General features: G+C 46.4%; 52 protein-coding genes and 1 pseudogene (2 of these 53 running past the window's edge). 42 read left to right on the forward strand and 11 right to left on the reverse strand.

From position 1 onward, the window contains the following. The 4 genes from RQP50_RS14430 to RQP50_RS14445 form a co-directional block, all read left to right on the forward strand. A protein-coding gene (locus RQP50_RS14430; protein WP_315745825.1) for a DUF6080 domain-containing protein crosses the window boundary here: on the forward strand, positions 1–450 show its 3' portion. Its footprint begins 891 nt before the window's first position; only the last 450 of its 1,341 coding nucleotides appear in the window; the start codon falls outside the window, past its left edge; it ends in the stop codon at positions 448–450. After that, positions 447–2,381 carry an LTA synthase family protein gene (locus tag RQP50_RS14435; RefSeq protein WP_315745826.1) on the forward strand — a complete coding sequence of 645 codons (1,935 nt, stop codon included), beginning with the start codon at positions 447–449 and terminating at the stop codon, positions 2,379–2,381. The genes RQP50_RS14430 and RQP50_RS14435 overlap by 4 nt, the downstream gene beginning before the upstream one ends. A 127-nt stretch (positions 2,382–2,508) precedes the next feature. Then, on the forward strand, positions 2,509–4,203 hold the full coding sequence (locus tag RQP50_RS14440) for a stalk domain-containing protein (RefSeq protein WP_315745827.1): 1,695 nt from the start codon (positions 2,509–2,511) through the stop codon (positions 4,201–4,203). A 165-nt stretch (positions 4,204–4,368) separates the two neighbouring features. Further along, positions 4,369–4,557 (forward strand): hypothetical protein, encoded by a 189-nt coding sequence (locus tag RQP50_RS14445; RefSeq protein ID WP_065292076.1) that lies wholly within the window; start codon positions 4,369–4,371, stop codon positions 4,555–4,557. 138 nt (positions 4,558–4,695) lie between these two features. On the opposite strand, the gene RQP50_RS14450 is transcribed toward RQP50_RS14445, so the two are convergent. Next, the gene (locus RQP50_RS14450; protein ID WP_315745828.1) at positions 4,696–5,682 is read right to left on the reverse strand and encodes a DMT family transporter; all 987 of its coding nucleotides are present in this window, start codon (positions 5,680–5,682) and stop codon (positions 4,696–4,698) included. A gap of 149 nt (positions 5,683–5,831) precedes the next feature. On the opposite strand from RQP50_RS14450, the gene RQP50_RS14455 reads away from it, so the two are divergent. The 3 genes from RQP50_RS14455 to RQP50_RS14465 all read left to right on the forward strand — a co-directional run bounded on the left by RQP50_RS14455 (position 5,832) and on the right by RQP50_RS14465 (position 7,825). Next, the gene (locus RQP50_RS14455) at positions 5,832–6,392 is read left to right on the forward strand and encodes a helix-turn-helix domain-containing protein (RefSeq protein WP_021253831.1); all 561 of its coding nucleotides are present in this window, start codon (positions 5,832–5,834) and stop codon (positions 6,390–6,392) included. Between the two features lie 50 nt (positions 6,393–6,442). Continuing rightward, on the forward strand, positions 6,443–6,889 hold the full coding sequence (locus RQP50_RS14460; protein WP_315745829.1) for a thiol-disulfide oxidoreductase DCC family protein: 447 nt from the start codon (positions 6,443–6,445) through the stop codon (positions 6,887–6,889). Between the two features lie 117 nt (positions 6,890–7,006). Beyond that, positions 7,007–7,825, forward strand: a complete 819-nt coding sequence (locus RQP50_RS14465; protein WP_315745830.1) for a hypothetical protein — start codon at positions 7,007–7,009, stop codon at positions 7,823–7,825. 121 nt (positions 7,826–7,946) lie between these two features. Here RQP50_RS14465 and RQP50_RS14470 read toward each other — a convergent pair whose 3' ends face one another. Beyond that, positions 7,947–9,071, reverse strand: coding sequence for a mandelate racemase/muconate lactonizing enzyme family protein (locus RQP50_RS14470; RefSeq protein ID WP_315745831.1), 1,125 nt, complete (start codon positions 9,069–9,071; stop codon positions 7,947–7,949). Between the two features lie 117 nt (positions 9,072–9,188). Here RQP50_RS14470 and RQP50_RS14475 point away from each other — a divergent pair, with 117 nt between their 5' ends. From RQP50_RS14475 to RQP50_RS14485, 3 genes are read left to right on the forward strand one after another with little or no spacing between them, the layout of a single operon-like run. Then, complete coding sequence (locus tag RQP50_RS14475) at positions 9,189–9,584, forward strand: hypothetical protein (RefSeq protein ID WP_315745832.1); 396 nt, start codon at positions 9,189–9,191, stop codon at positions 9,582–9,584. Positions 9,585–9,616: 32 nt separating this feature from the next. Beyond that, on the forward strand, positions 9,617–10,213 hold the full coding sequence (locus tag RQP50_RS14480; protein WP_315745833.1) for a gluconate 2-dehydrogenase subunit 3 family protein: 597 nt from the start codon (positions 9,617–9,619) through the stop codon (positions 10,211–10,213). Then, a complete protein-coding gene (locus RQP50_RS14485) occupies positions 10,210–11,781 on the forward strand; it encodes a GMC family oxidoreductase (RefSeq protein ID WP_315745834.1) in 1,572 nt (523 codons plus the stop codon). The genes RQP50_RS14480 and RQP50_RS14485 overlap by 4 nt, the downstream gene beginning before the upstream one ends. A 245-nt stretch (positions 11,782–12,026) precedes the next feature. On the opposite strand, the gene RQP50_RS14490 is transcribed toward RQP50_RS14485, so the two are convergent. From RQP50_RS14490 to RQP50_RS14500, 3 genes are all read right to left on the reverse strand, one after another. Further along, positions 12,027–12,461, reverse strand: coding sequence for a MarR family winged helix-turn-helix transcriptional regulator (locus RQP50_RS14490; protein WP_315745835.1), 435 nt, complete (start codon positions 12,459–12,461; stop codon positions 12,027–12,029). A gap of 67 nt (positions 12,462–12,528) precedes the next feature. Beyond that, entirely contained in the window at positions 12,529–15,039 is a 2,511-nt protein-coding gene (gene uvrA, locus RQP50_RS14495; protein WP_315745836.1) for an excinuclease ABC subunit UvrA, read from the reverse strand. Between the two features lie 242 nt (positions 15,040–15,281). Continuing rightward, positions 15,282–16,391, reverse strand: coding sequence for a nitric oxide synthase oxygenase (locus RQP50_RS14500; RefSeq protein ID WP_315745837.1), 1,110 nt, complete (start codon positions 16,389–16,391; stop codon positions 15,282–15,284). A 235-nt stretch (positions 16,392–16,626) separates the two neighbouring features. On the opposite strand from RQP50_RS14500, the gene RQP50_RS14505 reads away from it, so the two are divergent. From RQP50_RS14505 to RQP50_RS14535, 7 genes and pseudogenes are all read left to right on the forward strand, one after another. After that, positions 16,627–17,601 carry a helix-turn-helix transcriptional regulator gene (locus tag RQP50_RS14505; protein WP_315745838.1) on the forward strand — a complete coding sequence of 325 codons (975 nt, stop codon included), beginning with the start codon at positions 16,627–16,629 and terminating at the stop codon, positions 17,599–17,601. A gap of 124 nt (positions 17,602–17,725) precedes the next feature. Further along, positions 17,726–18,376 (forward strand): annotated as a pseudogene (locus RQP50_RS14510) (AlkZ-related protein); the annotation flags it as partial. A gap of 145 nt (positions 18,377–18,521) precedes the next feature. Further along, a complete protein-coding gene (locus tag RQP50_RS14515; protein WP_315745840.1) occupies positions 18,522–19,415 on the forward strand; it encodes a hypothetical protein in 894 nt (297 codons plus the stop codon). Positions 19,416–19,521: 106 nt separating this feature from the next. Continuing rightward, entirely contained in the window at positions 19,522–20,418 is an 897-nt protein-coding gene (locus RQP50_RS14520) for a helix-turn-helix transcriptional regulator (protein WP_315746148.1), read from the forward strand. Between the two features lie 113 nt (positions 20,419–20,531). Next, a complete protein-coding gene (locus RQP50_RS14525) occupies positions 20,532–22,568 on the forward strand; it encodes a hypothetical protein (protein WP_315745841.1) in 2,037 nt (678 codons plus the stop codon). Between the two features lie 24 nt (positions 22,569–22,592). Continuing rightward, positions 22,593–22,784: a hypothetical protein gene (locus RQP50_RS14530; protein ID WP_021253815.1), complete on the forward strand. Its 192-nt coding sequence runs from the start codon at positions 22,593–22,595 to the stop codon at positions 22,782–22,784. 333 nt (positions 22,785–23,117) lie between these two features. Then, positions 23,118–24,863: a methyl-accepting chemotaxis protein gene (locus RQP50_RS14535; protein ID WP_315745842.1), complete on the forward strand. Its 1,746-nt coding sequence runs from the start codon at positions 23,118–23,120 to the stop codon at positions 24,861–24,863. Positions 24,864–24,939: 76 nt separating this feature from the next. On the opposite strand, the gene RQP50_RS14540 is transcribed toward RQP50_RS14535, so the two are convergent. Next, on the reverse strand, positions 24,940–25,572 hold the full coding sequence (locus tag RQP50_RS14540; RefSeq protein ID WP_315745843.1) for a LysE/ArgO family amino acid transporter: 633 nt from the start codon (positions 25,570–25,572) through the stop codon (positions 24,940–24,942). A gap of 156 nt (positions 25,573–25,728) precedes the next feature. Between RQP50_RS14540 and RQP50_RS14545 the strand changes: the two genes are divergently transcribed. The 8 genes from RQP50_RS14545 to RQP50_RS14580 all read left to right on the forward strand — a co-directional run bounded on the left by RQP50_RS14545 (position 25,729) and on the right by RQP50_RS14580 (position 33,901). Further along, a complete protein-coding gene (locus RQP50_RS14545; RefSeq protein ID WP_315745844.1) occupies positions 25,729–27,210 on the forward strand; it encodes an aminotransferase-like domain-containing protein in 1,482 nt (493 codons plus the stop codon). Positions 27,211–27,297: 87 nt separating this feature from the next. Beyond that, entirely contained in the window at positions 27,298–27,501 is a 204-nt protein-coding gene (locus tag RQP50_RS14550) for a helix-turn-helix transcriptional regulator (protein ID WP_021253811.1), read from the forward strand. Next, a complete protein-coding gene (locus tag RQP50_RS14555) occupies positions 27,498–27,701 on the forward strand; it encodes a hypothetical protein (RefSeq protein ID WP_072730826.1) in 204 nt (67 codons plus the stop codon). The genes RQP50_RS14550 and RQP50_RS14555 overlap by 4 nt, the downstream gene beginning before the upstream one ends. 182 nt (positions 27,702–27,883) lie before the next feature. Next, positions 27,884–28,216 (forward strand): YbjQ family protein, encoded by a 333-nt coding sequence (locus RQP50_RS14560; protein WP_021261483.1) that lies wholly within the window; start codon positions 27,884–27,886, stop codon positions 28,214–28,216. A gap of 8 nt (positions 28,217–28,224) precedes the next feature. Next, positions 28,225–28,437, forward strand: a complete 213-nt coding sequence (locus RQP50_RS14565) for a hypothetical protein (RefSeq protein ID WP_083545294.1) — start codon at positions 28,225–28,227, stop codon at positions 28,435–28,437. Positions 28,438–28,804: 367 nt separating this feature from the next. Beyond that, positions 28,805–31,984: a family 10 glycosylhydrolase gene (locus tag RQP50_RS14570; RefSeq protein WP_315745845.1), complete on the forward strand. Its 3,180-nt coding sequence runs from the start codon at positions 28,805–28,807 to the stop codon at positions 31,982–31,984. Between the two features lie 285 nt (positions 31,985–32,269). Next, positions 32,270–32,890, forward strand: a complete 621-nt coding sequence (locus RQP50_RS14575) for a 50S ribosomal protein L25 (RefSeq protein ID WP_315745846.1) — start codon at positions 32,270–32,272, stop codon at positions 32,888–32,890. A 237-nt stretch (positions 32,891–33,127) separates the two neighbouring features. Continuing rightward, entirely contained in the window at positions 33,128–33,901 is a 774-nt protein-coding gene (locus RQP50_RS14580) for a M15 family metallopeptidase (RefSeq protein ID WP_315745847.1), read from the forward strand. Between the two features lie 333 nt (positions 33,902–34,234). Here the strand turns inward: RQP50_RS14580 and RQP50_RS14585 are convergent, their stop codons facing one another. Further along, entirely contained in the window at positions 34,235–34,441 is a 207-nt protein-coding gene (locus RQP50_RS14585) for a DUF1657 domain-containing protein (RefSeq protein ID WP_065292053.1), read from the reverse strand. Positions 34,442–34,604: 163 nt separating this feature from the next. Here RQP50_RS14585 and RQP50_RS14590 point away from each other — a divergent pair, with 163 nt between their 5' ends. The 5 genes from RQP50_RS14590 (at position 34,605) to RQP50_RS14610 (ending at position 39,668) form a co-directional block, all read left to right on the forward strand. Continuing rightward, a complete protein-coding gene (locus tag RQP50_RS14590; protein WP_072730830.1) occupies positions 34,605–35,468 on the forward strand; it encodes a DUF421 domain-containing protein in 864 nt (287 codons plus the stop codon). Between the two features lie 31 nt (positions 35,469–35,499). Continuing rightward, entirely contained in the window at positions 35,500–36,519 is a 1,020-nt protein-coding gene (gene spoVAD / locus RQP50_RS14595; protein ID WP_072730831.1) for a stage V sporulation protein AD, read from the forward strand. Positions 36,520–36,896: 377 nt separating this feature from the next. Further along, entirely contained in the window at positions 36,897–38,657 is a 1,761-nt protein-coding gene (locus RQP50_RS14600; protein WP_315745848.1) for an ABC transporter substrate-binding protein, read from the forward strand. A gap of 241 nt (positions 38,658–38,898) precedes the next feature. Next, on the forward strand, positions 38,899–39,390 hold the full coding sequence (locus RQP50_RS14605; protein ID WP_315745849.1) for a ribonuclease domain-containing protein: 492 nt from the start codon (positions 38,899–38,901) through the stop codon (positions 39,388–39,390). Continuing rightward, complete coding sequence (locus RQP50_RS14610) at positions 39,387–39,668, forward strand: barstar family protein (RefSeq protein WP_072730834.1); 282 nt, start codon at positions 39,387–39,389, stop codon at positions 39,666–39,668. The genes RQP50_RS14605 and RQP50_RS14610 overlap by 4 nt, the downstream gene beginning before the upstream one ends. A gap of 113 nt (positions 39,669–39,781) precedes the next feature. Here RQP50_RS14610 and RQP50_RS14615 read toward each other — a convergent pair whose 3' ends face one another. Beyond that, positions 39,782–40,606: an undecaprenyl-diphosphate phosphatase gene (locus RQP50_RS14615; RefSeq protein ID WP_175560783.1), complete on the reverse strand. Its 825-nt coding sequence runs from the start codon at positions 40,604–40,606 to the stop codon at positions 39,782–39,784. Between the two features lie 383 nt (positions 40,607–40,989). Between RQP50_RS14615 and RQP50_RS14620 the strand changes: the two genes are divergently transcribed. Further along, positions 40,990–42,666, forward strand: a complete 1,677-nt coding sequence (locus tag RQP50_RS14620; RefSeq protein WP_315745850.1) for a M28 family peptidase — start codon at positions 40,990–40,992, stop codon at positions 42,664–42,666. A gap of 43 nt (positions 42,667–42,709) precedes the next feature. On the opposite strand, the gene RQP50_RS14625 is transcribed toward RQP50_RS14620, so the two are convergent. Then, a complete protein-coding gene (locus RQP50_RS14625) occupies positions 42,710–43,603 on the reverse strand; it encodes a hypothetical protein (protein WP_315745851.1) in 894 nt (297 codons plus the stop codon). 427 nt (positions 43,604–44,030) lie between these two features. On the opposite strand from RQP50_RS14625, the gene RQP50_RS14630 reads away from it, so the two are divergent. The 4 genes from RQP50_RS14630 (at position 44,031) to RQP50_RS14645 (ending at position 47,550) form a co-directional block, all read left to right on the forward strand. Then, positions 44,031–44,942: an ABC transporter ATP-binding protein gene (locus tag RQP50_RS14630; protein WP_072730837.1), complete on the forward strand. Its 912-nt coding sequence runs from the start codon at positions 44,031–44,033 to the stop codon at positions 44,940–44,942. Then, positions 44,935–45,639 (forward strand): hypothetical protein, encoded by a 705-nt coding sequence (locus RQP50_RS14635; protein ID WP_072730838.1) that lies wholly within the window; start codon positions 44,935–44,937, stop codon positions 45,637–45,639. The genes RQP50_RS14630 and RQP50_RS14635 overlap by 8 nt, the downstream gene beginning before the upstream one ends. A 328-nt stretch (positions 45,640–45,967) precedes the next feature. Further along, positions 45,968–46,234, forward strand: coding sequence for a CD3324 family protein (locus RQP50_RS14640; protein WP_315745852.1), 267 nt, complete (start codon positions 45,968–45,970; stop codon positions 46,232–46,234). Between the two features lie 266 nt (positions 46,235–46,500). After that, entirely contained in the window at positions 46,501–47,550 is a 1,050-nt protein-coding gene (locus RQP50_RS14645; protein WP_315745853.1) for a phosphotransferase enzyme family protein, read from the forward strand. A gap of 74 nt (positions 47,551–47,624) precedes the next feature. Here the strand turns inward: RQP50_RS14645 and RQP50_RS14650 are convergent, their stop codons facing one another. Continuing rightward, the gene (locus tag RQP50_RS14650; RefSeq protein WP_227774980.1) at positions 47,625–49,223 is read right to left on the reverse strand and encodes a M3 family metallopeptidase; all 1,599 of its coding nucleotides are present in this window, start codon (positions 49,221–49,223) and stop codon (positions 47,625–47,627) included. 352 nt (positions 49,224–49,575) lie between these two features. Here RQP50_RS14650 and RQP50_RS14655 point away from each other — a divergent pair, with 352 nt between their 5' ends. The 3 genes from RQP50_RS14655 to RQP50_RS14665 all read left to right on the forward strand — a co-directional run bounded on the left by RQP50_RS14655 (position 49,576) and on the right by RQP50_RS14665 (position 53,302). Further along, positions 49,576–50,418 (forward strand): aldo/keto reductase, encoded by an 843-nt coding sequence (locus tag RQP50_RS14655; RefSeq protein ID WP_315745854.1) that lies wholly within the window; start codon positions 49,576–49,578, stop codon positions 50,416–50,418. A 188-nt stretch (positions 50,419–50,606) separates the two neighbouring features. Continuing rightward, a complete protein-coding gene (locus RQP50_RS14660) occupies positions 50,607–52,223 on the forward strand; it encodes a helix-turn-helix domain-containing protein (RefSeq protein WP_072730842.1) in 1,617 nt (538 codons plus the stop codon). Positions 52,224–52,333: 110 nt separating this feature from the next. After that, complete coding sequence (locus RQP50_RS14665; RefSeq protein ID WP_315745855.1) at positions 52,334–53,302, forward strand: ABC transporter substrate-binding protein; 969 nt, start codon at positions 52,334–52,336, stop codon at positions 53,300–53,302. A gap of 86 nt (positions 53,303–53,388) precedes the next feature. Here RQP50_RS14665 and RQP50_RS14670 read toward each other — a convergent pair whose 3' ends face one another. Next, the gene (locus RQP50_RS14670; protein WP_072730844.1) at positions 53,389–53,925 is read right to left on the reverse strand and encodes a superoxide dismutase family protein; all 537 of its coding nucleotides are present in this window, start codon (positions 53,923–53,925) and stop codon (positions 53,389–53,391) included. Between the two features lie 257 nt (positions 53,926–54,182). Between RQP50_RS14670 and RQP50_RS14675 the strand changes: the two genes are divergently transcribed. The 4 genes from RQP50_RS14675 to ppdK all read left to right on the forward strand — a co-directional run. Then, on the forward strand, positions 54,183–54,527 hold the full coding sequence (locus tag RQP50_RS14675) for a CHY zinc finger protein (protein ID WP_315745856.1): 345 nt from the start codon (positions 54,183–54,185) through the stop codon (positions 54,525–54,527). 300 nt (positions 54,528–54,827) lie between these two features. Next, positions 54,828–55,886 carry a type I glyceraldehyde-3-phosphate dehydrogenase gene (gap, locus tag RQP50_RS14680; protein ID WP_021253778.1) on the forward strand — a complete coding sequence of 353 codons (1,059 nt, stop codon included), beginning with the start codon at positions 54,828–54,830 and terminating at the stop codon, positions 55,884–55,886. Next, positions 55,847–56,026: a GapA-binding peptide SR1P gene (locus RQP50_RS14685; protein ID WP_021253777.1), complete on the forward strand. Its 180-nt coding sequence runs from the start codon at positions 55,847–55,849 to the stop codon at positions 56,024–56,026. The genes gap and RQP50_RS14685 overlap by 40 nt, the downstream gene beginning before the upstream one ends. Then, positions 56,023–57,671, forward strand: partial view of a pyruvate, phosphate dikinase gene (ppdK, locus tag RQP50_RS14690; protein WP_315745857.1) — the 5' portion only. Its footprint extends 1,081 nt past the window's final position; the window shows 1,649 of its 2,730 coding nt (coding positions 1–1,649); it begins with the start codon at positions 56,023–56,025; the stop codon falls past the right edge of the window. The genes RQP50_RS14685 and ppdK overlap by 4 nt, the downstream gene beginning before the upstream one ends.

Below are 57,671 nucleotides of genomic sequence, written 5' to 3' on the forward strand. Positions count from 1 at the left end.
ACAAATTTAGCTTATCCATTCCCATGGTACGGTCATCTTGTCGGTGCAGTTGTCATCGTCTTGAGTTTGATGGCAATTGGGAAAGGGTATCGTTCGGCTGAAGTGTGGTCCTTGAACGTGTATCCGCTGTTTGCCATTTTGCTTCACCTTGTCGTCGGCTTCGGTCTACGAACATTTGAATATGATATGTACCTATATGCGGGGCATTATCTCTTTGCCTTATTCTTGTTAATGGCGTGGTTCATTCATCGTCTGCGAGGACAGGCTCGCCGTGTGCTTACTGGCATTGTAGCGGCGTGTGCAGTCATCACCCTATTGAGCAATATAATGGGACATATGAAGGTGCTGGATACCGTAAAGCAAACATATGCGCAGCTCCAATCGGCTATTATGCACGATGAGACATCATCACCACGACACTACATCATTGCAAAGGATGAACGATTATGAGCAATATTTCATTGGCCAGGGTGGAACGCAAGCGGGTTCAGCTTCCGCAAGGCGCGCTGCTGACCCTGCTTCTGGTAGTCAAATTAACGCTGCTGCGCCACTTCGTCTATGATTCGATTACCGTATCAGGCTTGCTTACCGATATCATTTCCGTACTTCTTATTGTCAGTCTCTTCGAGATGGTGCTGCCTCGATTCGGCAAAGGTACGTTATATTGGATCTTTCAGGTCATTTTCTCTATTTTGATGTTTGCTGCAACACTGTACCATATTCACTTTAATACAGTACCAACCTTTACTGCATTTGATGAAATGGGACAGGTTCCACAAATACGCGGCAGTATCGGGCCGCTTGTGAAGTTCTCACACTTTTTGTACTTTGCAGATATCGTGGTGGCTGGAATATTTGTTGCATTTCGTTGGTTGATCCGTAGGACGTATTCGCAGCAGCAAGCTTGGATGGATTCATCCCCGCCACAACGGTATGCAGGTTGGATGTGGAGAACTGCTGCGGCCCTGATTTTGATCGGCTGCATGAGCTATTCCTGGTTCGTAATAGACAAGGCAGAATCGATCAGCAATGAGACGGTGAAGTCAGAGAAGATTGGCTATCTCAACTATCAAGCTGCAACAGCGCTGAAAATCATACGTGAGAATGAGATCATTGCGAATGGGAATTTGGATGAGACGAAAGTGAAAATCCAAGAGCTCCAAGCGGCATATCCTTATCGTAAGGAAAACAATCCGTCTGGACAGCCGGAGGGTTTCGGATTGGCCCGCGGTGCCAACGTGATTGTTGTTCAACTGGAAGCCTTTCAGAACTTCCCGATCCAGGCCAAGCTGGAAGGACAAGAGATTACACCTGTACTGAATAAGCTCGTGAAGGAGAGCTATTACTTCCCGAATATATATCAGCAAATCGGCCAAGGAAATACATCGGATGCGGAATTCTTGTCCAATACGTCCATATATCCGACGGGAACGGTAGCGATGTCTACAGGCTTTGGGAAGAGAGAGCTTCCGAGTATGCCTCGTCTTCTTCATGACTTGAATTATCAAGCGGCAACGTTTCACGTCAATGATGTGACATTCTGGAACCGGCATTTGCTCTATCCTGGACTAGCATTTGACCATTATTATGACAAGCCGTACTACACGAACGATTTCTTCAATGATTTTGGTGCTTCTGATGAAGAATTGTATAGAGTCGGTGCGGAGCAAATTCGGGAGATGACGAAGCGAAATCAGCCATTCTACGCTCAATTCGTGACGACATCCAGTCATGCGCCATTTGTTGTGCCAGACAAGCTGCGGAAGTTGACGCTTCCTGCCGATATGGAGGGCTCGTACCTAGGGAACTATTTGACGGCAATCAATTATACCGATTATGCATTGGGACAGTTTATCGAGGAGTTGAAGAAGCAGGGGATATGGGATAAGACAATGCTTGTCGTGTATGGCGATCACTTTGGCGTGAATCCGAAGGAAGCAAGCGACAAGGAAATAACCGATCGACTCGGTGTTCCCTATTCGAATGAAGTAAGCCGCTTCAATATTCCGTTGATCATTCATGTGCCGAAGCAAGCTGAGTCTAAGATAATCGAAAGGACGGGCGGTCAAATCGACATTATGCCGACAGCTGCCAACCTGCTCGGTATATCCCTGCAAGAGAAGCAATTCCTTGCACTTGGTCGCGATATGTTGAATACAGAAAATAATGTAGTCGGTATGCGCTACTATCTGCCAACAGGCTCCTTCTTCAACAATGAAGTTATGTTCGTACCGGGCGAAGGGTTCGATGATGGCACAGCGATATCGCTAAAGACATTGCAGCCCGTGCCTATGAAGGAAGCGTACCGCAAGGACTATGACTATATTCTCTCTCTTATGAAGCTGTCGGATGAATACGTTCAGCTGCTGCCGAAGCGATAAGGGGAGTCATTTCTACCTTCACGGAACGAAAATGTTGGTAAAAAGTCACTCGTCTATGATTCTCGCCATGTTATAATAAGTTGGTAGATTATGCCGAATTATGGCGATATATGATGGAGGGGTCAACATGAGAAAGAGAATATGGACGTGGCTGCTGGTTGTGTCATTGCTTCTAACGGGTATTGGGAGCAGTATACAGCCAGCTTATGCTGCAGCAGCTTCTTCAACCGTAGGAACAGTGAAGCTGTATGATTATTCACTGCTGGAATGGAACGGAAAGCGCGTATTCCTAGGCAGGCATTATGTAGAGACATCTACGGATGGACTGTATCTCGGCTTGAAGCCATTTACAGACATCTTCGGGTTCCAAGCGGATTGGAACAAAACATCGAAGACATTGACATTGAAAAATCAAGAGCATACCTTCGTATTCACAGCCAACAGCAAGCAGGGGAAGGTGGACGGAGCTGCACTGCCGCTGCCTGAAGCTGTTCTATTCGAGAAAGGTGGCGTTGCTGTACCTTTGTCTTACGGTGCATTGCTGAATAATGTGAAGCTGGAGCTCGTGAATCAGTTGGACAAGGTACATGTTGCGGCGATTCCAAATGAAGATGCATATAGTAACGCGTATGACAAAGTTAGCGGTCCATATCATCAAATGTATAGTACATACGAAAAGGCGCTAGCTGCATATGAGTTGGCATTGAACGATAAGCTTTACTATGTTCAAGGTTACATTGATCAACGATCACCGCTGTACGTGATAGGTTCGAGCACCGCAGAAGGCAATCATACGCTAGCAAACTCATCCACAGTGGGCATGATCATACAGAATCCAGACAAGAGTGGATACTCTCAGAATGGATATGCGGGCTATCATTACTATCTCCGAACTGAAAAGAAAAAGAATATTTTCGGAGAGACGATTGATGTGTACGTATTTGGTGCTCCAACGGCTGCTATGCAAAAAAATATCAACGCGAAGAAAAATGCGTATAAGAAGGCAGATGCCAACCTTCGCAAATCAAATAAGCAGTTCGATTCCGTAGTGAATAATTGGATCAATGCGGTGAAAAAGCATTACAAGGGTGCTGGTAAGCCAAATGATCCGAACACACTAGCAGCTATTGCCATCCACTTGAAGGCATTATATATGGACACTGGCGCTTATGCCTTCGATGATGAGGCGAAATCCGTTCTAGCTGTTCTAAAGAAAACGAGTGAAAGTACTCATTGGGGTGTTCGCAACGTATTCGACGAGGGTGATTTCCGTGAACGATTCCAATATTTCTTGAAGAAGGATGTAAATGTAGCACTTAGTATCGCGCACACGTCTGAACAATATAAAGCTGCTGCAGAGATTTTATATACGAAGAAGAACTATAGTGCGGCAAAACTTGCGGCTGATGAAGCGCAAGCACTTGGCGCGAATATGAAGCAAATGTTAGCTGAACTGAACAAGTTGGTTGCGGAAGATAAAGAACAAGAACAATTCAAGGCATGGCAGCAATCCTATGCAGCATTGATAAAGAAGTTCGAAGCAGAGCTTGCGAAGTACAATCCGGAGAAGAACGGGGAAGAGGGAGCGAGCGCACCTCAAGCTAATAAAGAAGAGATTGATGCTCAGTTCTCGAAGCCGTTAGCTAAGCTGAAGACGGAACTGGCAGCTCTAAAGTCGGTCGAGAAAGATGTCGAAGAGGGCAGCGTTACGAACTTTGAATGGGCTATCCAGTATTTAACGAAGAATCCAACAGACTATGTCACGGCGGAAACCTTATTCGATGTAGCCAAATTTAGATTTGAAATGAAGGACAAGAAATAATAATATAAGAAGCTTCAGCAGATAGCTGCAGTCTTATCGTAATCGTAAGGTTTCGAGGGGACTGCAGCTTTTGTATCTATGACTATATAGTGTTGTGATTTAATTCACATACTATCACTCAATTCCATGATATAGTGTAACCATAAAGAACAGGGAGTGATAAAGATGAGAACATTCAAAACATTTGACACAACGGATCAAGTAACTCGCAACTTCCTTCAACTTTGCTATATGTGTGACGATAATGACAGATGCACGACAGAAGAAGAGTGCAGACAATGCTGGGCTGACCAGGGTCTTGCAGCTAAGCCGGAAGAAGAAACACGTGAACTGCTGAATGCTTATTACGCCTAACAAGAAATGACTTTCGTTTCAAATACTTTGTGAAAATAATAACTTACCATGGTTAGTTTTGCCTCCACCTTATATAATAGAAAGAGCGCCGCATACTTGATAGGCAGTATGCGGCGCTCTTTCGCTGTTTCTGGTGTATTAGGCTGTCCTCTTAGACAGTGTTGGTGCTGGCTTCGGCTTTGCTGGTGCAATATTGCGGTTCGCCAGGCTCGTCGCAATCATCCCGGCGATAATGACGAACATCCCTACGAGTGACCAGCCTTGTGGGAATGTTCCGTTGAGAAGCAGTACCTCGCCAAGCACGGTGAAGATCAGAATGCCAGCCTGTGTGGACTCAACTCCAGCAAGCAGTGCTGTATTATGCTTCGCCATGTCTGTTGCCAAGAAGAAGAGCAGACTTGCGATTACGCCAGAACTGATGGCAAGCAGCATTGCTTGTCCGAACTGAGAGGCGGATGGCAAACCTACAGACATAGTTCCGTATATGCCAAGCAGGATAGCTATAGGCATACTGCCAAGTGCCATGCCGAGTGTGCGCTGGAAGGAATCCAGCTTGTTGCCGCAGAGCGCCATCATTTTACGGTTGCCAAGCGGATAGAAAGTAGCTCCGATAATAACAGGTATGAAGCCCAGAAGTAATTCCGATAAGGTAACATTGCTTGCTTCAGACACTTGCATGAGTACTACACCGATAAGTATAATGACGGAAATGCGCATACTCTTGAACGGAATGGACTGGCGTACTCTTACCGGGCCATTCGGTGTCTGGCGTGTCTCGAAGAACAGTGGCGACAAGCACGCGCCAATTAAGATCGTAATTTGCCATGTTCCCGATGTGAGCCAAGACGGTGCATAGACTGCTGCAAAGCTGAGCAGCGAATAGAACGCGACTCCACACAGGGAACCCCATGTTAGCCACTGCAAGGGATGCTTACGCATTTCACGGAAGAGAGGCGTAAGGTTTTTGCGAAATGCGACAATCGCAAGCAGTATGGGAATCGCAAGTAGAAAGCGCAGCGATGCGGTCCAAGCCCAGCTTGTTCCGGACAGGTTCATCGCGCGGTTAATAATGAATGTGGATGAAAAAAACATGGATGCTAAAATGCCAACAAATATGGCTCTCATGATGCTCACCTTACCTCTACTTGAAAATCATTTTCAATTGTGTATCCAGTAAAGTATAATATACTATATTATTTTTAAAGTAAAGTATAATGTAACAAATATTTGCATAATGATTGTAAACTTTTCGTTCGAATTGGGGGAAACATTCGATGAATGAGCACGAAACGAAGCAATTGATGCAATCGGTAGGCGCGAATTTGCGGAAGCTGAGGAAAGATAAGCAGCTAAGTCTTGAGGAATTGTCCGCTCTGTCAGGGGTTAGCAAGCTTACTCTTGGCAACATTGAGCGTGGAGATACGAACCCAACAATCGGGATGATGTGGAAAATATCGCGGCATTTGTCCGTTCCTCTGATGACGCTGCTCATGCCGGATAAGTCAGTGCGCATCTCTCGATCAGGTCATGGCCCTACCTATGAGAGTGAATCCGGACAATGGATATTGGAGCCTGTTTTTACGGATCTGCGCGAGAAGATGGAGATGCTGCGTGCACGGCTAAAGCCCAATTGCGTCTACGAACCAGAGCCAAATCACCCATGGACAGTGGAAATTGCTACGGTGATGTCGGGTACGGTGCAATTGACCATTGGAGAAGATACGTATACGCTGCACCAATTTGACTCCATTCAATTTTCCGCTACCGAAACGCATATGTATGCCAATGTTGGCGATGAGGAAGCGGTCGTGCAATTTACGGTGTTCTACTCGTAACGGGATGTGAGGGATATACAATTGTTGAAGGAAGAAGCGGGTGAGGACAGATGAGCATACGTAAACGCCGCATGCTTGAGGTGTATTATGATAGTTGGTGTCCGCTTTGTACGGGAATACGCTCACGATTGGAACGATGGGATTGGCTGCATGTGCTGCGATTTTACTCGATACGCGATCAGCATGTGACGGAACGGATTCCAGTGTCCATGGACAATCTGGTGGACAGCATGCATGCGCGGGAATCAAGCAGCGGACGCATTCTTTCCGGTATCGAGGCGGTGCATGCACTCTGTATGAGGGTGCCGATATTAATGCCGATGAGTCCGTTCATATGGCTCAGCATGAAGCTGGGAATTGGCGGGAAACTGTATCGATACATCGCTTCAAGACGTACGATTGTTCCTGCTGGCCAATGCAACTCTAATGGCTGCGAGCTTCCAGTGCGGAGGAATACTCAAGGCAATGATTCCGATACGCATTCAAGCAGAACATAACGTCCTTACGTATAGGCATAGGGCGTATTTCTGTTTTTTTGGCAATGCCACCATTGCTCGTATCGACCATTCAGGTATGAGGATGCGCAAGCATTGATTGAAAGAAGGTGTTAGAACGTGACGAAGCTGCGTCATCAAAGTACAACAGGAAAAGTGACAAAGCCACGACGGGTGAGTGGTTGGTTTATCTTTTTTCTACTAACGGATCTGCTCGTTTTCGGCGGCTTTGCTATCATGTACAGTGAATCTAACGGCTGGGAAAAGGGATTACAGAATGCGGTTCCTGTTGAAACGGTGACTCCAGAAATGACAGGCATCGTAGCGATAACAGGTACGCTTACCTCTCGAAATCCTGCCCTGGATGAACATTTGGCTTCATCTTATGCGCTGCTCGTGAAAGAGGATCGAAGGTGGTCATGCAACTCTCGCAATTGCAGTTATGTGACAACAATGACGACAACCGTCGGTAACGTGAACGGATTGTCGGTGAACGGGATCCCGCTTCAGCCGTCCGTATTCCGCCTGACCGATCTTACTGTGCCGCTGCACGAGGGGACGCTCCGCAATCCGAACGAAGAGGTCGAGAACAACCGAGTACTGGTAGTGGCGCCGAAGGAGACGGCATTGAGCTATGGCGGCGTTCCAAATGGCGAGGAGGTTACCATACTCGGGCAGGCAGAGGAAGGACAGCTGAAGCCAATGTCATTTCCAAATGGCACGGATTCCGTCTTGTATGGAGGCTTGCCGCCCTATGCGCCGAAGGATAAGCCGGAAACGATCGAAAGAGGATATGTCGTAGGTTCGTCGCTGGATGCTATCATAGCTCATGAGAAAAATATGCAGAATGACGTCATTTGGACCGTGCTCATCGTTGGTTTACTGCTGTTGCCTGTAACGCTGCTGCTGGCCCCATGGCCGAAGAAACAGCGAGGTTAAAGGAGCCTTAAGCCATAATTTTTCTCGTAAATGGATACATAAATACGAATTGCAATATTGTTGGGCGAAGCCAGAGCTTCGCCTTTTTTCGTTGCGCCAAAGAAATGCGGGTCAGATTCAATTACCAGAAACGCGATCCGTCCCAGCGGTAATGGCTAAGCATGTCTTCATCGATGGCTGTCCCAATGCCGGGGCCGTTCGGAATATCGACGGTTCCATGATGAATGTGAAGCGGAACCAAGGCCGTAAATGGATTGTCCATTACGTCCCACTCTATCGGTTCAACCGCTTCGTCGGCGTCCATTTTGCTCCAGGAAGGCAAGCAAGCGTGAGCGAACAGCGCGTAGCAGCGGGCTAAAGCGCCATCGAAGGTATGCGGGGATACGCGAATGGCCGCTGAGCGTGCGAGCTTTAGTACGTCGCGATAGGCATCGATACCGCCAAGATGAAGCGGATCGGGCTGAACAATATCCAGCGCTTGCCGAACGATGGCTTGATGGAACAGCGAGGGAGTCATGGCATTTTCACCGCCTGCAACCGGAATGTTCAGTTGAAGTCGACAATGCGCAAATTGATCCCATGCGTTCAAGGGCAATGGCTCTTCAAACCAGAGCCAATTATCATATTGACTGACCAGGGAGTTCCAGCTGCTAGCCGTGGCCGCATCATAGCTTCCATTGGCGTCCAAAGCAATTCGTACGCGCTGCCCGTACTGTTCTTGGACGGTGCGGACATGGCGAATATCATCAGTGAGTGATTTCCCGCCCACTTTTATTTTCATGTTTATAAACCCCTGTTGAACCGCTTGCTCCATATCCTTTAGCGATTGGGCTATCCAATCTGATGCATCTGAATACGATTGAAGCGATGCGTACAAGGGGAGAGAGCGTCTAACCGCGCCACCCCAAAGCTCGCAAATTGATAAATTCGCGCCGTGTGCAACGATCTCTGTCAGAGCCATGCTGACCGCAGCTGCGGGTCTATCATGCTTTTGCTTGGATAATGCAGTGATAATGGCATTTCGCTCCCGGGCATCCTTGCCAAGAAGGAACGGAATGACGGCGTGTTCAAACTCGGTATCCAGAGCAGGCAGCCAGCCCGAACATTCACCCCATCCGGTAAGTCCAGACTTCGTCGTAATTTTGATCAGGTAAGCGGAACGGAACCTTTTCAAGCCATTGGCATCCCCGTAGGGACGGGGGATTCGATATAACAATGGGTACGTGTCGACCTTGTGAATGAGCAAGAGTAACCTCCTAATAAAAATGATGACAATGTTTTAAGTATGGGATATGTTGGAACACTTTTATAAGCGGCAATCGCAAAAGAAAAAAATTATAATTCGTAAGAAAGAGGGAACGCGATGGGATGGGAAGGTTGGCCAATCGAGCGAATGCTCATTTTATTCGTCAGTTTAGCCTTTTGTTTAATCGGCATACAAGTGACGATGTCTCATTATCGGCAAAATTTTCACCATAAAGCGATGTGGGTGCCCGTGCTGGCATCTCCGTTGTTTTTTGTGTTCGGGTTGATTCTCGTCTGCTTTCACGTGGCATGGCTGCGTGTTTTTTTTCAAATCCTTATGTGGGTTGGAGCTTTGGCGGGACTGGTCGGTTTTTATTATCATGTTCGTGGTGTAGGAAAGCGGGTCGGGGGCTATCAATCACATAACTTTCTAATTGGGCCTCCTGTCATTATGCCGCTCATGATTACCGCGATGAGCCTGCTTGGGATAATAGCGCTGTATTGGCGAGCGTAATGGTTGAAGATGACTGTACTGGAGTGAGATTGATGGTGAGAAGAACTCGGTATCCTTCATTCAATGTACTGGATGAACGCGAGGCATGGGATACCCATACCCAAGCCATCGTGACGAGCAGAATAAGTAAGTCGCAGTCCTGCACCGTGCTAGATGGTGAGGAATATAAGCTGCTGCAACAGGTATGTTCCGCGCTCGTCGATGACGAGAGAGAGGAAGTAATTCAATATGTGCTCGCCCACGTAGACCAGACATTAAAGGATACGACGACGGGAGAAGGGGAACGCAGAACGGGCGTGCCGGAGCGCAAAATGCTTATTCTTGAAGGGATTCAGCATTTAGACAAGTTCCTGTTGCAAGTTACGGGAAAAAAAGCGAGCAAATGTGAAGCACAGCAGCTTACCGAGGTGCTTCGGCAAATTAGCGATGGACGAGCGGATTATTCGAAATGGCCCAGCAATCTTCAACGCGAATGGTTCTTGAAGATGCTTAATCTGACTGTCGAGGCGTATTGCTCGCATCCTATCGTGTGGTCTGAGATGGGGTATGCCGGCCCTGCATACCCGCGCGGCTATGTTCGCGGCGATATCGGACGGCTTGATCCATGGGAGGCGAAGGAAGAAGCATGATATTGCGTAAATTTGCTGATGAGGCGGATGTTGTAATCGTCGGCGCCGGTGCCGCCGGCGGCGTGCTTGCTAAGGAATTGAGCGAGGCCGGGTTCCGCGTCGTTGTACTGGAGGCCGGGCCGTTTCGCGATCCGCAGCAGGACTTTGCAAGCGACGAGCTTACCATGAAAAACTTGGGCTGGCAGGACACCCGCATTGTGGACGGAAAAGACCCGCTGACGATGGGTCATAACAACTCCGGTCGCGGTGTAGGCGGAGGAACGGTGCATTTTACGGCCGTGTTTCTTCGATTCCATGAATCTGACTTCCGCACCAAGACACTGGATGGTGTTGGAGAAGACTGGCCCATACGATATGAGGAACTTGAGCCGTATTACTCGCGCATTGAGAAAGCGATTGCGGTATCCGGTCCGAAGCATTTCCCTTGGGGCAGCTACCATGGGCCTTATCCGTATCCAGAACGAGATCCGCTGAGTCCGAATGCTTATTTATTCATGAAGGGCTGCGAGAATTTGGGGATTCGTTCGTCTGTTCCGCCGCTCGCCATCATATCCGCGCCGTTCGACGGCCGTCCGCCATGTATCAACAGGGGCTTTTGCAACCAAGGATGCATGCCGAATTCGAAATTCAGCACGTTAATTGTGCATATTCCGAAGGCTATCGCTGCAGGAGCGGAGGTGCTAGCCGATTGCATGGTAACCCAAGTGATAACGGGAAGCGACGGCAAGGTAACGGGCGTAACGTTCGTGCATGAGGGCGTGACTTATGCGCAGAAGGCAAAAGTAGTCATCTTGTCCGCTTTCGCGGTAGAGACGCCGAGACTGCTGCTTCACTCTGCGAATAACCGCTATCCAGATGGACTTGCCAATAGCAGTGGTTGGGTTGGCAAAGCGATTATGCCGCACAGCAGCGAGGACGTTTATGCCAAATTCGACCGCGATATACGGCTGTACAAGGGAACTCCAGTACTGGCGACGACGCAAGACTTCTATGAGACAGACAAAAGCAGGGGGTTCGCGCGAGGCTACACCCTTCATGCACATGGCGCCAGACCCGTCGGGTTCGCTCAGGGCTTGAGCAAGTCTCGGACAGGCCCAATCTGGGGAAGCCGGCTTAAGGAAGAGCTGCTGGACTATAATTACTACGGAAGAATTACGATGGTAGGAGAGGTGCTGCCGAACCCGGACAATCGGGTAACGCTTGCCGGTGAAAAGGATGAGAATGGAGTGCCGCGGGCCAAGGTAACGTTCAGCTATGGAGAGAACGACCGGAAGCTAATCGAGCATGCCGTTGGCAAAATGAGCGCAATTCTGGAAGCGGAAGGCGGCGATGTCAAATATGTCGTGCCGGATACCGCTCATCTCATGGGTGGCTGCCGAATGGGCACGAATCCGCAGACTTCTGTCGTCAATTCGTATGGGCAATGCCATGATATTCCCAATTTGTTCGTCTGCGATGCCAGCATGTTCGTGACATCCGGCGGAGCTAACCCGACGAATACCGTAATGTCACTGGCTCTGCGAACCGCCGATTACATCAAGGAACAAGCGAGGAAGCTGGAGCTGTAATAAGCTTCCTTCATTAAATCGTTTGAGTAATGTCAATGACGTGGAAAGACCATAGGAACTTTTCGTTCCTATGGTCTTTCTTGCCATTTCATTCGGAGCAACAAACGATTTACCTTCCAACTTAATTCATGAGAATCCGGCAGGATTACAATTCATAGCAGATATTTATGCTGGACGGGTGTAGTTTCGGTTATATGAATAATTAGCATGCTCGATATTGCTATACGTAGTTTACAGTTTACTTCCTACTCCATATTTCCCGTCAATGATTGATTTATCTTACCGCATAAGCTTGCCAGCTGTTGCAGCTCATCCTCACTGAGCCCATCACGAATTCGATTCATGACGCCATGGCGAGAGTAGGCCGCCTTCTGGAGGAAGGCGTGACCTTGTTCGGTGATTTCATGATACATATAGCGTCGATCTTGAGTATCGCGTGTTTGTGTAATCATGTTTTTATCGATAAGTTTCTTTGTTAATTTGGAAATCGCGGATAATGTCGTATGGATCGAATCTGCAAGCTCTCGAGTCGTTTTTGCTCCATTCGTAGCAAGCAGATCCAATATATTGTACTGCGCGGAAGTGATTCCTTCCACATTGAACCGATTATGCTCTGCGACCAGCTTGCATTGGAGCATCGTAAATTCCTTTTCGAAATCGCAATTAATATGTTCGGTCAATTTTTATCTCGTCCTTTCTACTCGCACCTTTTCGGGAACTTGGTACGCCATTTCCTATGGCTATATTTTATAGATAGGCCCCTATAATGGAGTCATTGCTGGATTTCAATGAATCGGGCGTACCGGTGGCGATTACGGTACCACCCTCTTGCCCTCCTCCTGGGCCAAGCTCGATCACCCAATCCGAATTTGCGATAAGTTGGGTATTATGCTCGATTAGTAGAACCGAATCTCCGCGATCGACGAGCCGATTCAATACGGCAAGCAATTTGCTCGTATCCTGGTCATGCAATCCGACGGAAGGCTCATCCAATATGTACAGCGTGTGGCCGCTGCGGGCATTGGACAGTTCTGCTGCCAGCTTGACGCGCTGCGCCTCGCCTCCAGAGAATGTGCTGGATGGTTGCCCCATCCGTAAATATCCTAAGCCTATATCGCATAAGCAATCCAGCTTGGCTGCGATCTTCGGAATATCGCGGAACAGTTCTCTTGCTTGCTGGATGCTCATGCCCAATACATCGGCTATGGAATGTCCATGCCATTGCACAGACAGTATTTTCTCACAATAACGCTTCCCGTGGCAAGTTGGACAAGGAATCAAGCGATCGGCCATAAAGTGCATCTGAACCTTAAGACTGCCCGTGCCTTTGCAGGATTCGCATCTTCCTCCAGCTACATTGAAGGAGAAATCAGAGGCTTTCAACCGCAAGCCTTGTCTAGAGGCCAATTCCTTGAACCATTCCCGAATGTCATCGAATACCTTTGTATAGGTTGCAGCATTAGAACGGGACATTTTGCCCATCGCTTGCTGATCGACAACGACGAGATGCTGAATATGTTCTAAACCGCCAATTCGGCTGGAAGCATTCGATGGCGAACCAATTGATTGCAACTGGGGAAGCAGCTCTTCCATGACCAGCGTGGACTTTCCGGAGCCCGACACGCCAGCAATGGCGGTAATGATGCCCAGGGGAATGTCCACCGTAATATGCTTTAAGTTGTTTGCGTGTGCATCACGGATGGTCAATGTGCGGTTCCAGCTTCGAGCGGTTGAACGATGCCGATTCAGAGATTCACGAAGGCTTTGAGCCGTCATGGATTGCGGGTGATACAGCAACTCGTTAACCGTCCCTTGGAAGACAAGCTCTCCTCCAAGCTCTCCTGCGCCTGGGCCGATGTCCACTACATAATCGGCTTGTCGGATAATATCGATATCATGTTCAATGACAATTACGGTGTTGCCGAGAGAGGCCAGCTTACGTACCGAATGCATCACCTTGTCGGTATCCTGCGGGTGCAATCCTGTCGTAGGTTCATCAAGAACGCAGATCATGCCGCTCAAGTTCGAATTCAGCAAGGAGGCCAGCCGCATACGTTGCGCTTCTCCGCCAGACAGGCTAGAAAAGCTTCGATCTAGTGATAGATAGTTCAGTCCCGCATTCATGAGACTTCGCGTACGTTCCCGCAATTCCCTACAGATAGGCTGAGCCGCTTCGACGTATCGATCAGGCAGAGCAGAAGGCAAGCCTTCAAGCCAATTCAGCAGTTGAGTTAGAGACATAGACATGAGATGGTGGATCGGCGTCCCGTTCACCAGGACGTACGAGCTTGTTGCATTCAACCGCGAACCGTGACAGGACTCGCAAGGAACTGTACGGAGGAAGCGGGCGAATTCCAGCTGCGATTCCTCGTCATCGTCACCCTCGTAATATCGGCGCAATAGGCTATTCACTGCACCTTCATATTTGCCCTGCTTCATATTGGATGGGGCAGGGGCATCAGGGCGAAGCTCGCGAATGCGTGGATCATCCGTGCCGTACAGCAGCATGTGACGGACGATGTCTGGCAATTCGCCGATCGGCCGCTGAAGATCTTCCTCCTCCAGAGGAAGGCGATAATATTTGGCTGCACGCAGGAGAAGCGGGGCAAAGTGCCACAGGAATCCCTTTTTCCAAACTTGAATGCCTCCATCTTGAATCGACAAATCAGGACGTACAATTGCATCGAGAATGGGCTCTATTTGTTCACCTAGACCCGTACACGCCGGGCACGCACCAAGCTGTGAATTGAAGGAAAAGTGAGCCATGGTTATATTTTCAACGGGTTGTCCGCAAGAAGGGCACGCATAGTGCTCCTGATGGGAATGTTCTTCCTCAGACAGACGAACAGGGGTCGTACGTATATCCGCATAACTGAACACTACTTGGCAATGCGGACAAGCACGTTCTCCAATTGCCGTATACAGCAAACGCAGATATGTATAAATCTCACTATATGTTCCAACGGTAGAGCGTCGGCTGAAGTTATGATGATGCTGACTAACGCTGACGATAGGGGACAGACCGTAGATGTCGTCATAATCCGGCCGCTGCACGTTGTCTGCTGCATGTCCGGAAGCACTAACAAATTTGCGCTCACCCTCTTGGACAAGTATGTTAAACAGCAGGGTTGATTTCCCTGAACCAGATACACCGGTTACAACGGACAAATGATTGCGTGGAAAACGAACAGTGACATCCTTCAAGTTATGTTCCCGAGCCCCTTGAATGACGATCCATTCGTGTGATGATGCAGTCATGTTAATTCCTCCTTATTATTTGAATAGTTCAATAGTTGAGAGAGGAAACTATTGATTACAGAAATTAATATAGACCTGTACGTAGAAGTTGTCAAATGGCGCTAGAATGAGACTCTGAGACTCATTACGCTGCGTGCATCTGCAATTAGTTGACCCAATGTTTTGTGTTACGGAATAAAAAGAAAGGAGCCTGCTCGACTATTTTGGCGAGCAGGCCCTTGTGAGAACAGAATAATTGATGATCATGCTTCGTTAATATACGGTACAGATTGATAATAGAAATTCGGATTCACAATCGTATTGTCGTAGCTTTGGTGGAAAATAGGCGTTGCGGCGGGTGACATCGGTGGAATCAGCCATGTCCAGTCGCCTGTATGAGCACGGTTACAACTCTGTTCCTGCTCCTGGAACTTAACGAATTGTTGTGCTGCCGTATGGTGGTCTACGATGCTAACACCCGCTTCCTTGAAGGAGTGAAGCACTGCGGTATTAAGCTCAACAAGAGCCCTGTCCTTCCACAGTGATGTATTCGACACCGTAGACAGCCCCATTTGCTCTGCGATGACTGGCAGCAAATTATATCGTCCTTCATCGGCCAAATTCCGTGCGCCGATTTCTGTTCCCATGTACCAGCCATTGAATGGCGCGGCAGGATAGGAGATGCCGCCGATTTCAAGGCGCATATCAGCAATAAGCGGCACGGCATACCATCGCAGCTGCAGCTCAGCAAACCATTCCAACTCGGGATGGACGAGCGGCACCTCTAAGACGGAGGACTTCGGAATCTCAAATAACTGCGGTGAGTTAGCTCTTGTCTGAATAACAAGAGGCAGCACATCGAACGGTGTGTGTTCTCCCTGCCATCCAAGTGATTCACATATTCGGGTAAATGAGAGCGAGTGAGGATCTCCCATGATGCCTTGGCTAGTCTCATAGCCGGCATAGCGAATCAACTGATGATTCCATATCCGAACAGGATGCATTCCGTCTGGATGAGCAGGTGGAAAAATCGTGATTGCAGGACGTATCCGGCCATCATTTGTTGCGAAGTCAATATGTTGGACTAACGCGTCTGCGATCTGCTTACACTCGGTTATATGTCTGGCGTCAACCACATGCAAGGATGACCAGAACAAGCGGCCAATACAGCGATTGCTATTGCGCCAAGCCATCTTAGCTCCGTGAGTTAGTTCTTCTGCAGTATGCGAATAAGTGCCAGTATGTTCAATCTCGGAATGTATTTGTGATAAGCGCCCCTCTATGTCAGCAGGGAGCTTGCCGAGCTCTTGATAGCATTGCCTAATAAATGTTGAAGCTTCTTCTAGAAGCGTATGCTTCGCGTATACGTTCATCTTCCGATGTCCTTCCTTGCGGCGTAAGCGCCGTAATGTGTCGGATTAACTATATCAGATTCTAACGATTTGGTATGTACCATTGATGACGATGTCGATGAGATGTAACAATTTCAGCCGGAAAATCGTCGCAAAAATTTTGTTACCCGGTCATAAATGGTGACATACAAGCTGTCACCATTCACATGATATAATCAGGTCAAACCGTGAAAATCATCCAGCTAAGGAGAAGCCATTGAAACGAATCGATCGATTAATTGCTATCATTATCGCCCTACATCACCGTTCCGAAACGGCTCAATCATTAGCAGAGAAATTCGAAGTCTCCCGCCGTACCATTATCCGAGATATGCAAGCATTGGGCGAGATGGGAGTACCGTTATATGCGACAGCGGGTTCAAGCGGGGGCTATCGGTTAATGGATGGCTACATGCTCCAGCCGCTTCAATTATCGACCACAGAAGCATTAACCGTGCTCTTCGCGCTGCAAGGCATGACACAGCTTCCCGATTCACCATTCAATCAGGAGCGTTGGACGGTCATGGACAAGCTGAAGCAGATCGTATCCAGTGAAGTGCTGACTGAGGTGGAACCGATGTTAGAGCGTGTCGAGCTGTCCGTACCTACAAGAAACTACCGTGCTCCGCAGTTGAAGCAGCTGATTGCGCTTCTATCACAGGCGAAGCCCAAGTGGCTCCATATATTCTATCGTTCACAGAAGCATCAGCGTTGGTTGTATATCCAGCCGAAGCGGATATATTCGGCACATGGGTTCTGGTATTGTGAAGCCTATTCGTTAACACATGGTGAAGATCGATCATTCCGTGTCGATCGTATGTCTCAAATCTCGATAGCCGAAGATGAAGATGTACGCACAGTACAGGGCAACGGGGACAACGGCAAGGGCAGCCAAATAAAGCGTAATCTAGAAGCCGTGAAAAAGGAAGACCCGATCCGAATCCGGGCAAAACTGACCTATCGCGGCATGCTGCTTGTCGAGCAAGATGAACATATTGGGGAATTGGTGCATGAAACCGGTGAAGATGTGGGAGAGGTTGAGTTTAACTGTCCCCAGTCAGAATGGGAATGGGCACAGCGCTTCTTCTATGGCCTTGGCTTGGATGCAGAGGTGTTGGAGCCTGTGGAATTGCGAGAAGCCATTTATAAGCATGCTCATCAGGTATGTGAGAGGTATAAGGGAACAAGGTAGGCCTTTAGGTTTCTTTTTGATACATAGCGTTTGGAACAGAGGAAGGAAGAAGATGTTAGATCAGACGAAGAAGGGATGAGATCGAAGATGAGCGCGAATACGAATTTGATTCACTTCTTATAAAGAAGCAGTTGAGCTTATTCGCCAAGTGGGTATTCTGCCGCTGGCCAACCTCGCTCCCCATCATCCTTCACTTGCGGGTGTGACAGAAGAATCGGCATGGCATAGTGACACCGATGCGGATCCGTGGCGTTGGCGGGTTCAATTTCCTGGGGATGGGGTTGCTGCCTACGGCAAGTTCATCAAGAAGAAAGGGGTGTTTATCTCGCTGGAGTGGGTACCGATTGTCCGCTCCGTGCTTGGCGATACTCGTTCCGTCAAGGAACGGTATGCAGCAGGTGAGATGTCGCCGGAGGCGAAACTGTTGTATGGCATCATTGTTGAACATCCCGGTATCGATACGAGGCTGCTGCGAGTGAAGGCAGATATGAAATCCCCTGATCAGAAGAAGGCATTCGACAATGCGTTAAATGAGCTGCAGGGGACGATGGATATTGTCATCTCGGGTGTGACAGAACGGCGCAATAGTGCTGGCGAAGTGAACGGATGGAATAGCACCTCCTATGAGACGATTGACCATTGGCTGGAGAATCTGGGTATCGAGACGTCAATGATATCTGTACAGGATGCGAAGGAACAGCTCTATGAACGTCTTGCTCGTTCTACGACTTCGGAAGCGTTAACTTATTTTAATAAAATCCTAAAGCTGCAATAAATTGTCCATCAATTTAATTGCATTAAATAAATGAGTCGATATGGACTGCGACGAGCAAATCGATGGAAGAAGGCAAGTGACGAAGCGAGAAAATGATATTCACGAAATATATTAATCACATTAAATAATAATGGAGTTGATAAAAATGTTGAGTGTAGACAGCTTCAATCGCGCGCAGCGCTTTATTTACGAGAATGCGAGACTGCTCGACCGCAGACGTTTTGAATATCATTTCGGCCAAGGGAGCAAGGCAGCTGTTATCATGGCTCTTACAGGTTTTCAAAATGAGGATGGAGGATTCGGTCAAGCGCTGGAGCCTGATATTCGTTGTCCGCATAGTCAGCCTGTACCGACAGAAGTAGCACTATCCATTATGCACGAGATTGATGAATATGACCGCAAGTTAATTGTTGGAATCGGCAGCTATTTGAAATCGGTTACAGTGGGCGACACTGGAGGATTCCCTCTTATTCAGACGTCAGCGAATGAATATCCACATGCGCCTTGGTGGACAGTCGCCGATGATCGTCAAGCCTCCATAAATCCTACGGGACATATTCTCGGGTATTTGATGAAGCAGCATACCGTTCCTGAGCTCACCCGAGAAGAATGGTTCCAGCAGGCTGAGCAGTTCATGTGGAATCAGCTAGAGGCAGCCGATAATGAAGGCTATCACAGCAATATACAATATATCTCCTTCTTAACTGGTCATCCGGATAAAGAACGAGCAGAGAGGGCATTGCAGAAGGTGAACGAATGGCTGCAGCTGCCAGGTGTCATTGAACGCAATACGAAGGCGGAAGGGTATGTTCATAAGGTGCTGGATTGGGCACCAACGCGTCACAGCTACTGCGTACAATTTGTCACTGAGAAAGAAATCGAAGAGCATCTGCAATCCCTTGTGGAGGAGCAGCAGGAGGATGGCGGTTGGTCAATAAGCTGGCCAGCAGTGAGTCCAGCAGGCGAGATGGAATGGCGGGGATACGTAACCGTCAATCGGCTGCTGACGTTGAAGTCATATGGATGGTTGCAACGCTAACAATAGCGACGATAAGGCCAACTTCCAACAATTACGAAGTTATGCACAACATAGTGATTTTGTTGTTTTGTCTATGTCTACAAGGGGGAACTTGGATTTGAGCAATATGCATCGAATTTTATGGTTTGATCAAGAAGTACGATCGAATCATTTTCCGAATTGTACTCAATTAGCACATCAATTCGAGCTATCTACCAGACAAGCCAATCGAGATATTGAACATATGGTCAACTCTCTTGGAGCTCCTCTTCAGTATGATGCCAAAAAAAGAGGCTATCGGTATACGGATGCGACATTTGCTTTGCCTAGCACGTATATTACGGAAGAATTAAGACGAACGCTAGCATTCTTGTCTCATCGTTATCAGGATTACAATTATGGCGGTTATGATGAATACCAAGCGAAATTGCCAATTATGCTGCAAATATCAGAATTGTTCCGTCGCTTGTCAGACGTTAATGAGCTGCAGTCTCAGCAAATTCCAGCTTATGAGATCAATGTCGAGATCATTGACATAGCAAATCAACTAAGCATGGCCATTCAGAACAACCAAGTGCTTACCATTCAATATGACGGCATGGAAGGAGCAGAGACGTATACGTTTCACCCCTATAAGCTGTGCTACAAGCAATACGTCGATTACGTCATTGGATGGTGCGAGCAGGAGGAGGAGCAGAAGATGCTTCGCTTGGATCGAATCATCCGAATGGAACGAGCAGCGGGAATATCTCGGCTAAATGGTGAACTGCCCTCTACCTTCGGTTCATCGAATCTTCCTATTCAGCCATTTACGGCAATCATAGAGTTTATAGATAAGCCTTCGGAAGCATGGAGAGATTACAATCTTATGAAACGAGAAGATTCGGTGGTATTCGAGATCCAATTTTTCGATGTGTCCTTATTTATGTCAACAAGAGATTGGGCAAGGATTGTGAAACCGAAATGGCTGAAAGAGAAGGTAAAAGCAAGATGTGAACAAATAATGGGGATGCTTAGCGAATAGGCGTAAATATAACAGGAAAGACAAAAAACAATACGAATTTTAAGGTATGACATTATATGTCGTACCTTCTTTATTATAATTGGATTATCGCGATAAGAGAGGAGTGGCCGCTCATGAGTATAGGAACTACTCTATCTCTTTCTTTTCAAATTGAACATCGTTCTTACGTGGATGCCCTGCATGCTGTTCTCACGGGTGCTGGTCTGTACGAGGGTTCGAAATATATGCTAGGCGGAATGACAGGTCTATTATCTAAGTTTGTTATTCACAAGGAGTTATCAAGGAGCTCAGTTACAGCGTACGGCAACTTGGGAGAAGAACATGGCAATGCGCTCCTTCGAATTGGGATTGAATCAAATCAATTTGCTTGGCATACGCGTCAACGTACGTTTGAATTGGCGCAGCAGGAGTCGATACGTCATATTCAGCACAGCATCGATCGAGGAATAGGCGTCGTCTATTGGAAGCCTGAGTTTGCCGTGATTACGGGTTATGACGATGAGGACGAAGTGTTCTTCTATCTAGACGGTTACTCGAAGGAACAACAAGTGCTGCTGTATCGGAATTTTGGCATCATCGATAACCCTACGCCATTCTGGTACTATCAAACGATTATTGGTGCAGTGGACATGCCGTACCAAGAAATCTACCGAGAGTCGCTAATTACAGCAGTTACAGATTGGGATACGCCGCATCGAACTTTGCCGGATCTGGACTTTGCTGCAGGCTGTAAAGCATACGATTATATGATTGCCGCACTGTCTAGTCAACAATATCATCCGCATGGTAGCGCTTATACCATTAGCTCTTATGCTGGTATCAAGCGTGACATGTTGAAGTATTTGGCTTCTATCCAAGAAGAGGTTGGCATATCTGCAGAGATTGTTCAACTTTATCAACTTGTAGATGAGGCATTTCAAGTCATGAAAGCGACGGTTCAGAATGGTACGGGACATGAGCTGTGCATCCAATCAGACCATGTACCACAGCTAATCGAGCAGGCTCACCTTGCGATGGAACATGAACGAGCAGCGATTGAAATACTGCGCACTGAAATCGGTTACGAGGAGTCATGCGTTCGCGTTCCAACAGTCTCCACTGGGGATCGGCGGCGCCAAGATAATTGTGGTCAACAACTAAGAATAGGTGCAGGTGAAGAGATGACGTCTATTATCCTTGAAAATATGAAAATCGTACCAGAAACAAAAACGTTTATCGATCATATCCATAGTGTACTGCTGGCCGGCGGGCTAACCAAGTATCCGAAGCATACGATTGCGTGTATGTCATCATTGGCCTTCCGCATGTCCGTTCATCGTCAGTTGGATGCTATATCTGTGACGGCCTATAACTGGCCTGCCGAACACTTCGTTGCTGCGGATTTGCTTGGTCTCTACTCAGAGACGTATGCAGGCTACAATACAGATCCGGTCTTCCCGGTCTCTCGTAAGTATGCAATCGAAGAAATGAAGCTTTCTCTACAAGAAGGTGTCGGACTCATTTATTGGCACGATCAGTACTACACGATCTATGGCTATGACGAAGCGCAGCAGTGTTTTTTCGCAGTAGATTCGTGCGGGAATAGCGGATGCAAGGTGTCTTATCAGACACTCGGGCAAACGGGAAATTCGTCGATTGTATTTATACAGCGGATATCCAAATGCAGCATTTCCATAGATGTACGTGATCTGATTACGGAATCGCTGGTGCAGGCGATTTATAAATGGGAGCAGCATGATAGCATTTTGCCGCCTGAGCAATTTGCATGTGGCGAACAAGCTTATGATGCAATGATAGAGGAAATCCAGTCGGGTACGGCGGATTGGAATGGGGCGGAGCAAACATTGTCCATGTATCGTACCTTCAAGCACTACATTGCTCGTTATTTGCATGATATGAAGCAATCGATGGATGGGCTGGAGCAACTGGCAGAGAAATATCGAGTTCTAGCTGACTTATACGATGATATTGTTGCAATCCTCCGAAGATTACGACACGACTGGAATGATGCGCATGAAGAGGGGCTATGTCACGAGATGGTGACCACTCTTATCTCTGCCCAACAAATTGAAAAAGATGCTATAGAAGCTATGAAACAGGTGGTGAAGGACGTTCGCGAAGCGCGCGGAGCCACACCACATTTACGATAATAGATACGAAAAAGGGGAAACGAAATGGCTAAAACAAAACGCGGTAAAGCATTATGGAACGTTCCATCACATGGACGGGGAACATGCCCAGTGTGTGGAAGCACACGGATTAAAGTATTGTACACGCAAACAAAAAGCGATGGCACATCTCTTAAAGTTTGCAAAAAATGTGTAAAAGCGACTCAATATCGAATTGATATGGCGTTATCTGGTTAGTAGTTAGTGATTAGTAGTTATGCTGTCTGTGCATGCAGAATCTTACTATCAACATCCTTGCCGATTATTTCGGCAAGGATGTTTTTTGTAGATGACTTCGTTTAAAAGGGGGCGTTTTTTCTCCTTACTCGGATATATATGCTCTTGTTTTCTGAAAAATTCTACAATATTTTTAAACGTGTCTATTCATTTTTGTCGAAAAATGACGATATATAGCTCATTGACATAGACTGATTGGTCAGTAAATACGGACAAGGTTTATAGGCAATAAGGATTCGAATGGAAAGAACTCCTGTATATAACCTGTTTGTCAGTCAACTAGGGGGCTATTGAATGAAAAACAAAGGCTTAGTGATGAAATCTATCATCGTCGTGACCGTTCTTCTTATGGTCATGTCTATTGTATTCATATCATCCTCATATATGATGGAGCGAAGAATCTATAATGATGAATTACTATCCCTTCATACTACGCTTACGAAGAATATCGAGATAGAAAAGGAGGGTATTGCAGGAGCTGCTAGCAAGCTCAAGTCAATGGATTCCTCACAATATGCAACGGATAAGAATATTGTTTGGATTCAGGAGAGCTTGAACAGCATGGTACGCGACAATTTCATATCGAATTCGTACTTGCTTGCTCCCGGTTTCACGGAACGTGATGGAAAGTTCTATCTGAAGGTGCTTCAAGGCAACGATTCCTTCGTTGAATTAGGAAATGCGCCAGGAAGCGAGTATGAGATCAAGCCAGAGCTTGTCGATGCGATCCATGAGATGGAGCGGACAGGTGTTGGCTTTAGTGACATCTATGAAGATCTTGATGGCGAATGGATTACGGTGCTGAAGCCGATCAATAATGACAGGAATGAGACGATAGCGGTGTTTGCCGTAGATTTCAATAATAAGAAGATTGACGGCGATCTGAATGCCATGTTGTGGGAAATTATTGGTATTGGCTCATCGATAGGTATCGTATTCATTATCGTGATTGCCTTCTTAATACGCCGATTAGTTCGGCCGCTTACACAGCTGTCCGTTCTGTCCACGAGAGTGGCGGCCGGTGACCTGACGGTATCTATTCCGGTTCGCTCGAAAGATGAAATCGGCGTTCTATCTGATAGTTTTAACACGATGATTGCTCAAATCAAGCACTTGGTTACCAATGTCAAGACGACAGCTGATCAGGTCGCGGAATCGTCACAGCAACTAACGGTAATCGCCACGCAAACGTCTCAGTCTAGCTATGAAATATCCAATTCTATTCAAGAGGTTGCAACTGGTTCAGAATCGCAGATGCAAGGGGCTGAAGAAAGTAAGGCTGCTATGGAGGAAATTGCAATCGGCATCCAGCGGATCGCTGAATCATCCTCTGCCGTATCAGAACTGAGCATCGACGCAACAGAGTCGGTTGATCAAGGCAATCAGGTTGTCCAGCTGACGGTGAAGCAAATGGCACAGATCAGAAATTCCGTCAGTCGTTCTGAAGGGATTACGCAGTCTTTGTTGAATCAATCCGAGAAGATAGAGCATATCGTCAGTATCATTGGCAATGTAGCGGTGCAAACCAATCTATTGGCGCTCAATGCATCTATTGAAGCGGCACGGGCAGGCGAACATGGACGAGGCTTCGGCGTTGTTGCCCAAGAGGTGCGCAAGCTTGCAGAGCAAACGAAGGACTCTACGGAACAAATTGCAGAGATGCTGAATACGGTAATTGCACATACGAAGGAACTGGCCGAAGCGATGGGAGAAAATACGGAGCAGGCTGAACAAGGTACCTTGATTGTGCAGGAGGCTGGGGAGCATTTCAACAAAATATGGACATCCGTGCAGCAGGTCACGGAGCAAATTCAAGAGGTATCGGCAGCCGCTGAAGAAATGTCTGCTGGAAGTGAGGAGGTTGCTGCCACTTTGGACAACCTTGCTACCATAGCAAAGGATTCCTCACTGAATACACAGAGTGTTGCCGCATCGACCGAAGAGCAGCTTGCTATTGTGGAAGAAATATCGGATACAGCTACCTTATTGAATCGCAAAATGCAAGATCTGCAAGAAGAACTTCGAATCTTTACGGTTTAAAAATGAACAAGACTCCCTGCTCGCTGGAAGAGCAGGGAGTCTTGCTTGTATTACGTTCCTCATAAAAGGATCGCAGTTATCCAATTACAGTCAGGCCACCGGTTAGCAGTTGAACCAACATGTATAGCGCAATCAACCAAATGGTAATTGCGGATATCTTGTTCAACCAAGTGAGGATGCGGCCGTCAGCATCGATTTTATTAGTGAAATGACCTGCTACAGCTAGTCCCAGGAACCACAGCCACGATACTGCGATACAGGCTATCGTAAACATCCACTTGAGTTTATCAGAATATTGCAAAGAGTTCGTTCCAATAACGCCAATCGTATCGAGAATCGCGTGTGGATTCAGAAGAGAGACGGACATGGCGAACATCATTTGCTTTGGGATACTCATAGCACTTCCCTGACTGCCATTCAACTTGCTTGACGACTTCCACAAACTCCAACCCATAAATAACAGAAAGAAGAATCCCAATAGATACAGTCCGTATTGAAGCCATTTCCACTTCCAGATGAATAGCGAGATGCCTTGAACTGCGGCTAGAATAAGCAGGGTATCGCATAATGCCGCTGTTATCACGACAGGGATGGCCTTTACGAACGGCTTAGATAAAGCCCCTTGATTGAAAATAAACACATTTTGTGCGCCTAACGGCAATATAAGGCCAAGTGCGAGCAATATTCCGTGAACGAATGCCTCGACCATTGATATCTACCTCCGTATGTCATCATCAATAGAACCGGTTCTAAGACAATATCATAACGCAGCAATTTACAATTGTCCCCGACCATTTGGTTGAGTTCTTGACCAACCAAATTCTATAATAAGCTTATCAATCAACTTGGTGCAGGAGAGGAACATATGCCAAAGACGTGCAGCATTGACTACAGCGATTGGAGACTCGAACGATCCTCATCGATCGCGCTGTATAAACAAATCGAGCATTATATGAAATCTAAAATTTTGTCTATGGAATGGGAAGCGGGTGCGAGACTCCCTGCACAGCGTAAGCTTGCGAAGCAATTGGGTGTGAATCGCAGCACGCTGGTGGCGGCCTTGGATTGCTTGACTGATGCGGGGTTTATTGAAGGGAATAGCGGAGGGGGGACGGTTATAACGGACATGGCTCATCGTGTCGATAGCATGTCTCCTATTCTGCCGAATTGGAATGCGTATGTGGAAGAAGGCTCACATTATCCCAATTTACCGATTATTCAGACGATAAATAACATGGAGATTTCTCCGCAAATGATTCGCATGGGCACGGGGGAGCTTGCCCCTGACTTATTGCCAACAAAAGAGATGGAGAAAACGATACGCGGTGCAATCGATCATGGAATATCACTTGGGTATGAACAGCCGCTTGGGCACTATCCGCTGCGAGAACAGCTCAGCAAGCAGTTGTCGGAGCAAGGCATCGAAGCCGCGCCTAATTCGATACTGATTGTCTCGGGGGCACTTCAAGCACTGCAGCTCATTGCAGCAGGCCTCGTTGGTCGTGGATCAACTATGCTCGTAGAGAAGCCCTCCTATTTATATTCTATTCATGCCTTCCAATCGGCCGGACTAAAAATGGTTGGTGTACCAATGGATCAAGGCGGTATACAAGTGAATGCTCTGGAGCAGTATGCATTACGGTATAAGGCTTCGCTGCTGTATACGATACCAAGCTTCCATAATCCAACGGGTACGGTGATGGAGCAGGACAGAAGAGAAGCATTAATGAACATCAGCAATCGCATTGGATTGCCGATTATTGAAGACAGTGCCTACGAAGCGTTATGGCTGGATGCCCCGGCGCCACGATCATTGAAGTCTATGGATGAGCATGGACAAGTGCTCTATGTGGGAACGATGTCCAAGTGTGTTTGCCCTGGCCTGCGAATGGGCTGGATTGTTGGTTCGCAGCAGGTGATAGAGCGCTTGGCAGATATTAAAATGCAGATGGATTACGGCTCCAGCTCATTATCGCAACAAGTTGCAGCGGAGTGGCTCCGATCGGGCCTTCACGAGGCGCGCATTCAATACATTCGTGCTCAGCTGCGTTTGCGAAGGGACTTTTTGCTTGATCAGTTGAAACAGCATTGGTCATCTTTTGCAGCATGGAGAGTTCCCCAAGGCGGTTTTTACATATGGGTGACCATGGATAAGTCTATTGCAATCGAAGCCTTGTTCAAGCATGCACTTGCTTGTGGAATTCTGCTGAATCCAGGTTATATCTATGATCGCTCAAGCAAGCATCAACTCCGACTATCGTACGCTTACGCAAGCTTTGTAGAAATGGAGCGGGCTATCCAATTGATTGCGAAGTGGGTAAAGAATAAGAATGTCATCGAACGATAGAGTGTCAAAAGTATTTGACATAAGACTATTGATCATTATAATAAAAGATGTAAAATGTTTTTTACATTTGAGGAGATAGAACTCGTTATGAAAAACAAGATTTCAGAGCTGCGCAAGCGAATGGGCATGTCACAGCAAGAACTGGCTCAGCGGTGTGAAGTGAGTCGGCAGACGATTAACGCGATTGAGAATGATAAGTATGATCCAACCTTAGCGCTAGCGTTCAAGCTGTCACGAACGTTAGAGGTCACAGTCGATCAGCTGTTTACTTATGAGGAGGCATCACGATGAGAAAGCAAGATGAAATGGAACGTTATCATAATGACAAGTCAGCGAAGAACGGCTACATGTTCTATACGATCGCATTGCTGCTGTGGGGGCTGTATGATTTTACTGTCAAGGGGAATAGCGGATTGCAATTTACTATCCTATTAATCGGGAACGCCATCTTCCTATGGACACGCGTCTACTATAAGCGAAAAGTGATGTAATAATTACCGTGAAAAATCGATGAGATAGGGTCACTTATCTAATCATATAAACTTAATTATTGTAAACTAAAATAAATAATGATGAAGATTGAACGTAAGGATCGTCTCAACCGTACTATAGATACTTTATGATTCATTATGGGTTTCCGTCTAGAAAAGGCGGTTGAGGAGGAGTATTGACGATGATTATCGTAACAACAGAGCAAGTGGCCAATTATGAAGTAAAGGAAGTACTCGGTACAGCATTCGGACTGACCGTTCGCGCACGAGGGTTGGGGAAGGATATCGCTGCTGCATTCAAAGGATTGGTAGGAGGCGAAATCACTCAATATACGGAAATGCTAGAGGATGCACGGAAGCAAGCGCTGGATCGCTTAGTAGCGAACGCACAAGCGATGGGTGCGGATGCTGTCATTATGGTGCGTTTTGACTCTGGTGAAGTCGGAACCAATATGAGTGAAATTGTTGCATACGGCACGGCTGTAACGCTTCGGCCTAATCGTGAAGTAAGATGATAACGTTTTTGATTGTTTATTTTTCATTGCAGCTGTTCTTTTTTATCGTATTTCTTATTGTCTCAGCTATCCGAGATCGCCGTCACCAAGCGAATGAACATGAACATGTGCCGGAAGGCTTCGAGAAGACTTCGGAAGTTAGTATCGACCCGTCAACAGGGAAAAAGGTAACGGTTTATTACAATCCGCGCACAGGACAGCGATGGTACCGCGTGGAGTAACAATAGAAGGATGCAATCTACGAATGAACAATCTTGTTAACGTGGTTGCTTTCAGTTGCCAGATACCTCGATACTCAAGTGACACCCCAGCGTTGGCTAGGCTGGTTCGTAAGTAACGGTACTTATGAGCCCACGCTGCCAGCTGCTGGGGTATTTTTTATTCATTCTCAGCCACAGAGAACAGTGATATAGAATTACGTCCCCAGTCCTATTCATTAGACAAAAGTATACTTTTGTCGCTATATACATTCGGTTTGAAATATTTTAAACTTAAACTGCTTCAAAGATTGAAATAAAATTTCATTCATCTAGAGCCGACATACGATGATGTTCTCATTACTCGATATCCAAAGGGAGGGAATTAACATTGTATTTTGCAAAGAACCGGGCTCGTATCTTACTCATGTCGATGATGTCGGTCGTGCTTATGTTCAGCACAATTGTAAACGCTTCCGCAATGAGTTCCTCTGATTTATCCTCTTCATCCTTATCGTCATCTGAAGCGCAGGCAGAACCGCTCGCATCAGGCAGTACGGCTTCATCCCAGATTATTGAAGACTTCGAGCAGCTTCAACACCTGTCTGCAACCTCAGTAAGAGTAGTCCCTGGTTCTGTTAAGGCGGTTCTAACCTCACGACCGGAACCGGTCCAACATGATGAACATGCAGTAAAGCTTACCTATGATTTCACGGAAACGACGGGAACATCAGCGGCTTATCTGAATTTCTTGAACGCATCTGGGGGAGTAGGGCGTGAAATAAAAGGATATCCATCTTCAATCGGAGTGTGGGTGTATGGGGATGGAAATAAGCACTGGCTGCGAGGTCAACTGCAGGATGCAAGCGGAGCGAAGCCCACGATTGACCTTACTACTAGCAGCGGGCTCAGCTGGAATGGCTGGAGGTACGTTACTGCGAGTTTGCCTACTAATCTTGTTCAGCCTATCAAATTGAATCAGCTCTATGTGGTAGAAACGAATGATCGGAATAAAAATAGCGGCGCTATTTATTTTGATAGCCTGCGAGCTTTCTATGGATCGACAAAAATATATGAGCTAACGATGATCGGCTTGCCTCCTTTGCAGGTAGGAGAGACAAAACGGGTTCAGGTGTTAGCGACTTCTGCTGGCGAAGCAGAACAAGTAGATGTGTCGAAGGAAGCCGTACTTATCAGTGATGATCCTTCCATTGTCGCTGTAAATCCAGACAATTCACTTACTGCTGTGGCCGAAGGGCGCACAAGACTAACGGCTCGCTACATGCAAGCACCAGAATCCGTAGTTGATGTAGTCGTCAGCCAAGCCGCTCCAATCATTCAGCAGTTGAACTTGTATGGAGCACCAGCTATGGAGATAGGTGAGCGCGTGAAGACCCATACATTTGCGCGATATGAAGGTGCTGCGAAGCCTGTATCCATGCTGGAAGGAGTTGGCTACAATAGCAGCAATCCGGAGGTTGCTACCATTGATGCAGCTGGTATGGTCACTGCACAAGCGAACGGAACGACTGTTATGCGGGCGGTATATGGCGAATTCTCCTCCGCTTATGAATTGAAGGTATCCGTGCCTCAGCCGAAGCTGGAACGACTTGAGCTGACCGGCTTGCATGCAATGACTATCGGTGAGTCGCTGCAAGGGAAGGTGACAGCATACTATTCCGATGGCTCTTCCTCAGAAGTATCGACAGGCGTTGTGTTCAAATCCAGTCAGCCGCACAATGCAACGATAGATGCTAGCGGGAACGTCATGGCTCTTCAAGTAGGCATTAGCTCCATAACTGCTGCTTACGGAGGCAAGACTGCTGATTTCACACTTGTCGTGAACAAGGATACAATCCTGCCTAAGCGGCAATTGCGAGCAGCTTGGATTGCTTCCGTCGTCAATATTGATTGGCCGCGTGAAGGCGTAGTTACGGAAAGAGAGCAGAAGCAAGACTTTGTAAATCTTCTCAATGAATTAGAAACAGCAGGCATGAATGCTATTGTGATGCAAATTAAACCGACTGCAGATGCCTTCTATCCGTCTAAATATGCACCTTGGTCGGAGTGGCTCACTGGCGTACAGGGCAAGGATCCTGGCTATAACCCGCTTCAATTCATGATTGATGAAGCACACAAGCGCAATATGGAATTCCACGCATGGTTCAATCCGTATCGTGTAAGTATGCAGCCAGATATCAACAAGTTAGTTCCCGACCATCCTGCAAGATTGCATCCAGATTGGGTAGTTTCTTATGGCGGCAAGCTCTACTTCAATCCAGGGGTGCCGGAAGCGAAGCGATTCGTAATGGACAGCATCATGGAGGTCGTCAACAATTATGACATTGACGCGGTTCATTTCGACGATTACTTCTATCCGTATAAGGTGGATGGGGTAGAGTTCCCTGATCGCGCGACCTACCAGCAGTATGGAGCTGGTTTCTCCGATATTACGGACTGGAGACGCAATAATGTGAATACCTTCATTGAGGAATTGTCCAATGAAATGAAGCAGGCGAAGCCTTATATGAAATTTGGCATTAGCCCATTCGGCGTATGGCGCAACAAAGCGACAGATCCGACAGGCTCGGATACAACAGCTGGGGTTCAGAATTATGATGACCTCTATGCAGATACACGCTTGTGGATTCAAAAGGGATGGATTGATTATATTACGCCACAGATATACTGGTATTTTGGCTTTACTCCTGCAGCCTTCGAGAAGCTTGTGGATTGGTGGGTGAAGGAAACAGAAGGAACACATACCCAGCTCTATGTCGGTCACGCCGATTACAAGGTGAATGATCCGAACACGCCAGCCTGGCTCAATCCCGATGAGCTTCCAAATCAATTGAAATACCTGCTCAACTTCGATACGGTGAAGGGGAGCATGCATTTCAGCACCGTCGATATTCTCAATAATCCGCTTGGGTTGAAGGATCGACTAAGCGGGGACAGTTACCGGTATAAAGCCCTTGTGCCAGAGATGCCGTGGCTTCCAGCCAATACTCCATCTGCACCGAAGCTTACAACTGCACATGTCACCGATAAAGGAGTTCACCTGTCATGGGAGGACGTTTCGAACAGCTCGGCTGCTTACTATGTGATCTATCGGGCAGAGGGCAGCGAGTCGATGAATGTCAATGATCCGAAGCAAATCGTGAAGACTATCCGTAAAATGAACGGCGCATATCAATTTTACCTAGATACGACAGGTAAGCCAGGCAAACAATATACGTATGCGGTTACGGCGGCTGACCGTCTGCACAACGAGAGTGCGCCTAGCCAATCCAAATGGATCTGGAATGAACCACTTGTCTCAATTGAGTTGAAGGGCGATACGAATATGACAGCGGGGAAACAACAGCAACTGAAGGTGTTCGGAGTTGGCAAGAGTGGGAATCGAGTGGAGTTGACGAATGATCTTCGCTTTACATCCAATCAGCCTTCGGTGTTGTCCATTAACGAGGCAGGCATGGTGAAGGCGAATAAATCGGGTACCGCTGTTGTGACCGTAAAGTATGGAAGTTTCTTGCAGAGCACAATGCAAATTAAAGTATCACAGAAGTAGTCGGACATATCACAGCACGATATTCGTTACAGCATATTCAGCGGAAATAGAAGCATACGAGAGACAGTGCCAGTGTTCCTTGCGAATGCTGGCATTGTTTATGTGAAATGACAGAAAAGGAGTTGCGATCAGGCTATATCGTTATTTTCAGAAAATTGTGAAAAAATACTGAAAAATTGTTTCAAATAAGATTAACGAGGTTAATAATAGACATGTCCTGCAACACACATCGCAGGACGCCACTCTGGTGAAGTGAGAGGATTGCTACAAGGAGGCAGTTTCCATATGAACGCACAAGGCAAAACTTATCAACTGAAAGCAGAGAGAAGAACGGACTTTACTCGCTCTTCCCTTCGTGAATTACGTCAGAAAGGCCGGATCCCGGGCGTCGTATACGGTGCGGATATCGAGAGTACTGCATTGCATGTCGATTCAAGAGACTTCGTCAAGCTTGCACATGTTGGCCGGACAGAAGTGTTCCAACTGCAGGTGGAAGGTATGAAGCCAGTCCAAGCGCTAATCAAAGACGTTGTCAAACAAGATGGTTCTTATGCGCATGTAGATTTCCAACAGGTATCTGCAAATCACCCAATCCGTATTCATGTGCCAATAGAATATATCGGTACACCTGCTGGGGTCAAAAAAGGTGGTATTTTGCAAACACAAGAAACAAGTTTGGAAATCGAGGGTCTGCCCGCACATCTTCCTTCTGTGATTCAAGTGGATATTTCCCATTTGGGCATAGGCGGTAAGATGTTGGTGGAAGACGTACAAATTCCAGAACATATCCATCTCTTGTCCCATAAGAATGAGCTATTGGTTTCCATTGTTACACAGCGGGGCATTGAAGAGGTAGAGGATGAAGAATCAGAAGCGGCAGCAGCACCGGCTTCTGTCGAAGCATAGCACTTTATTTCATTTAACTAAATTAAATGTAAACAGAATGTAGAGTCTGCCAAGTGCGAATGGACGAGCACACAGCAGGCTCTTTTTTCATGGTATACAACTGCTAATTGGCTCACATGAATCATGTCTCATCGATCCATACTAACGATAGGCGATGGGGGTGATGGATTGCGATTTGCACGAGTAATGTCCATGCTGTTATTGATTCCATTATGCAGCAGCTGCAGGATACAAGGGATGGAACACCCAAGATATGAAGTGACAGTGACTGATACACAGATGAACGCTCTTCATCCAAGACAAGCAATAGATGTTGTCACGATGCAACTGGATGATTTGAAGTCATTCCAGCATACGATGTTGAAGATGCATCAGATCCCAATTGAACTTAATGTCAAAATGGATAAGGCTCAAATCGGCAGTATCAGGATCCTTGTTAATAAATTTCACGAACTCCCTCTTGATTACCGGCCAGATGATCTGGTTTATCCGAGGGCTCCCTTTATTTTTGACGAGCGGGTAGATAAGCGCAAATTGCGCAAGGAAGCAGCTAGAGCTCTGGAGCAGCTAATCGCTGGTGCTAGACAAGACGGTATTTATTTGGCAGGTGTATCTGCGTTCCGATCTCATGCTGCTCAGACGGCCATATATCATAGCAATGTACGGCGTTATGGCAAGAAAAAGGCGGAGTTGTATTGTGCGGAGCCGGGGCATAGCGAACACAAGACGGGGCTCGCCATAGATCTCACGCGCAGCGATGGAAGATGTGCAGCGGAAGCTTGCTTCGCGGACATGAAAGAGGCAAAATGGCTGCAGAATCATGCACATGAATATGGGTATATTGTTCGGTATCCAAAAGGAAAAGAGCACATCACAGGATATCAATATGAGCCATGGCACATCCGTTATGTTGGGAAGCAATTGTCCACGCTATTGACAGAGCGGAGGATTACACTGGAAGAATATTATGATTCATCTTATCCGTATTGGTCTGCTCCGGAGAACGGATAACGACGTCGATGGCAAAAGGAAAACCACCCAAGCAATGCCTGGGTGGTCGCCTGGGCGCAGCTCTTAGAACCAGAAAGAACGGCTTATGATTACGAGCAAAATGAAAAGTACCAAGATAACGCCAGTGCTTGTAAAGCCAAATCCACCGAAACCACAGCTTCCACAGCCTCTTACATCAGACATGTTCAAATCCCCTTTCGTTTGGTAATGATGTATTACCGTATATTTGTATGAAGGAAACTGTGGAGTTGATTGGACGTTTGACGGGTTGCATCGCGTCTGCTATGTAAATAAGCCATGCAATTCCTGCATGGCTTGTATGTTCTGTTAGGATTAGAAGCCTTTATATTGAGGCTCCTCCGTTTCTAATTGCTGCACTCGGTTTTCCACTTGGTCGACGATCTGCTGCGTTTGTTGTGCGGCATTCGTATATAATTGCTTTGCTTCTTGGTTCTGAGTGGCCAATGCGAAAGACTCCAAGTCAGCTTGTACACCTTTTAACGAAGCTAAGCATGTTTTCACTTGAGATCCAACGGTCATGCTGTACACCTCCCTTCCTCCTCCGAACTACAGAGGATAATTTGTCCCGAAAGAGGAGCAGCCATACCTCAAATAATTAAATTAACTCACTTCATAAAATCATGAGCATTTACAAATAATGACGTAGTGGAATGGAACTTTTTCTTATCAAGGAGGATGTATGATGCCACTTTGGCTAGAGATAATGCTTCGGACTTTGGTTGCAGTCGTAACCTTATTCCTGCTGACCAAAATGCTGGGGAAGCGCCAGGTCACCCAATTATCTGTATTTGAATACATAACCGGCATCACGATCGGAAGCCTAGCTGCTTATGTTTCTCTGGATTTAGAGGACAACTGGTATCTTGGGCTTGTGTCGCTGGGTGTATGGGTCACGGTCTCGTTCGGCATTGAATTCTTGCAACTGAAGAGTAAGACGATGCGGGATTGGATAGACGGAAAATCAACAGTTCTGATTAAGAACGGCAAAATTCTTGAAGACAACTTGAAAAAGGAACGTCTGACCTCCGATGAATTGCTGCTGCTGCTTCGAAAGAAGGATGTATTCAAAGTGGCTGATGTTGAATTTGCGATGATGGAATCAAGCGGTGACGTAAGTGTTTTGCTCAAAAGCGAAAATATGCCATTTACTCCAAAACATCTAGGGATTAAGGTCGCTCCTGAGTATGAACCGCAAGCAGTTATTATGGACGGGCAGGTTATGGAGCAGCCGCTTGCTACGATTGGCCGTGATAATAAGTGGTTGAGCGAACAGTTGACAGCGCTAGGCGTGAAGACTGTTCAAGATGTATATTTGGCACAAGTGGACAGTTTCGGAGAGTTGTATGTCGATCTGTTCAACGATCAAATTAAAGTTACGGTTCCGCAGAAGAGGGCTAATACGTTAGCAACGATGAAAAAGTGCGAAGCTGATCTGGAAATGTTCTGTCTGTCAACGGAAGATGAGAAAGCAAAACAAATGTATGGACAGTGCTCTCGCACGATGCAGCACATTATTGAGAAGGTACGACCATTACTCATCCAATAATCGAAGGTATGCGATAAAGTGAGGTGGCTACATGCTGGTAGGTAAGCAATCTTGGAAATTCGAGCGAGCTCCTTATATTATAGGCACTTCGGCCATCGTTGGGCCTGAGGAAGGGCAGGGGCCGCTTGCCGCTGATTATGACCTTATCCACGAACAGCTTGATATTTACGAGACGAGCTGGGAGAAGGCAGAACGCAAGCTTCTTGAACAAGCAACGAGTCTTGCGATCACGAAAGCGAACGTTAACACAAGCCATATCGAGTATTTTATCGGTGGGGACTTGATGAACCAAATTACGAGTAACAGCTTCGCGGCTCGAACGCTGTCTGTTCCCTATATTGGCGTATTCGGTGCGTGCTCAACTTCCATGGAATCACTTGCGCTTGCAGCGATGATTATTGATTCCGGGAATGCGCATTATGCTCTTGCAGGAACATGCAGTCATAACTGCACAGCGGAGAAGCAGTTCCGTTACCCTACGGAGTACGGTTCCCAGAAGCCGCCTACTGCGCAATTCACCGTAACCGGGGCAGGCGCTGCGGTATTGTGCAATCGCGGGAGTGGACCGCGGGTAACCGCCGCTACAATTGGGAAGGTCATTGACTTAGGTATAACTGATCCGTTCAACATGGGAGCGGCTATGGCCCCAGCCGCAGTGGATACCTTGCGGGCGCATTTCGCAGACACCGGGAGAGAGGCTAGCTATTACGACATGATCGTAACCGGGGATTTGTCTGCCGTGGGCCATCCTATCGCTTCAGACTTATTGAGGCAGTCCGGGGTGTCAATGGAGGGTACCGTATTCGATGATTGCGGCTTAATGATATTTGACCGCAACAAGCAAGCCGTACAAGCTGGAGGGAGCGGCTGCGGCTGCTCTGCTGTTGTCACCTATGGGCACTTGATGAAGCGGATGATTCGAGGACAATTGAAACGAATGTTAATTGTGGCCACCGGTTCACTGCTGTCGCCACTCTCATATCAACAAGGTGAGAGCATACCATGTATTGCTCATGCCGTATCCATTGAGATGGATTCGGAACGTGAGTAAGAAGATAATATCACAACAAAAAATTACTATTATGGATCTTGTATATCAAGATCCCTTTTTATGTAATAATGTATTTTGTTTTCAGACATATGGTTAATTATTCATATGTCTTCCGTGGGGATATCGATCTGTATGAAAATCCTCTCCACGACTACTCCTGCAAGAAAATCTAAAAAACTACTTTACAAAATAAAATAGATAAAGTAGTATAGTGAGAAATATTGAGATGCCTATTTATGGTAAGTGGATATATATGCAAAAAAATGTTTTGAGAACAATCGGAAATCTCGTTTTTTTGCTGCTGCTTCCATGTTTAAAATAGTGCATAAAAAAACATCACATCATTGGATTTATTCCAGAAATAGGGGGAGTTTTGTATGAAGAAGAAGTGGAGTTTGTTCTTGAGTACGCTTCTTGCTGTATCGATCGCGTTGTCCGCGTGCGGCAGCGACAAAGCGAAGGAACCAGAGAAGAATGCACAATCGAATGAGCAGGGTTCTGGCCAAGAAGAGAAGAAGGATGAAGCTGCAGGGGAAGGTGAAATCGTCTCTGAGGGTGTCATTAAGGCCGCTGATCCTTCCAAGTCTCCAGAATTGGCGAACAACCGTAAAGATATGGTGATTCTCGGTATTACAGCTCCTAAGGGTATTTTCAACCCGATTTACTCGGAGACTTCATATGATGCTTATTTAGTGCGTTCCTTGTTCAAGGGGATGCTGGAGTATGATAAAGACGGTACATTGAAGAAAGCATTGGCGGATGACTATCAAGTGTCTCCTGACAATTTGAAATATACATTCAAGCTGAAGGAAGGCTTGAAGTTTAGTGACGGTACGCCTCTTACAGCAGAAGACGTAGCGTTTACATTAACAATATTACATGATAAGTCTTACGATGGACCATCTGATATCGTGAAGAATGCACATATTAAGGGTGGACAAGAATACCGCGACGGTAAAGTATCTTCCATTGAAGGTATCAAGGTAATCGATCCGTTGACGATTGAATTCACGACTACAGAAGTAAGCGCGTTAGCACTTTCCACAATCGGTGGTGTGGAAATCATGCCTAAGGCTTACTATGGCAAGGATTACAAGCAAGGTGACCTGGGCTACATGCACGATTTGTTCACGAAGCCAGTTGGCGCAGGCCCTTACAAGTTGGATAAGTTCGTAGCTGGACAAGAAGCTCAGCTTACGGCAAATGAGAACTACTACTTGGGCAAGCCTAAGGTAGAGAAGCTGATCTATAAATTTACAACGGCCGAGACTAACGTTCAATTGCTGCAAACGGGTGAAACGGACATGGATGAACCTACAGTATCCAAAGACCAAGTTGAGCAATTGAAGGAAATGGGCTTCTTGGATACCACCTTGTACCGTACAAATGGCTACGGCTACATCGCTTTCAACCATAAGTTGGATAAGTTCAAGGACAAGCGTGTACGTCAAGCGTTGGCATACGGCTTGAACCGTCAAGAAATCGTAGATGCGGTATTCCAAGGCTATGCAGATCCTATCGACGTTCCACAATCCAAGCAATCCTGGTCTTACACAGATGATGTAACGAAGTACAACTTCGATCTGGAGAAGGCTAAGCAATTGCTTGACGAAGCTGGATGGAAAGTTGGCGCTGACGGCAAGCGTGAGAAGAATGGCGAGAAGTTCGTCATTCACTTCACGGCTTCTACTCCTAGTGAAGTCAATGATGCAATTATTCCAATTGCACAGAAGAATTATGGCGATCTTGGCATTGAATTCATTGCTGACCAAATGGAATTCAACGCGGTTATCGACAAGCGTAAGAAGGGCGACTTCGACATGCTGTTCATGGCATGGTCCTTAACACCAGATCCGCAATCTTCTGAAAATGTATTCACAACGAAGGGCCACCAGAACGACATCGGATACAGTAATCCGAAGGTCGATGAGTTGTTTATTCAATCCAATTCGACGCTTGATGTTGAGAAGCGTAAAGAAATCTTCCATTCTATTTATAAAGAGTTGAACGAAGATCTTCCTTACATCTACATGTACCAACGTCGAGATATGTACGCAACGAACGCACGCGTTCAAGGCTTCGATATGTCGCCTTACCGTGATTTCTCGTACTCGCTTCCTAACATTCAAATTCAATAATCGAGCAGGATGATGTTCTCGGGAAGTCCAGCATTTGCTGGACTTTCTTTTTTAATTTGGTAAATAGACATGCCTTCTGTTCGCTTACATGATAAACATCTACACATTACACGTGTTCAAATTTCTGCTTCGATATCGTTACATGATAAGAAATAAGAGAATTTTATACCGATGGCTCATTCATGTTACAATAGTGCCTAATCACAATTGCTTTAGATAGACATATGGAGGGAATTATACGTTGAGATGGATGAAATCGCTGTTCGTCCTGTTCCTTACCTTGATGGTAATGGCTGGATGCGGCACGACACAGATTGGAAATGAGAAGAAGGTTGCGACAGATCGCCCTTCGACAACAGTGGAGACGAACGAACCAGCCCAATCGAAGCCCCTTACAGACTTCGAGGAAGTGGCGAGCTATATACGGAAGCATCATTCTCTGCCTGATAATTTCATTACGAAGAAGGATGCAGAGAAGCTGGGCTGGAATGCGAAGGAAGGCAATCTAAATGAAGTAGCTCCAGGCAAGAGCATTGGCGGAGACATCTTCCGCAATCGGGAAGGCAAGCTGCCGAAGAAGAAGGGACGCATTTGGTATGAAGCAGATATAAACTACTCCAAGGGATTCCGTGGGAAAGATCGTCTTCTTTTCTCAAATGACGGGCTGATCTATAAAACAGAGGATCATTATGATACATTCCAGCAGATGAAAGGGAAGGATGGAGAGCGATGACCAGACAAATTATTGAATTGGATGGACGACTCTTAGCCTCGCGTACGATGCTGCATGATGTCCTCAGCAAGGAATTAGAGCTCCCTGAACATTATGGACGTAATCTGGATGCGCTGTGGGATTGCTTGACGGAATCAACTGCACGTCCGTTAACAATCCATTGGAGCCATTATGAGGCAAGCAAAAGGCAATTGGGAGAGTATTGCGAGCAGGTGCTGCATTTGTTCCAAGATGCAGAAGCCGAGTTGGATGGATTCGTAGTGAAGGTCACACGGTAATGTGCGGCAGATAGGGAATAAAGACATCATAATGAAAATAGAAGCTATAACAGTGAACAAGCCTTTGACAATATGGTCAAAGGCTTGTTTTTGTATATGTCCCATGTGTTATCTTACAAGAAGACAAAGTAAATGACGGCTGCCAATACGATGCGATAGATAGCAAATGGTACGAGTTTCACTCGATTAATCAGCTTCAAGAAGAAGCGGATAGAGATGAGAGCGAATAGGAATGCGCTAATGAAGCCGACGATGAAGAACGGCAGCGCATCCATGGAGAAATCCTTCCAATGCTTCAGAAGGGATAATCCGCTCGCTCCAGCCATGACAGGTACGGCCATAATGAATGTAAAATCAGCAGCCGCACGGTGACTCATCCCCAGCAGTACCCCGCCTGAGATCGTAGAACCGGAACGGGAGAATCCTGGCCATAGGCCAAGACATTGGAACAAGCCGATGCCAAATGCTTGCTTGTATGTTACCTGATCCACCGTCTTTGCCGTTGGCTTTGCAGGGCGGAACCAGTCTGCTGCGATCATGAGCACTGCTCCGAGCACAAGGCCGATCAGCACAGTCTGGATGGAAAATAAGTATTGATCAATATACTTTTCGAACAGTAATCCAAGCACTGCTGCTGGGATTAATCCAACGAGCACTTGTGTGAGCTTCAATCTGGAATGTCCCGCTCTACCTAGCTCTGGATCAATTGGAGCGCGCTTCAACCCAAGCAGCTGGAAAAAACGATCCCAAAACACAACAACAACCGCAAGGATGGAGCCGAGCTGGATCACGACCTTGAACATATTCGCCATTTGAGGGCTGAATATCTCTTTTGAATGAAGCATAAAATCATCCACTAGAATCATATGCCCGGTCGAAGAGACCGGAGCAAACTCAGTCAGGCCTTCTACCACGCCTAAAATAAATCCAACAAACATGTCCCACCAATTCAACGATAGTCACTCTCCTATGTAAGGCCTGTAAAATAGAATGTGCATAGCACAGATTGTATTATATAGCGATCTTGCACATTGTGGTAGTAGTAGTTTACATAATACATAGTATGTTAATAAATGATTTACAAATGAATGTAAGACAAGAATCGGTACTTAAGCTGCTGAGAGGTAGGCGGTAAGAAGGTTTGTTGTTTTGTAAGTATTGCTAAGTTCAGAAAAACAGAAATTTCTTAATGAATTTGAAGTAGTACGCGCTCAGATTTAAGTCTTGTACTTGTAGGGAAGGTCATATATGATAGCTCTATCTTACTAGGTAAATTATTCCTAAAAGTAAAAATAAAAGGATGATTAGGGGGTAGTCGAATGTGGGGAAGACGGTCAGATTGAAACAGACGTATAAGACAAGATGGAGTACGCTTGGTATTGCCGTCATCTGTATAATGCTTGTTCTCGCAACACTATGGTCTGAGCAGCCGCCGGTGCCAAAAGGAGAGAATGCACCGATAGAACAATTTTCAGCGGTTAGAGCTATGGAGCATGTGAGGGCCATCGCACAGCTGCCGCATCCATCAGGTTCGGTAGAGAATGAGAGGGTGCGAACATATTTAGTTGAGCAAATGGAGTTATTAGGGCTGCAGCCAAATGTGAACACGTATCCATGGACAGGGCAGTATAGAGGCATCTCCGAGTCGTTTGAGCTGCACAATATCATTGGAGTACATAAAGGAACCAAACCAGGTAAAGCATTGATGCTGACGGCTCATTACGATTCTACACCGTTTGGCCCAGGGGCTAATGACGATGCGGTTGGGGTTGCGGCACTCTTGGAGACGGCACGCATTCTACAGGCTGGTCCGCCTATGGATCGGGACATTTGGTTCGTGCTGACTGATGGTGAAGAGAAAGGGATGCTTGGAGCAGAGGCTTTCTGGTTTGACAATAAAGTTCGTGAACAGATCGGCCTTGTCGTGAATTTCGAGGCGAGAGGTTCGAGAGGTCCGTCAATCATGTTCCAAACGAGCCGAAATAATGGGCAGCTTATTTCTGAATTTGCCTCGTTCGCGGTGTCTCCAGTTAGCAGTTCTCTGTTAGGCGACTTGTATCGGACGATGCCGAATGATACGGATTTGACCGTTTCACTGAATGCTGGCATACCAGGTCTTAATTTCGCATATATCGATGGCTGGGACAAATACCATACCGATCAAGATACGCCCGACAATGTAACACTAGCAACACTACAGCACCATGGCGAGAATGCACTTGGGGCAGCTATGCGGTTCGGAAGTATGGATTTAGAGGAAGTGAATGATTCCGATCGGGTCTATTTTAACTGGTTTACGATGCTTCTTCATTATCCTGCTTCCTGGACGATCCCGATGTCCATTCTCATTGGTATAGGGTGGCTTCTCTGTATCGTGGTGCTCTTCAGGAAGAAGGCAATTGCATTGAAGGGAATGGCGCTCAGCTTCCTGCTTACACTAGGAAGCATCATTACATCTGTTGTGGTCGCTTACTTGCTGTTTGTAGGGATTATGTATATTGGAAGCTCAGTGGCGGGGATGCCATTGCAATCGGCTTTCATACCGGCTCAGGTCAATCTTGCTTTTGTACTGATCGCACTGCTAGTTCATCTCGTATTCACACGTCTGACTAGGCATAGGGTCAACGTCTTGGAAATGATCCTAACCGGAATGCTGTTCTACTTCCTGCTTCTAATCGTTGTGTTAGGGCTTATCCCTGGAGCAAGCTACCTATTCCTGCTCCCGCTTCTTATTCACTGCATCGTCATCGGGTGTACACTGCATAAGCGCAATCCGGTTATAGTCTTGCAGCGGCCATGGGTGAGTCTTGTATTCGCGCTTGCTCCATTGACACTGACAACAAGTTTATTTCATCTGTTATATACGGGAATGCCGCTTCAGATTACGGTATTCACCACTGTACTGTGCGTGTTAATCTTCACCCTGCTGCAGCCGCTCATGACGAGCCTAACCATGGTTCGGGGAAGCCGTTCCGCGAAAATTGTGGATAGCAAATAGGTAAAACAGAGCCCATGTATGCATCATGGGCTCTGTTCGTGTATTATTTGGTTTGCTTGGAGTCGCGACAGTGCCATAATAGCTTCATTACATCAACCCGCTCATACGAGCAGCATTTCTCCCATTGCTTGATTGCGCCTTCTAATCCTCCGACCTGCGGATGCACTGTTGTAATTGCACGGTTGAAGCGGGAACTGAATGGAATGAACGAGAGCGGCGAACCGGCGGTAATATGAATTTGGTTCCACCTTTTGTGGGTAGCAGTAGTTGTAACATCCGTATCGATATCCATTTCAAATACCGTAAAGGAGTGTATATCTCCCTGCTTGCTGAGCATAGACATCGCTGGTGCGGTAATTTCGTTCATACTGTGCGTATAGTTTTGTATAGCGTCAGGCTGTACCGAGATATACTCAACATAGAATGCACATTCTGGCGGCAAGTTCGACTCATCTCCGATTACACAGCTAGGGATAAGATGAGCCTGTACGATTCGGCTGTGTGAGCGGAGCTGTTCAGTCATGCAAGGATCGACATCCTTTACATACGCCTGTTCCTTCGCCGTAAATTCCGCTGCGCTCATGTCCGGAGGAAGCTTGTAAATGAAAAGATCGCTCCATTGTGATTTGTTCGTTCTTCCTTGTACAACGAGAGAGGTACGGAATCCCCATGCCTCTACCAAATCTCCATGCGAGATCATGTGCAGTAGAAGAGCTTCGTATCGTCGTTCCCAATCTGCAATTGCATTTGTCTGTATCGTCCGTAAAACGTACTTCGCTTGATGATTCGTCATTGGTTCTGGGTGAGGGAAATCGAAACGATTGCGATTTGCAGGTGTAATCCGAAAGCTTCTACGTATCCAGTGTATAGATACACAAGCAAAAATAATGACGAGGAGCATTACCGTTCCCAAAGTTGTCATGATGATCGTAAGCATAGGTTGTAGTCCTCTCTATCGTAATTTACAAGAATTATGAGGGTTGCTTGCTTAGTTCTCCGCACACTCTCCGAGCGAACGGGAAGGATTTCGTTGATCAACGTACGTCACAATTAGTAGCTACAACATCTAATTGTAGCGAACCTTTAAGCTAACAACATCAATCGCAGGAAGGATATTGATTCCATCTGACGATGTAATCTTACGCGGGCAAGAAAGAAGATGTTCATATGCTCAATGGAAAATAGCGAACAGAACAGAGTGGCTAGGCAACGGTTCGGTCATGAGCTGGATATCGAATGACAGTGCTGAGGATAGACAACGTATGTTCGTCCATACTTGCTGTTACAACCTGTGAAAATACTGGTATTATATAGGATGTGCATGTTTGTTTTAGTGGAAATGATAGATTCGGGAGGATATCTGATTGGAAGGGTTAGTAAAGTTGGAGCAAGTGACAAAGAGCTATGATCGTCGTGTCATCCTGCAACATGTAGAATTGTCTATCGGGGCGCATGAAGCAGTATCGATTACAGGAAAGAATGGTTCGGGGAAAAGTACGCTACTCCGCTTAATTGCCGGACTAGCCAAGCCGACGAGCGGGATGATTCATCGTCAAGGGGGCAGCAAGCAGCGTATTGGCTTCGTTCCTGATCGACTGCCGAAGCTGCGGCTTACACCGGAAGAGTACCTATTTTCCATGGGTGGTATGCAAGGGATGAGCAAGGAAGCCATATCTGCACGGCTGGATGAATTGTTTGCCTTGTTCAAAATGGAGGATGCAGCTGCACGAAGAATGAATACTTTCTCCAAAGGGATGCTGCAAAAGGTAAACCTCATGCAAGCTGTACTGAATAAGCCTGATATATTGCTGCTGGACGAGCCTCTATCCGGATTGGATGCGGACTCACAGCGAGAGCTTATTCGTCTGCTCAGACATATGAAGCAGCAAGGCATTGCAATGGTAATGTCATGTCATGAGGCATCTTTGGTCGAGCAGCTGGCGGATCGATGCGTAAGCATTCACCGTGGATCTATTGCAATTACAGAGGTTCGTCCGCTCGAGGAAGATATGCGGATTGAGGTGATGGTACCGACATCTCTGTCTATAAGTGATGATATCGGTCAAATCGAAGGGATTCTCGGTTATAAAGATCATGATACAATCTCGGGCAGGTATGTCATACGTTCGAGGCAGCATGATTCAGATCACGTGCTGTTAGAGCTGCTAATGCGGAAATGTTCGATTGTATCCGTTCAAGCAAGTGCCACCCATGGATATACTGGTTCAAATTATGCGCAGCAGCCTTCTCGACAGGAGGGACGCGAATATGTTTAAAGCAACCATAAGGTACTTGCTGCGGAACTACAGTCGATCATATCGCTACATACCGCCGTTATTTACGTTCTTGATTAGTTTGGGATTGTTCTATACGTATACACCGAACCCGATTATGGGCAGCTTCTCGTTCACGACGATGCTGATTTATGTCATTGCAGCTTGGTTCAGTTACAGCTTCCTGAAGACGGAGCACTCGGTTCAGGAGGAATTGACGATCTTGCATGTGAAGAGCCGAGCACTCTATCTGATCGGGCTTATTTGTTCGGTTGCGCTTATCATGTGTTTCATTGTTGTGGTTGCAATTGCTTACCCAATCGTTTTCAATAAATTTGACGAGCCTATTCGGTTCGAGCATCTCATTGTCGGGCTGTTCACGCACCTCAGCTCTGCACTCCTCGGAATTGCGATATCGCTGTACTTCGCGAAGCGGGTGGAGCGTGCTAGCTATGCAATTGGCGGGATACTGCTTATTCTTGCACTGTCCTTCTGTCAAGGAGCACTTATCGCAAAAGCAGGCATAGCAGGTGCGCTGCTATCATGGGTATTTCCGCCTGCCTATCATACGATGAATATGCTGCTGAACTATAGCAGTTATACGATGGCATCAACTGTTGGTACGATCGGGTTATCTATTGGATATGCGGTGCTACTGATGATTCTGCTCATTCAAGTGCTGAAGCGGGTTGAAGAGTAGTCTGCAGATCATGGACGCAATTATATGGAGGTACATCATATAAACGAGAGACTCTTACAAAGCGAGGAGTAATATATGGGGAAAATCAGCTAAGGGCTATCGCTAGTTTATTTCTTTATTTTCTTTGATAAGGAGAATCGCCATGACTGATAACGGTAGGTTACAGATGCGCTCTATGCAAAGTCTGAACTATGAACAACGGCGGTTGTTTGTATAGAGCTGAAGCCTGAACGATATAGATACCGCCATGACTTCAAATGAAGTTATGAAGTTGATAGCTTAGACTTTGCTCTCTTCACAGTACATTTCTGTAAGGAGTAGAGCGAAGATGAAATATGTAAATGCAGATCGAGTATTACCCGATTCATTGATACAAGAGATTCAAAAATATATACAAGGCGGACTGCTGTATGTCCCTGCGCCGAAGTCGCAGCATAAGAAATGGGGCGAACAATCGGGAAGCAGGAAGATGTTGAACAGGCGGAACACGGCTATTCGTCATTCCTTTGCAACGGGCTCAACGGTAGATGAGCTTGCAGAGCAATATTGCTTATCCTCGGACAGCATTAAGAAGATTGTATATACAAAATCATAGTGATTTGGATGTAAAGACTGCATCAGAGGGATCTGGTGCAGTCTTTTTTATTAGCAACATGTTGCAGCTTCTTGCAGCGTGTTTGTAATGTTTGTTTTAAATGATTTATTCCCTATGTTGCTTGGAGTGCACCTACTACAATAAAGGCTGTAAGAGCAGCTTATGAATGTGTCGACCGAGAAATAGTTCGATAAGAACATCCAAGCTTCGACACGAACTTCATGTGGCAAAGTGCTCGAATATGCTCAATATTGGAGTGGAGAAAAATGATTTCATTCTTTCAATTCGACACGAACGAAGAGAAACATGTGCTGCTGGCACGTGCGAGAAATGTGGCGCTAAATGCTATTCAGAAGTATGACATCGCATGGAAAAAAATCCAGTTCATACAGTTGTCGGATACGATTACGTATATGATTGAAGCGACTCCTCAAGAACGTTATCTAATGCGTATTCACTCGGATCGGTGCAGTCGAGATGAGATTGCTTCCGAACTCGCCTTTCTTCAGATGTTGCATCATTCGACGGAGCTGACAGTGCCGACTGGGGTGGCGAGCAAGGATGGATCCTATGTAATTGAAGTGGAAACGGAAACGGGTTATTGCAGGCCCGATGTCACGTTGATGAGATGGGTAGAAGGGGAGCATGCTATGGCATTAACGGATAGCCAAGCGTATCGAACGGGTACGATGATGGCACGACTCCATGAGGAAGCTGCACATTATGTTCCTTCCTCTGATTTCACACGTCCCGCCTGGGGCATTGACAGTTTTAGAAAGGAGTTCAAGAAGCTCGAACGATATTACCCTCGATTTTTAGCCGAGCAAGGTTGGGATCTCTATCAAGCAGCGGCCGATAAGGTTATTGCTCAAGTTGCCGGGATGGAACGAAGTGCTGACACATATGGTCTGATTCATGCTGATTTGCATACAGGGAATGTTGTATATACCGGGGAAGAGCCACGTCCGATTGATTTTGGTCGGTGCGGTTATGGTTATTATCTTTATGATATGGCGGGTGCACTATTAGGACTTGGTGTAAAGCAGCGCAAGCAGTTTATTGCAGGATATGAAAATGTGAAAAAGCTGTCTAGCGGCTATATTCAGCAGGTGGAGTGTTTTTTTATCATGTTTATGATCGAGAACTACTGTCATCATGCTGCAAATCCGGAAGAGACGGAAAATCTGAAATCCGAACAGGTATTTGCACAAACGTATTTGCATGCCTTTTTGCAAGATTCGTCGTTTTTATTCCGCCGAGTTGATCCGGTTCAAATAGGAAGTCCAGTGAACCCGGTGAACATCACTTCTCATTAGAACGTGCAAGGGGAATGCGCAGCGAGATATTATTCTCTCTTGCATTCCCCATATGTACGAGTACGATTGTTGTATTATTGTTTGCAGTGCGAGCTTACGAACTGTTGGACAAAATACTTAGGATGAAGTGGCTCGCCCGTTGCACGTTTCAATAGATCATTCCATGTCCATGTCGCGCCAGGGAAGAAAACTTGCTCCTTTACATAAGTTCCAGCTTCTAGAGAGAACAAGTCTCGCGAAATGTTCGTCATGATATAATGATGCAGTTGGGAAGCGGTCAGCTCACCTAATATATAGCTTTGATAGCTTACGGGAGCGAGCGTGAAATGCATCTTGGCAGCCCAGTCCGGATGCCGGGTATCCTCTGGCGCTTGCAAGTGCTGGATCTCTTCTACGAGCTGCCACCAACGTTCATTCACATTGGTATGCGGACGCTCATACAGCTCCCGCTCGAACTTCACAAATGTAATATACCATCTCATACTGACCAGCATCTCGCGTTGAAGAGTATCGCGCAGGGCAGAGGCATGGGATGAAAAGGCGGTGGGTTCCGGCTTGATGAAGCGGGTAATCCAATCCTGATCCTTTGTCATTCGGCCAAAGAGCATCGCAATCGCTTCGGTAGTAAGCGTATGGGCAGGCTTGCGTAGAAGGAAAGGCAGCGCTGCGTCAATATTTTTCTCATATGCCGCATGACCGAACTCGTGCAGCATCACACTCATCCAAAATTCGCTCGGATTCATGCTCATCATGACGCGTGGTTCGCCCGTACGTCCCATATCCGTGCAATACCCATATGGATATTTCTTATCGCGCGGATATAGGTCACTGCGTGCGATTACATCTGTGATATTGAGCCCCATGCTTTGAAACGTCTCTGCTGTAATGGCTTCCATCCTTTCATTTTGTAAATACTCAGCCATACTCCATTCACTGACGGCAGGCGTACTTTGAAAGAACGGATCTGAATAATGCCACGGCCTAAGCTGCGATACCGTAATACGAAACTTTTGAGCTAGTTCCTCGTCAATTTGCTGCTTCACGAGCCGATACGGTTCTTCACTCTGGACAAGCAGCTCATCCATTAAGGCAAACACGACGTCAAGATCGAGATCCTGCGCGCTATATTGCATCTGATAATAATTGTCGTAACCAAGTGTGCGAGCCTCTTCATTGCGCTGCTGGATAAGCTGCAGTGCGCGATCGCAGACCTGCTTGCCGATTTGCTTGCTAGCGAGCCATGCCTGCTTGCGTTCTTCCGGATCAAGACTCGTTTCCAGAATCGTGCGAATATCATTATTCGATACATGCTGGTTCTGTATGGTAGGACGGTAGGAATTGAAAATGTCCACTAGTTCCTTCGTCATGCGAGTAGAGCGTTCAGCCAGCTGCGGATCTAACTGTTGATTGATCATCAAGTGGTGAAGCTCTGTAAGCTGACGTTGTTGTAATGATGTAAGCTGCTTATTCTCTAGGTGCTTCGTAATGAGGGCGAACCGCTCTGTATCTGATAAATAACGCTTCCATTCATTTTGAGCAACCTCCAACGCATCATTCCATGATTCCTCACCTGTAGAAGTTACCATCCATCCTGCTTGACCAATCTTTACGCTTAGCTCTTTAAGAATCTTGTTCTCACGCTGCAAAAAAGACTCCACATCCATGACATCCATATGAATTCTCCTCTCCATAACACTACTAGCACAATGTGTAATTTTATAGTTATTACCATACCAAAATAATGTAATTTGGAATTCTTGATTTATGGCATTAATCGTACAATTATGTAGGTATGTTGATGCTATAGTTAGGTATACCCGAGAAATTAAAAGAAAACAGGCAGAGCCAATTACAGTTACTTGAAGGTAACAAGGTTACTTCTAGGTTACTAGAACACTTCAAAGTGCGTACTTCCATTTCGATTCCATGTAAGCCATAATGCATGTATCGCGTTATGGCGAAATTCGCCGATCACATGACGTGTACAGGTGGATTCTTATGAAGAAGACTTAGGAGGAACGTGAAATGGCAGCGAATTTACAAGATAGAGTGACATTGCATAATGGAGTGACAATGCCGTGGTTCGGACTTGGCGTGTTCAAGGTGAATGACGGTTCCGAAGTTGTCGATTCCGTTGCGGCAGCAATCAAGAATGGATACCGCAGTATTGATACTGCAGCTATATATGGAAATGAAGAAGGTGTAGGACAAGGAATCCAAATCGGATTGAAAGAAGCGGGTATCGCGAGAGAAGACTTGTTCATCACTTCGAAAGTGTGGAATGCGGACTTGGGTTATGAAGCTACGCTTGCAGCCTATGATGAGAGCTTGAAGAAGCTCGGTCTCGAATATTTGGATTTGTATCTAATTCACTGGCCGGTAGAAGGCAAGATCAAAGATGCTTGGAGAGCGTTGGAGACCCTTTATAAAGCTGGCCGCGTGAAAGCAATCGGGGTAAGCAACTTCCACGTTCATCATTTGCAAGATTTGATGAAGGATGCAGAAATCAAACCAATGATCGACCAAGTTGAATTCCATCCACGCTTGACACAGCAAGAGTTGCGCGAATTTTGCTTGGAGCAAGGCATTCAGTTTGAGGCATGGTCTCCGCTAATGCAAGGACAACTGCTTGATCAACCTGAATTGCAAGAGATTGCTAGCAAACACGGAAAATCGGTTGCGCAAGTAATCTTGCGTTGGGACCTGCAGCATGGCGTCATTACCATTCCGAAATCGATTAAGGAACATCGGATCGTAGAGAATGCCTCCATTTTCGATTTTGAATTGACACCAGAAGAGATGGAGCGCATTGACGGATTGAATCAACATCATCGTGTCGGTCCAGATCCTGACAATTTCGACTTCTAAATTGAATAACGAAGGGCTGCCCAAGTCACTAGTGTGACAAGGGGCAGCCTTTTTACGTTTATTGAACGGTCATCATACATCATCTATGGACAAATGAAAACGAACATGAGAAAATAAGTCCCTGATATTGAGAATCATTATTAATTAAACATTCGTGGTTAACGAATGATAGGAGTAGGAGGAAAGTAGTGAAAGAGGATATACACAACGCCTTTTTACATAAGACCTTGTTGGAAATCAAACAAATGGAGCAGGTTGAGATTCACGATGGTAGTCGATGGGCGAAACAAGAGCTTATATCTCATATGTTACTGTATGTGGTGAACGGTAAGGGAAAATTGTACATGAACGACGGATGTGATGCTGCCGAGCTGCTGCCGAATACTGTTTTTCTATTGCCGGTCGGATCCGTACTTGCAGCTGAATGCGCCGCGGAACATGGACTGCACCTCTATAAAATCGAGTTCGACATCTATCGCGCAATGGAATGGAGCGATAAGAGAAGAGTATATGAGAAGGAGTTGACTTTGCCTGTTAGCGGGGAAATACGGGTCGAGCAGCATCGCATTAGACGGTTGATTGGATTATTATGCAAGGACAGCCCCTATATAACGGGTATGGCTCATTCCCCTTATCAGTCTTATCTACATGATATATTAAGCGTCATATTTGACAACAGGACGTCCACGAAATTAGAGAGCACCGACAATTTGCTGGATTACACAATTGAGTACATGCAGCAGGCATTTTCCACGCAAATTACCTTGGCCAAGCTAGCAGATCAGGCTGGTATGAATCCTTCTTATTTCTCTCAACTATTCAAACGGAAAATGAAGAAGAGTCCAATCGAGTATTTGACCGATCTGCGCATGAATCAGGCGAAGAAGCAATTGCTGCAGCCAAACGGTAAAATACGCGACATTGCCCAAGATGTCGGATACAAGGATGAGTTTTATTTCAGCAGGCGATTTAAGACATACAGCGGAATCGCACCAACCGCATATATGAAGCAGCAGCATATGCATATCGTGTCACTCTCTCAGCCATACACAGATCATCTTTTAACACTGGGCGTGAAGCCATTAGCCATACATATCGATAAAGAAGCGCCAATGATGTCTATGCCAGTCTATGATCGAATGTGGGAACGATATCGAGAAACGTTATTGATGAACAAGCCCGATATGATTTTGTGCAAGGATCACATTTCCCAGCAAATGAACAGGTATTTTGGGGATATCGCTCCCATTGTAACGATTCCTTGGAAGCGTTTAGACGTGTTCGGACACATGCGCGAGATTGCCCGTCTTGTGGGTAAAGAAAATGAAGCTTATGAATGGATAGCACGTCACGAAGAACGAGTCGAGCGCGACCAAAAAAAAGTAAAAGCAATGATCGGGGAAGGTACGGTTGGGCTGCTTACATTTGTCGATCATAAAGTAAAACTATATGGCGCGCGCAACATTGGACATGTGTTTTATCGATCTTTGAATTTATCACCACCTGAACAAATTCGAAGAGAAATAGATAAGCACTTGCCTGGAACGGTCTTTAATTGGATGTCTGCGACCACAGTAAATTTATCTGATTGCGATACGGACTATTTGTTCCTTGTAACGAAGTCTGGAGAGTGGGCGAGAGATTCCATAAAAGAGTTACAGCAGAGCGAAGGCTGGCGCAGTCTCCCTGCCGTGAAGTATGGTAATGTGCATGTGTTGGATTGGGACAAATGGATGATGTATTCTCCACGGTCAATTGAAAGTCAACTCAGCGAGGCCGTAAGTCTGCTCATGGCTGCAAAATAAAAATTATACAAATAGATATCTAAAGATATGGCATGGATTAATGGATAGAGTTCGATCATAATAATGATTATCATTTTCATTTAAACAACATATAAAGGGGTTTTGGCATCATGATTACACGTCATCGCATGAAGATACTTACTTGTATCTGCACATTACTCGTAATGATTACTGCAGCATGCAGCGGGCAAGTGCCCTCAAATAAACAGAGTGAATCGGGGAAATCATTACAGGTTCAAACGGCCACTTCCGATACGAAGCCGCCAGCTGATATTGCAGGAGCAGACAAACGGATTGCGGTATTATCTATTCCTTTTACGAGCGACTTGCTTGCTTTAGGAATTACCCCGATAGGAGCGGTAACGCAAAAAGGTAAAGATTTTCTCCCACATGTAACTGATCTCTTGCCACATACGCAAAATTTAGGGAATTCCCAAGATCCCAACCTTGAAGCGCTCGTGAACGTGGAACCAGACCTTATCATCGCGCAGGAAGAGCTGATAAAGGGCAAGGATGAACTTGAGAAGATTGCGCCGACAATTGTGCTTAATTTCAAGCAATCGACCTGGCAAGAACAGTTGCAGCAACTCGGTAAGGCGTTAGGCAAAGAAAAGGAGGCCGAAGCGTTCATTGCCGATTATAAGCAAAAAGCCGCTACAGCAAAAGAATCTATCAAGCAAGTGCTTGGTGACGAGACGGTGTTAGTGCTGCGCGTCATGAAAAAAGAGCTCAGAGTATACGGATTAGATCGCAATTATGGCTCGTTGCTTTATCAAGATTTGGGGATTAAACCCGCCAAGGGCTTAGAAAGTATAGGCCGAGGAAAGGAAGGGCCGCAATCCATCTCCAGCGAGCTGCTGCCGGATTTCGATCCTGATCACATTCTGCTTGAGGTATCTGCTGACAAGGCTGCGCAGCAGCTGTTCAAAGAGTTGGAGGATAGCTCCATCTGGAAACATCTAAAGGCGGTTAAAAACGGCAATGTTCATGCGATTGAACAGCAGCCATGGTTAGATTACTCGGCCCTTGGCCAGCTTAAATCGTTGGATGAGGCGGTAAACCTATTTACACATAAATAGGAGATGGCGTCTAGCAAATAATAAGGGGCTGCCATTACATCATCAAGGATGACGGATGGAAGCCCCTTATTGTTATGACCAAGTTGCTATTGAATAACCCCACATGCAATGCGATCACCTGAGTTGCCTGCTGGATCTGTCTTGTAATCGTCGGGCTGTGCATGAATGATTAACGCTGTGCCGCCTGACTTCAACAGCGAGTTCGGCTTATCCTTTTCCAGCGTAACCATCTCAGTTGTGAAGGTGGCTTGAGCTTTGCCATCTTCGCCTACCTCCAGATTTGGCAAATCGCCACTATGGTAGCCCTTCGGATTCTCAAAGCCATGCTCCTTATGAGTTGGGTTCAAATGGGCCTCGGCGGTCTTGAAATCAGGGGTATCGCAACGGCCTACCGCGTGAAAGTGTATGCCATGCTTACCTGGTGACAGACCTTGGACATCGATCGCCATTTGAACCTTATTGCCGACTTGAGATAGCTGTGCCGTACCGATGGAATCTCCTTTCGTGTTAATTATATTTACGTTTACACTGGGAGACTTCACTCCGGCCATTGTTTCCTTAGCTACACATGCGCTAAGCAGCAGACAGCTTGTCAGCAGGCACGCGAATACGAATTTCTTCATGTTGACCTCCTTGAGTTATATCGTGTCGGTAACAGTGTTCACCTATTTTTCAGAAAGAAAACCGTCTTTCTTCAATTTACTTATGGTTAAGGGAATAACATTCACAGATATGGTATGCTTGTACAAGAAGAAACGAGATAAAGTACTAGACAAGGGGTTAGCACGATACCTGATGTTTGCGATAGATATGAAGCGTGCTAATTTGGAAGACAGCATTAAGAAAGTAATAGGAAGAAAGCCTAAAGCGAGGGTTGAGCATGATTCAGGTGAAAGGCGCAATTGACGCAAATACGAGATGCCGTCATTATCATTCAGAGGTGGACGTAATTGCGATTAAGTTCAAATGCTGTGGTACGTATTATGGCTGCTATTATTGTCATGAGGAGGCAGAGGATCACGAGCCTATGGTATGGCCAATAGCGGAATGGGGTACGAAGGCGATTTTATGTGGCAATTGCCATACGGAGCTCACGATTCATGAGTATCTAAGTTGTAATTATGAGTGCCCGATATGTCGAACCTCATTTAACCCAGGATGCAAGAACCACGATCATTTGTACTTTGAACAAGAGAAGGTAACGGCGGTTGTGAGTAAAGGCTAGAGAAGCAGACGGAAAATATACTTTCTTACTATGGAATACACAAAAGATGACTTCTGAATGGATCAGAGGTCATCTTTTTTGTGGGATCTAGCCTATGGCTAGGAATGTTCGGTTGTTTGTGGTCATTAAGACACGCTTAATGTTGTGTATAATGCGTATTATATGCACCCAATTTTCATTATAATACACATTTAAACCGTTGATTACGGAAAAAAAATCGAATATAGTGTGTATTATATATTGAATTTCAATTTATTATGACGTAATATATGAGTTGAGCAAAGGAGGTTCAAACGATATATGCTGAAACGACTCGGTGTGAGTGGTACAGGAAGAATCGGCAGATTAGTTATTCGCAGTCTGTTCATGAATGGAAACGGTGCATCACTTGGCCTTATTAATTCTACCTGTGCACCTGATCAATTGGCGCATCTCTTGAAGTATGATTCGATTCACGGTCGCTGGGAGGAAGATATTAAAGCGGGAGATCAATGCCTTATCATTCGGGGACATCGGATTCCGTTAGTAAGCGAACGCAACCCAGAACTGCTGCCATGGAGAGAGCACGGAATTGATGTTGTCGTTGATGCAACAGGGAAGTTTAAGAGTCGTTCAGAAGCATCCCTGCATCTGCAAGCGGGAGCGAAGCGGGTTGTCGTGACAGCCCCAGGTAAGGATCTGGATTGTACTATCGTAATGGGCGTGAACGAGCACGCATATGATCCGCAGGAGCATACACTTATTTCTACTGCTTCCTGCACAACGAATTGTCTAGCTCCGCTTCTTCATGTACTTGATCAGGAATTTGGCTTGGGCTACGGTTGGATGACGACGGTTCATGCGTATACGAATGATCAGAAGCATCTGGATAATGCACATTCGGACTGGAGAAGAGGCCGTGCTTGCGGCAGCTCCATTATTCCAACTTCAACAGGAGTTGGCAAAGCCTTGAAGGATATTCTGCCCCATCTGGCGGAGCGGGTTCAGGGTCTGTCCTTGCGAGTTCCCGTGCAAAATGTATCCTTAGTCGACCTTACTGCTCATTTGCACTGTGAAGTTACGAAGGAAGACATCGTCCGCGCATTTACAAATGCGATTAAGGAAGGCATGGGGCATTATGTAGAATACAACGAGGAGCCGCTTGTCTCCTCCGATTATATTGGCAACAACAAATCTGCAATTATTGATGGGTTATCAATTCAAACATCAGGGTATCAGGTGAAGCTGCTGGCATGGTATGACAATGAATGGGCATACGCATGCCGTGTAACGGATTTCGTTAAGTATATGTTCGTCCAATCCGAGGAGGTAGAACAATCATGCGGAACCAAATCGATGAGCTCATTGATCAGTATGTAAAAGAGAACGACTTGGGCACAATCATTTGCCGATATTGTGATGACATTATTGATACACTGCCTACGAATGGCGTGAAGACGAAATATATGGTGTGTGACAAAGAAGCGTGCCGCGAGCAAGAGGGGAGTGCTACGGCTTGATAAGTGTGCGCGTGAATTCGTTCCGAAATGGTGGCAAAGAGGATGCTGAGCTGCTGGGCGGCAAAGGTGCTAATTTGGCTGAAATGACGAAGGCGGGACTCCCAGTCCCGCCAGGCTTCACCATAACGACAGAAATGTGCAGACAGTATTACAGCAATGGATGCCGACTTCCCGAGGGATTAATGGATGAAGTAATGCGTGCAATGGTGGAACTGGAAAGAGTGCAGCAGCGCCGATTCGGCAGTGCTGAATGCCCGCTGCTTGTATCGGTTCGATCAGGCGCTGTGACATCAATGCCTGGAATGATGGATACGATACTCAATCTTGGGCTTACAGATCAGACAGTAGAAGGATTGGCTAAGCTCACGCACAATCGCAGATTCGCTTATGACTGTTATCGCCGCTTCATTCAAATGTATGGCTCTGTTGTCTATAATATCGAGGCTGTCCATTTCGAACGCATACTTCAGCAAGAAAAGCTGCTCGCTGGGTGCACCGAGGATCAACAGCTTACGGAAGAATCGCTGTGTTCTCTTGTTCAGAAGTTCAAGCAGCTCATTGAAGTGCGTTCGGAACGCCTATTCCCTCAGGATGTGAAGCAGCAGCTTCAAGAAGCAGTTGAAGCTGTATTTCTGTCTTGGTCGAGTCCAAGAGCGAAGGTATATCGGAAGGTGCATCACATCCCACACGATCAGGGTACTGCTGTCAATATACAGTCGATGGTATTCGGAAATATGGGGGAGACAAGTGGAACAGGCGTGTTGTTTACACGCAACCCATCAACAGGAGAACCCGACTTATTTGGTGAATACCTCATGAACGCGCAGGGTGAAGATGTAGTTGGTGGTACAAGAACGCCAGTTTTGATCTCGCAGCTCGAAGTAACGATGCCACATGCCTATGAGGAGCTGACTTTATGCGCTAAGCAGTTAGAGCTTCAATATCGGGATATGCAGGATATTGAGTTTACGATCGAGAACGGGAAGTTGTATTTGCTCCAGACCCGCAATGCCAAACGCAATGCTAGAGCTGCCCTGCAAGTTGCAGCCGATCTAGTGAAGGAAGGCCTGATTAGCAAGGAAGAGGCCGTAATGAGAATTGATGTGCAGCACCTGAATCATATGCTTCATCGTTCGCTTCATACAGCTGCGGGCTATCGTGCAATCGCGACTGGGCTTCCTGCTTCACCAGGCGCGGCATGTGGGCAAGCGGTATTCGACGCCGACACAGCAGATGAGTGGAAGCGACTAGGGAAGTCGGTTATTCTCCTTCGGATGGAGACAACACCGGAAGATATCCATGGTATTGTTGCCGCAGAAGGGATCGTAACACTGCGTGGCGGTATGACCAGTCATGCTGCCGTTGTAGCTCGGGGGATGGGTAAGCCGTGTGTGTGCGGCTGTGAAGCGCTGCAGATTGATGAGGAGCAGCGTCAGCTGATCGCCGAGGGGAATGTCCTTCGAGAGGGAGATTGGGTTACGATTGATGGCGGCAGTGGACAGGTAATACCGGGGAGAATTGAGCTTCAAGATGCCAATGTATCACCCGAGATGCTGCTCATCTTGCAATGGGCGGATGAGATTCGTGCGATGAAGGTACTCGCGAATGCGGATTCACCAGCTGATGCCCGCAAAGCAAGAGAATT

Source organism: Paenibacillus suaedae, from assembly GCF_032337355.1.
Taxonomy (GTDB): Bacteria; Bacillota; Bacilli; order Paenibacillales; family Paenibacillaceae; genus Paenibacillus_B; species Paenibacillus_B suaedae.

Excerpts from the sequence above, each read along its gene's own strand:
- RQP50_RS14445 (WP_065292076.1), top strand. The coding sequence starts at position 4,369 with ATGAGAACATTCAAAACATTTGACACAACGGATCAAGTAACTCGCAAC.
- RQP50_RS14685 (WP_021253777.1), top strand. The coding sequence starts at position 55,847 with ATGCGGAACCAAATCGATGAGCTCATTGATCAGTATGTAAAAGAGAAC.
- RQP50_RS14675 (WP_315745856.1), top strand. The coding sequence starts at position 54,183 with ATGATTCAGGTGAAAGGCGCAATTGACGCAAATACGAGATGCCGTCAT.
- RQP50_RS14535 (WP_315745842.1), top strand. The coding sequence starts at position 23,118 with ATGAAAAACAAAGGCTTAGTGATGAAATCTATCATCGTCGTGACCGTT.
- RQP50_RS14455 (WP_021253831.1), top strand. The coding sequence starts at position 5,832 with ATGAATGAGCACGAAACGAAGCAATTGATGCAATCGGTAGGCGCGAAT.
- RQP50_RS14560 (WP_021261483.1), top strand. The coding sequence starts at position 27,884 with ATGATTATCGTAACAACAGAGCAAGTGGCCAATTATGAAGTAAAGGAA.
- RQP50_RS14475 (WP_315745832.1), top strand. The coding sequence starts at position 9,189 with ATGGGATGGGAAGGTTGGCCAATCGAGCGAATGCTCATTTTATTCGTC.
- RQP50_RS14540 (WP_315745843.1), bottom strand. The coding sequence starts at position 25,572 with ATGGTCGAGGCATTCGTTCACGGAATATTGCTCGCACTTGGCCTTATA.
- RQP50_RS14670 (WP_072730844.1), bottom strand. The coding sequence starts at position 53,925 with ATGAAGAAATTCGTATTCGCGTGCCTGCTGACAAGCTGTCTGCTGCTT.
- RQP50_RS14450 (WP_315745828.1), bottom strand. The coding sequence starts at position 5,682 with ATGAGAGCCATATTTGTTGGCATTTTAGCATCCATGTTTTTTTCATCC.
- RQP50_RS14645 (WP_315745853.1), top strand. The coding sequence starts at position 46,501 with ATGATTTCATTCTTTCAATTCGACACGAACGAAGAGAAACATGTGCTG.
- spoVAD (WP_072730831.1), top strand. The coding sequence starts at position 35,500 with ATGCTGGTAGGTAAGCAATCTTGGAAATTCGAGCGAGCTCCTTATATT.
- RQP50_RS14480 (WP_315745833.1), top strand. The coding sequence starts at position 9,617 with ATGGTGAGAAGAACTCGGTATCCTTCATTCAATGTACTGGATGAACGC.
- RQP50_RS14555 (WP_072730826.1), top strand. The coding sequence starts at position 27,498 with ATGAGAAAGCAAGATGAAATGGAACGTTATCATAATGACAAGTCAGCG.
- RQP50_RS14515 (WP_315745840.1), top strand. The coding sequence starts at position 18,522 with ATGTTGAGTGTAGACAGCTTCAATCGCGCGCAGCGCTTTATTTACGAG.
- RQP50_RS14655 (WP_315745854.1), top strand. The coding sequence starts at position 49,576 with ATGGCAGCGAATTTACAAGATAGAGTGACATTGCATAATGGAGTGACA.
- RQP50_RS14625 (WP_315745851.1), bottom strand. The coding sequence starts at position 43,603 with ATGCTTACGATCATCATGACAACTTTGGGAACGGTAATGCTCCTCGTC.
- RQP50_RS14530 (WP_021253815.1), top strand. The coding sequence starts at position 22,593 with ATGGCTAAAACAAAACGCGGTAAAGCATTATGGAACGTTCCATCACAT.
- RQP50_RS14435 (WP_315745826.1), top strand. The coding sequence starts at position 447 with ATGAGCAATATTTCATTGGCCAGGGTGGAACGCAAGCGGGTTCAGCTT.
- RQP50_RS14635 (WP_072730838.1), top strand. The coding sequence starts at position 44,935 with ATGTTTAAAGCAACCATAAGGTACTTGCTGCGGAACTACAGTCGATCA.
- uvrA (WP_315745836.1), bottom strand. The coding sequence starts at position 15,039 with ATGACTGCATCATCACACGAATGGATCGTCATTCAAGGGGCTCGGGAA.
- RQP50_RS14575 (WP_315745846.1), top strand. The coding sequence starts at position 32,270 with ATGAACGCACAAGGCAAAACTTATCAACTGAAAGCAGAGAGAAGAACG.
- RQP50_RS14440 (WP_315745827.1), top strand. The coding sequence starts at position 2,509 with ATGAGAAAGAGAATATGGACGTGGCTGCTGGTTGTGTCATTGCTTCTA.
- RQP50_RS14650 (WP_227774980.1), bottom strand. The coding sequence starts at position 49,223 with ATGGATGTCATGGATGTGGAGTCTTTTTTGCAGCGTGAGAACAAGATT.
- RQP50_RS14550 (WP_021253811.1), top strand. The coding sequence starts at position 27,298 with ATGAAAAACAAGATTTCAGAGCTGCGCAAGCGAATGGGCATGTCACAG.
- RQP50_RS14665 (WP_315745855.1), top strand. The coding sequence starts at position 52,334 with ATGATTACACGTCATCGCATGAAGATACTTACTTGTATCTGCACATTA.
- RQP50_RS14615 (WP_175560783.1), bottom strand. The coding sequence starts at position 40,606 with ATGTTTGTTGGATTTATTTTAGGCGTGGTAGAAGGCCTGACTGAGTTT.
- RQP50_RS14485 (WP_315745834.1), top strand. The coding sequence starts at position 10,210 with ATGATATTGCGTAAATTTGCTGATGAGGCGGATGTTGTAATCGTCGGC.
- RQP50_RS14545 (WP_315745844.1), top strand. The coding sequence starts at position 25,729 with ATGCCAAAGACGTGCAGCATTGACTACAGCGATTGGAGACTCGAACGA.
- RQP50_RS14580 (WP_315745847.1), top strand. The coding sequence starts at position 33,128 with ATGGAACACCCAAGATATGAAGTGACAGTGACTGATACACAGATGAAC.
- RQP50_RS14590 (WP_072730830.1), top strand. The coding sequence starts at position 34,605 with ATGCCACTTTGGCTAGAGATAATGCTTCGGACTTTGGTTGCAGTCGTA.
- RQP50_RS14460 (WP_315745829.1), top strand. The coding sequence starts at position 6,443 with ATGAGCATACGTAAACGCCGCATGCTTGAGGTGTATTATGATAGTTGG.
- RQP50_RS14640 (WP_315745852.1), top strand. The coding sequence starts at position 45,968 with ATGAAATATGTAAATGCAGATCGAGTATTACCCGATTCATTGATACAA.
- RQP50_RS14585 (WP_065292053.1), bottom strand. The coding sequence starts at position 34,441 with ATGACCGTTGGATCTCAAGTGAAAACATGCTTAGCTTCGTTAAAAGGT.
- RQP50_RS14500 (WP_315745837.1), bottom strand. The coding sequence starts at position 16,391 with ATGAACGTATACGCGAAGCATACGCTTCTAGAAGAAGCTTCAACATTT.
- RQP50_RS14525 (WP_315745841.1), top strand. The coding sequence starts at position 20,532 with ATGAGTATAGGAACTACTCTATCTCTTTCTTTTCAAATTGAACATCGT.
- RQP50_RS14610 (WP_072730834.1), top strand. The coding sequence starts at position 39,387 with ATGACCAGACAAATTATTGAATTGGATGGACGACTCTTAGCCTCGCGT.
- gap (WP_021253778.1), top strand. The coding sequence starts at position 54,828 with ATGCTGAAACGACTCGGTGTGAGTGGTACAGGAAGAATCGGCAGATTA.
- RQP50_RS14600 (WP_315745848.1), top strand. The coding sequence starts at position 36,897 with ATGAAGAAGAAGTGGAGTTTGTTCTTGAGTACGCTTCTTGCTGTATCG.
- RQP50_RS14520 (WP_315746148.1), top strand. The coding sequence starts at position 19,522 with ATGCATCGAATTTTATGGTTTGATCAAGAAGTACGATCGAATCATTTT.